Raw genomic sequence first — 54,222 nt, 5'->3', positions numbered from 1 at the left:
TTCAAACTCTAGCGGATTTCCTCGGCTGCTCATAATCGAGCCGCTTGAATGAATTACGGCATGCCGCAATCCACCCCGTGAGGAGATCGTGCTTGGGTTTGGGTGCCGCTTCGCGCGGCTGAGTGGCTGTCACCGAACCGTTCCGGTCCCGTGACAACCCGAAGAACCTTACGGACCGGCGAAGGGCGTGTCAAGCCCCCACCAACGTCCGTCGACGGGCCGGTCAGCCGTCCAGGTCCGTGAGCCGCCCGCCCGCGTCCGGCTGCGCGTGCTCGACCCGGCGCAGCAACCGAATGAGCAGCTCGCCGAGGACGCCCCGCTCGTCACCGGAGAGGTCCTGGAGCAGGTCCTCCTCGAACGCCGTGGCCATGCGCATGGCCTCCAGCCACTTCGCGCGGCCCTCGTCCGTCAGCTCGACGATGACCCGCACCCGGTTCGTCTCGTCCCGGTCCCGGGTCACCAGGCCCTCGCCGGCCATCCGGTCGATGCGGTGCGTCATCGCCGCCGGCGTCAGGCCCAGGCGCTTCGCCAGCTCGCCCGGCCCCATCCGGTACGGGGCACCCGCGAGGACGAGGGTCTTCAGGACCTCCCACTCGGTGTTGCCGATGCCGAGCTCGGCGAGCTGGCGTCCGTACGCCACGTTCATCCGCCGGTTCAGCCGGCCGAGCGCCGAGACGACCTGCTCGACCTGGGGGTCGAGGTCACGGTATTCGCGCTGGTAGGCGGCGATCTGCGCGTCGAGGCTCGGCTCGGCGCTCGGCTCCTGGGCTTGGGGCATGCCGAGGAGTATCCCACGCTTCGCTTGGCTTCGAAGTCCTTCGACGTGTACAGTTAACTTTCGAAATTTAGTGTTGAAGTCTTCAGGCTTCAGTCCTACGAGATCGAAGTGGGTGAGTGTGACCAAGGCGAGGAGCGCTGCGATGCGCCGGATCCAGGCGGGCAACGCGCTGAGCGCGTTCGGGCTCGGGTTCACCGTTCCGTATCTGTACGTGTACGTGGCTCAGGTGCGGGAGCTGGGCGCCGGCGCGGCGGGCGCCGTGCTGGCGGTCTTCGCCATGGCCGCTCTCGCCGTGCTGCCCTTCACCGGCAGGACCATCGACCGCCGGGGGCCGCTCCCCGTGCTCGTCGGCGCGGCGCTGCTGGCCGCGCTCGGTGCGCTCGCCATGGGCGTCGCCGGCAGCGTGACCGCCGTCGTCGGGGCCGCGGCGCTGCTCGGAGCCGGTACGGCCGTGATGCAGCCCGCGCTCGCCACGATGATCGTCTGGAGCTCGGCGCCCGACACCCGTACGCGCGCGTTCGCCCTGCAGTTCTTCCTGCAGAACCTGGGCCTCGGCATCGGCGGTCTCATCGGCGGCCAGCTCGTCGACGAGAGCCGCCCCGGCAGCTTCCTGCTGCTGTTCTCCATCGAGGCGGCCATGTTCCTGGTGCTCGCGGTCATCGCCGCGACCGTGCGCATGCCGCGCACCCCCGCGATCGCGGACGCGCGGCCCGGGCACGCGGCCGTCAAGGGCGGGGGGCTGCGGGCGCTGCTGGGGCACCGGGCGATGGTGCAGCTGTGCGTCCTGGGCTTCGTGCTGTTCTTCGCCTGCTACGGGCAGTTCGAGTCGGGGCTCGCCGCGTACGGGACGGAGGCCGCCGGGATCGAGCCGTCGACGCTCGGCATGGCGCTGGCCGCCAACACGGCCGTCATCGTCGTCGCCCAGTTCCTGGTGCTGCGGTTCGTGGAGCGCGGGCGCCGTACGCGGGTCATCGCGGCCGTGGGCCTGATCTGGGCCGTCGCGTGGCTCGTCGCCGGGTACGCGGGGCTCGGGCACGGCAGCCAGGCGATGGCGACGGCGGCGTTCATCACCACGTACGGACTGTTCGGGCTGGGCGAGGCGATGCTGTCGCCGACCGTGGCGCCGCTGGTCGCCGACCTGGCGCCGGAGGCGATGGTCGGCCAGTACAACTCGGCGTTCGCCCTGGTGAAGCAGCTCGCGCTGGCGGTCGGGCCGGCGGTGGGCGGCCCCATGGGGGCGGCGCTGCACGGACCGTACATCGTGACGTTCGTGCTCTTCTCGCTGGCGATCAGCGTGCTCGCGCTGCGGCTGGGCCGGGGGCTCACGCCGGCGCAGGACCACCCGTACGCGGCGGCCCGGTCGCGGGTCGTCGCCCGGCACGCGCCCGAGGAGCGGGCGGTCGGGACGGCCGCATGACCGGAGCGGGTCAGCCCGGCAGGGCGAACTCGCACCAGACGGCCTTGCCGCCGCCGGGCGTGCGGCGGCTGCCCCAGGACGAGGCGATCGTGGCGATGATCGAGATGCCGCGGCCCGCCTCGTCCTCCGTTTCGGCGCGGCGGCGGCGCGGCAGGTGGTCGTCGCCGTCCGTCACCTCGATGATCAGCCGCCGGTCGGTGCGGCGCAGCCGCAGCCGCATCGGCGGCGTGCCGTGCTGGAGGGAGTTCGCGACGAGCTCGCTGGTCGCGAGGACGCCCAGGTCGCGCAGCTCCACCGGGAACCGCCAACTGGACAGCACCCCGGAGGCGAAGGCACGCGCGCGGGGGGCCGCTTCGACACCGCCCAGCAGGTCCAGCGCGGCGTTGTGGAACAGCTCCGCGTCGGAGCCCGTACGGGACGGGTGCTGGAGGACGAGGACCGCGACGTCGTCGTCGTGCTCGGCGGTCACGCCCAGCGAGCGCAGGAGGCGGTCGCAGACGACCTGCGGAGCGCCCGTCGCGCCGGACAGGGCGCGCTCCAGGGCGGCGACGCCCTCGTCAATGTCCTCGCCGCGCCGCTCGACCAGGCCGTCCGTGTAGAGGACGGCGGTGGAGCCGGGCGGGAGGGCGATCGTCCCGGACGCGTGCAGCCAGCCGCCCGTGCCGAGCGGCGGCCCGGTCGGGTCGTCGGCGCGGCGGACGGTGCCGTCCTCGTCGCGCACGAGGATCGGCAGGTGCCCGGCGGACGCGTAGACGAGGCGGCCCTCGTTGGGGTCGTGGATCGCGTACACGCAGGTGGCGATCTGGCTGGCGTCGATCTCGGCGGCCAGGCCGTCCAGGAGCTGGAGCACCTCGTGCGGGGGCAGGTCCAGGCGCGCGTAGGCGCGGACGGCGGTGCGGAGCTGTCCCATGACGGCGGCGGCGCGCACCCCGCGCCCCATGACGTCGCCGATGACGAGGGCCGTGCGGCCGGCGCCGAGGGTGATCACGTCGTACCAGTCGCCGCCGACCGCCGCGTCCGTGCCGCCCGGCTGGTACGTGGCGGCGACCCGCAGGTCGTCGGGTTGTTCCAGCTCCTGCGGGAGGAGTGACCTCTGGAGCGTGACGGCGGTCTCGCGGTGGCGGCGCTCGCTGGCGCGGAGCCGCTCGGCCGCCTCGGCGTGGTCGGTCACGTCGGCGGCGTGCACGAGGACCCCGCCGCCGGGCCGCTCGGGCTGCCCGTGGTGGGCGGGGACGTCGACGGGGAGGCAGGAGACCGTGTACGAGCCGCCGTCCTTCGTCCGGCGGGACTTGACCGTGCGGGGCTTGCCGCTGCGCAGGACCTGGTCCATGAGCGGGAGGAGGCCCAGGCCGGCGAGTTCGGGGCAGCTGTCGGCGGCGGCGCTGCCCGGGGCGCGGGGCCCGAAGGCGGCGGCGTAGGCGTCGTTCACGTAGGCGACGCGGTGGTCGGTGCCGTAGGTGAGGGCGACGAGGCCGGGGAGGTGGCCGAGGATCTCCCGTACGGAGAAGTCCTCCAGCGCCGGGGGCGTGGGGCGCGCGCCGGGCGCGGACGGTCCGCCGGGCGCGCCGGGGGGCTTCGCCGGGTCGTCGTCGGGGCCGGGCGTCGACTGCCGGCCGTACTCACCGCGCGCCGCGGGCACGGAGCCTTCACCGCGCTGTGCCGGCGAACCCCCGTGGTCGGTGCCGCGCGCGGCGGCACGGCGCTGCGTACCGGGGAAGCGGACGCTCCAACGCGTGAAGTTCACGGATCTCTATGCCTCGTGGTGTCGTTGCCGTGCTGAGTCACTCTGTGCAGGTGTGGGTCCACCTATGGTCACACGTCCAGTGTGACGGAGCGCACTGACGAAGGGCGTCAATCGGTTGCGGGGCCGGCCTTGCCGGGGTCCTGCGCGTCCCCCTGGCCGCCGGTTTCCCCCGTGCCCTTCGTGTCCCTCGTGTCCTTGGTGTCCTTCGTGTCCTTCACGTCCTTCGTGTCGCTCTCGTCGCTGGTGTCGTGGGCGTCGGGCGACGAGTCGGCGGTGACGGCCGTGTCGGACGGGGGCGGCGGGGGGCCCGCGGCGAGTTCGAACTCGGCACGCGGGTGTTCCAGGGAGCCGAGGGAGACGATCTCCCGTTTGAACAGCCCGGCCAGGGTCCACTCGGCCATCACGCGCGCCTTGCGGTTGAAGGTGGGGACGCGGCTGAGGTGGTAGGCGCGGTGCATGAACCAGGCGGGGTAGCCCTTGAGCTTGCGCCCGTAGACGTGGGCGACGCCCTTGTGGAGGCCGAGCGACGCGACGGAGCCGGCGTACTCGTGGGCGTACCGCTTCAGCGGCCGGCCGTGCAGGGCCGCGACGAGGTTGTCCGCGAGGACCTTCGCCTGGCGTACGGCGTGCTGGGCGTTGGGCGCGCACTCCCGGCCCGGTTCGGGCGCGGTGACGTCCGGGACGGCGGCCGCGTCCCCGGCGGCCCAGGCGTGCTCGACGCCCTCCACGGTGAGGTGGGGGGTGCACTTGAGGCGGCCGCGGGCGTCGAGCGGCAGGCCGGTCGCGGCGAGGACGGGCGCCGGTTTGACGCCGGCCGTCCACACGACCGTACGGGTGGGGAAGCGGCTGCCGTCGCTGAGGACGGCGACCCGGTCCACGCAGGATTCGAGGCGGGTCTCCAGGCGTACGTCGATGTTCCGCGCGCGGAGCTCCCGCACCGTGTACCGGCCCATCTCCTCGCCGACCTCGGGCAGGATGCGGTCGCTGGCCTCGACGAGGACCCACTTCAGGTCCTCGGGCTTGATGTTGCGGTAGTACCGCGCGGTGTAGCGGGCCATGTCCTCCAGCTCGCCGAGCGCCTCGACCCCGGCGTACCCGCCGCCGACGACGACGAAGGTCAGCGCGGCGTCCCGGATGGCCGGGTCGCGGGTGGAGGAGGCGATGTCCATCTGCTCGATGACGTGGTTGCGCAGGCCGATGGCCTCCTCGACCGTCTTGAACCCGATGCCGTGGTCGGCGAGGCCGGGGACGGGCAGGGTGCGCGAGACGGAGCCCGGCGCGAGGACCAGCTCGTCGTACGTGAGCTCCAGCGGGCCGGCGTCCTCCTCCTCGGTGGCGAGGGTCGTAACGGTCGCGGTGCGCCCGGCGTGGTCGAGGGAGGTGACCTCGCCGATGACGATCCGGCAGTGGTCCAGGACGCGTCGCAGCGGCACGACGACATGGCGGGGGGAGATGTTCCCGGCGGCCGCCTCGGGGAGGAAGGGCTGGTACGTCATGTACGGGTCGGGGGTGACCACGACGACTTCGACCGCGCCGCTCCTCATCTCGGCCTTGAGCCGCCGCTGGAGGCGCAGGGCGGTGTACATGCCGACGTAGCCGCCGCCGACGACGAGAACGCGCACACGAGTCGGGGATTCGTCGGATCCCCTCGGGGTTGCAGCCGTCACCATCCCATGACGCAACGCGCTCGGGGGTTTGTCCACAGGCCCGACGGATTGTGTGACCGGAGGTGCGGGGCCGCGCGGGAGGCCGGACGGGTGGTTGGAGAGAGTATTTCCGCAGGTCGTACGGGGTGGGGAGAGGGCCGTGCGGGAGGGGAAACAGGAGTCTTCCGGGCCTTGCTCCGATCGGGGGGCGCACCGGACGGAACTACCCCTTCTGAATTGACTGCGTCTCAACTATGTTCGTATCTCATCGGGGTGTCGGGTCGTTGCGCGTGACCTGAGCGTTGTCGGGCCGGGCCCCGGATGTCAGGGCGGGGAGTCTCCGGGGGGAGACGCCGAACAACCGGGGGAACGCATGCAGATTCAGAATTCGCATGGGCAGGCGCGGACCGCGCAGACCGTCGGCGGCGCGACCGCGACGGCGGGAATGGGCGCGGTCGGCGGGGTGGCGGGGGCCGGGGTGGCCGGGGTCGCGCGTCCGGCGCCGCTCCGCGTGGACGCCCAGCGCAACCTCGAGCACGTGCTGCGTGCCGCGCGCGAGGTGTTCGGGGAGCTGGGGTACGGGGCGCCGATGGAGGACGTGGCGCGCCGGGCCCGGGTCGGTGTGGGCACGGTCTACCGACGGTTCCCGAGCAAGGACGTGCTGGTCCGGCGAATAGCCCAGGAGGAGACGGCCCGGCTCACCGACCAGGCGCGGACCGCCCTGGGGCAGGAGGACGAGCCCTGGTCGGCGCTCGCCCGCTTCCTGCGCACGTCCGTGGCGTCGGGCGCCGGCCGGCTGCTGCCGCCGCAGGTGCTGCGGGTGGGCGTGGACGTGGAGGAGGTGCCCGCGCCGGACGACGCGCGCGTGCCGCACCAGCGGGGCGCGGTCGCGCCGACGGCGCTGCGGGTGGTGACGCCGCGCGCGGTGCCGGCGGCCGGGCTGGACGACGCGGGGGTGTCGGAGCTTCTGGACGTGGTGGGCCAGTTGGTCAACCGCGCGCGGGAGGCCGATGAACTGCGGCGGGACGTGACGGTCGCGGACGTGCTGCTGGTCATCGCGACGGCGGCGCCGTCCCTGCCGGACGCGGCACAGCAGAGCGCGGCCTCGGCGAGGCTGTTGGAGATCCTGCTGGAGGGGCTCCGCTCGCGCCCGTGACGGAGGAGATTACTCCGAACACGCGCCCGTAGGCACGTCCGTACGGAAGTTCCTCCCCGGATGAGTGGTCGGCGCTCCCGTGGCCGCGGCTGTCCGGGGGCGCTGTGGGACTCTGTGCCCGTGTTCCGGTCTGAGGTGGGGTGCGGGTGCGGGGGCGGTCGCGTTGAACGGTGACGGTGGCGACGGTCCGCTCGGCGGCACCGACGCGGTCGAAGGGGCCGACGGGTGGTCCGCGGCGCAGGTTCCGGCTCAGGGCGGCCGGCGGTCACGCCGGGACGCCCCGACCCGTGCGGACGGGCCGGGCGTCCCGCCGCAGCGCGGCCGCGTACGGCCGCCCCGGCCGGAGTCGGGCTCGGGTCCGGGGCCGGGTGTAGGCGCGGGGTCGGACTCGGGCCCGGGGCCGAACCCGGGTGCGGGTGCGGGGCCGAACCTGGGCGCGGGCGTGGGGCCGGGTGCAGGCGCGGGGTCGGGGCCGGGCGTCGACGCGGGGCCGAACCCGGGTGCGGGGCCGGTGCCGGTGGAGCTGCCGCCGTCCGACGCGGAGCTGGTCCAGCGAATGCGCGGCGGTGACGACTCGGCGTACGAGGAGCTGTTCCGGCGCCACTCGGGGGCGGTGCTGCGGTACGCGCGCACGTGCTGCCGGGACCGGCACACGGCCGATGACCTGACGGCCGAGGTGTTCGCGCGGACCCTGCAGGCGGTCCGCCGCGGCGCCGGTCCGGAGCAGTCCGTGCGGGCGTACCTGCTGACGACTGTCCGGCACGTCGCCGCGGCCTGGACGAGGACCGCCAGGAGGGAACAGCTCGTCGAGGACTTCGGGGCGTTCGCCGCGCAGGCGGCGCGGGTGTCCGAACCGGCCGGCGAGGGCGCCGTCGAGCCGGGCGCGGACGTGCGGGCCATGTGGGAGGCCGAGCAGTCGCTGGCCGTGCGGGCGTTCCGGTCGCTGCCGGAGAGGTGGCAGGCGGTGCTGTGGCACACGACCGTCGAGGAGGAGTCGCCGCGCGAGGTCGCGCCGCTGTTCGGGCTGACCGCCAACGCCACGGCGGTCCTGGCGAGCCGGGCCCGCGAGGGGCTGCGGCAGGCGTACCTCCAGGCACACGTCGACCAGTCCCTGACGGCGGGCGGTGACTGCGCCCGGTACGCCGACCGGCTCGGCGCGTACGCGCGAGGCGGGTTGCGGAAGCGGGCCGAGCGGGGGCTGCGCGGCCATTTGCAGGAGTGCGCGAAGTGCCGGTTGGTGGCGGGGGAGCTGGCGCAGGTCAACGCCGGCATCCCGGCGCTGCTGCCGATCGCGGTCATCGGCTGGTTCGCCGCCGGGTACTCCCTCAAGGCGGCGGGAGCAGTCGCTGGGGGGGCGGTCGGTGCCGCCGGGGGCGGGTCGGCCGCCGGGGGGTCCGCTGCTGGAGGCGCCGCCGCGGGTGGGGCCGCCGAGAGTGGGCCTGCAGCCACCACTGGGGGTTCCGCCGCCGCGGGCGGGTCTGCCACCGGGGGGCTCACTGCCGAAGGCACCGCTGTTGAGGGTGCCGCCGCGAGTGGGGCTGCCGCCACCACCGAAGGTGCCGCCGCCGAGGGCGTCGTCCCCGGGGGTGGCGCCGGGGGCGGGACAGCCGCCGCGGGTACCGCTGCTGACGGTGCCGCCAGGGGGGCCGCTGTGGTGGGGGCGGGGGTGTCCGTGAAGGTGGGCATCGCGGTGACGTCGGCCCTCGCGATGGCCGCCGGGCTGGTGTGGGCGCTGTCGGGCGGCCCCGGTCCCGTACCGGAGCCGGAGGCGCGTCCGCCGGCCGTGCGGTCCGTCGTACCACCCGTGGTGGAACCGCCCTCGGACGCGCCTCGGCCGCCGTCCCCGGGCCGGAAGGTACCCGCGTCGGCGCCCGGTCCGACGTCGGGGCCCGGTCCGGCGTCGGTTCCGCGCCCGGAGCCGAGACCGGAGTCCGCTCCGAAGCCGCCCCCGGCGTCCGCGTCGGCGCCAGCCACCGCACCGACGCCGGTCCCGGTGCCCTCGCAGGCGGCTCCGGCCCCGTCTCCCGCGCCCGCGTCTCCTCTCCCACCGGCACCAGGACCGACACCACCGACGGCAACGAAGGCCCCCGAGCCCACGCCGACGCCGGTCCCGGCGCCCGAGTCGGCCACGTACCGGGTGGGGCAGCTGAAGTACGACGTGTTCGGCGACCGCACCGGTCCCGAGCTGCGGTTCGGCGGATCCGGCTGGGTGTGGCGGCGGCACGGGCTGTCCGTCGGCGGCACGTCGTACGGGCACGGCATCACCGTGCACCCCGGGTCGTCGGTGACCGTCGACCTGAACCGGACGTGCTCCGTGTACCAGGCGCTCGTCGGGATCGACGACATGTCGAGGGGGCTCGGCCCGGTCCGCTTCTCCGTGTGGGCGGACGGGGTGCGGCTGTGGCGGTCGCCCGTCGTCGACGGCGGCGACCCGGCGGTGCCGGTCCGCGTCGGCATCGCGGGCCGTGCCACGGTCAAGCTGGTGACGGAGCCGTCCCGGCTGGCCGGCGCGGTGGCGCTGGCGGACTGGGCGGAGGCCCGGATCACCTGCGGGGGCGGGTGACGGGACCCGTGGAGCGGGCGTACGACGCGGTGGCGGTACGGGGGCGGGGACCGGGGCCCCCGTTCGGGAACGTCTCGGTCGTGCTGGGCCCCGGAGCCGGGGTGGTGCGCGTCCACGGCGACGCGGCCCCACGGGTCGTCACCCGCCGTGCGGAGGGCGCCGTCGGCGTCGACGATCACACAGCCGTCGGCAGGCGCGAGGGGAAGTTGCCGTCGCCGCCCGTCACTGGGGAGGCCGTGCCCGCCCGGCCCGACAGGAGCGGCTGAGCTAGCAGGGTCGGTAGGGACGGTTGGGGCGGTAGGGACGGCTGAACCGGCAGGGACGGTAGGGACGACCGGCCCGGTGGGGGCGGTAGGGGCGGCCGGCCCGGCGCTCGTTCCGCGTGGGCGTGCCGTACGAGCATGCCGTACGGGGTGTCGTGTGCGGCTGGTGTCCGGCTCCCTGGCGGGCAGGAGGCCGCTGCGGGGCGGGGAGCCGATCGGGCGGTCCGCGTCGGGCGGCGGCGGGACCACACCGTCCGAGGGGCGGGGGCGGGGCGGCGTACGCGTACGGGCTGTGGAGGCGGTGGGGCGGCGCTCGGGTACGGCCCTGGCGGTGGCGGTCGGCACCGGGGCGCGGTCGCTGCGGACGCACGCCCTGGGGACGCCCCGGAGACGCTCGGGGACCCGCTCCCGAACCGACCGGACCGCCCCGGGTCACGAGCGGAGGGTCGGCCGGGACGGTACGCCCGCGGCGACGGCGCGGCGACGGGGCGCGGCCGTGCCGGACCAGCAGGTGCCGCGGCGGGCCAGGAGGCGGCGGAGCCACAGCTCGGTGGAGACCAGGTCCGCGATGCCGTCCAGGGGGACGGGTTCGCCGTCGGCGGCGGCGCGCAGCGCCGTGCGGACCACGCGCGCCTCGACGAGTCCGGCGTCCGCGAGGAGCGGCGCCTCGAACAGGGCGAGCAACTGCGGCAGGGCGACGCGCAGCCCGGCCCGGGCGGCGGCCTGGGAGGAGGCGGGCGATGCGGTGCCCCAGCCCGGCGGCAGGTCGTGGATGCCGGTTCCGGCGAGTACGGCGCGCAGGACGTCGGCGCGGGCGCCGGGCCGTACCCGCAGCGATTCGGGGAGGTCGCGGCAGGCCCGTACGACCTGGTTGTCGAAGAACGGGGCGTGCAGGCGCTGGCTGCGGACCTCGGCGGCCTGTTCGAGGACGCGGTGGTCGGCGGCGTGCCGGGCGAGGGCGGCGCGGGCGCGGGCCTCGCCGGGGCGCTGGACGGAGGTGGGGCGGGTGGCGGCCTGGTGGAGGCGAACCGATACTTCCGCGAGCGCCTCCCCGGTGAGCCAGCGGGCGGCGGGCCCGGGCCGCGACCAGGCGAGGGCGGCGAGCGACGCGTCGAGCGGGCCGGGGGCGGTACCCGTGGCGAGGCCGCGGTTGGCGTCGAGGAGGTGGCCGGCGGCGTCCTCCAGTCCGGCGCGGTAGGGGGTGCGGGCGAGGCGGCGGGCGGCCCGGTAGACGGTGATCGGGACGAGGAGGGAGCCGGCGGACGACCCGGCCGCGCGGGCGAGGGCGGTGACGGGGCGGAGCAGGTGGCGGCGCCGGCGGTCCATCAGCAGGTCGGCGAGGCGGGCCGGGTGGGCGTCCAGGACCTGGCGGGCGCCGTGGCCGGTGAAGTGGTCGGCGCTGCCCGCGGTGAGGCGGCGTCGGTGGCGGGCGGCGGTGACCAGGGCGGGACCCGGTTCGTCGGTGAGCGGCACGTCGAGGTCGGCGTACGGGAGGGCCTCCTCGGCCGCGGCGACGACGACGTGGTGGAGGCGGGGGTCCTCGGCGAGGACGCGGGCCCGTTCCAGCTCGGCGGTGCGGGCGGGTTCGCGGGCGCTCGCGGTGAGGTCGTTGAAGGTGACGGCGAGGAGGCGTTCGCCGGCGCCCGCGCCGCCGTGCCCGGCGATGGTGCCGGGCACGCCGGGGAGGCCGGCGGCGAGGAGGGCGAGGGTGCTGGAGGCGCTGCCGCCGGACAGGTCGGCGCCGATCCCCGGCGCGGGCGCCTCGCCGCGGGCGGCGCGCCGGTCGGCGGGGCCCATGCCGGGGACGGGTCCGGGGTCGGGCGGCAGGGCGGCGGGGGCGTGGCGGGGCGCGGTGAGGCGGGCGCGCACGGCTTCGACGAGAGCGTCCCGTACGCCTTCGACGGCGCGGTCCGGGTCGAGTTGGGGCGCGGCGACGGCGAGGGAGGCGACGGGTTCGTACCCGGTGATCTCGCGGGAGCCCTCGCGCAGGACGAGGGCGTGGCCGGGCGGGACGCGTTTGACGCCGGCGTACGGGGTGGAGTCGCGCAGCGCCTCGGGGGTCTCGGGGCAGGCGAGGAGCGCGGCGAGGTGCCCGATGTCGAGCTGCGCCTCGATGAGGTCGGCGAGGGGCAGCGCGGCGGTCGCGTAGGCGGTGCCGTTGGCCCAGGGGGTGTGGAAGACGGGGCGGGCACCGGCGAGGTCGGAGGTGACGGTGACGCGGCGGCCGGTCTGGACGACGGCGGTGTAGCTGCCGGGCCAGGCGGTCAGGTGGCGCAGCGCGCCGCCGCGCGCGGCGAACAGGCCGACCTTCAGCTCCTCGTCGGAGGCGGCGCAGCAGCCGAGGACGGCGAGGCGGATGTCGGGGGCGACGCTGACGACGCGCACCTCGTCGGGGCGCCAGTCGCCGACGGCCCACAGGGGGTCCGGGTCGCCCCACAGGAGCTGTCCGCCGACCGGCTGCATCGTGGCGCCGTCGTCGGCGGGACCGACCGCGCCCACCGTGCCGAAGCTCGCGGCGATACTGCTCCACCCCACCAGCCAGCGCATCGCCGCCTCCACAGCCCGTGGACACCTTCAGGCACTCGCGGCCCGCCCGGCACGCGCCGCGGGGCGGCCGGTGCGACGGGGTGCCGACGGAGACATGCTGCCACGACTACAGGCGCACAGGAGGGTGTCCGGGCGGCGCGTACGTGAACGGGAACGCGCCCCGGCGACCGGCGATGTGGTGACGATGGGGCGGTGGTGTGTCGGCGCGGGGGGTCAATCCCCTGCGACACCGGGCGGAACGACCAACTCCGTTTGTGGAAAAGGGGATTCGACCGGTCGACCCATGGGCATCATTCAGCCAATCTCCGCACCCCACTCAACCGAAACGCCTGTCGACCGCTCCGCTCCCGACCATGGTCCACGCGCGCGGTCCGGAGGGCGCTGCTCGCCCCCCGGACCGGTCCACCGCCCGCGGGGAATGGAGCGGCGGTGTCCCCCAGCCCGCTGGTTCCCGCCAGCGGGCCGACCCACGCGGCACCATGGAAGCGCTCCACCGGTGGCACCGGCCAGAGCGCACGGGCGGGCGCACGGCCACACGCCGGGAGCACGGCGGCCCGGAGCCGGGCGCACGCCAACTTCCCGTACGCACAACAATCCCGCCATAGGGAACACCACCCCTTAACGGTGGGGATGCGGCGAACTACGCTGGGTTTACGAATGCCGCGCGCCTATGCCTGGCAGTGCGGCGGCCGTCTGGGTGTCGAGGGGTGGCGCATGTCCAGGGAGCTACGCGGACCGAACGAGAAGCTCGGCACCGTTCTCGCCCTCGCCGGGATCAGCAACGCCGGGCTGGCCCGGCGCGTCAACGACCTGGGAGCGCAGCGCGGCCTGACCCTGCGCTACGACAAGACGTCGGTGGCCCGCTGGGTGTCGAAGGGCATGATCCCGCAGGGCGCCGCGCCCCATCTCATCGCCGCCGCGATCGGCCAGAAGCTCGGCCGTCCGGTGCCGCTGCACGAGATCGGCCTGGCCGACGCGGACCCGGCGCCCGAGGTGGGGCTGGCGTTCCCGCGCGACGTGGGCGAGGCCGTGAAGTCGGCGACGGAGCTGTACCGCCTGGACCTGGCGGGGCGCCGCGCGGGCGGGGGCGGCATCTGGCAGTCCCTGGCGGGCTCCTTCGCGGTGAGCGCGTACGCGGTGCCCGCCTCGCGGTGGCTGATCACGCCGGCCGACCCGTCCGTGGAGCGGCGGGTCCCGCGCGCGGAGGACGGCGGCACGGGTACGGCGGGGGGTGCGGGTCCCGCCCAAGGTGCGGGCGGCCCGGCGGGCGGTGCCGCCCCGGGTGCCCGGGCCGGCGCGTGTGGCGCCCGGGCCGGAGCGGCCGGCGCCCAGGCCGCGGTGCCCGTTCCGGCGGTCGCGGTGCCCGTCCCGGTGGTCGAGGAGCCCCCCGCGGAGGGTGCTCACGCGCGCGTGGGCCACAGCGACGTGGCGAAGCTCCGGGAGGCCGCCGAGGACGCCCGCCGCTGGGACTCCAAGTACGGGGGCGGGGACTGGCGTTCGTCGATGGTGCCCGAGTGCCTGCGCGTGGACGCGGCGCCGCTGCTGCTCGGCTCGTACTCGGACGAGGTCGGCCGGGCCCTGTTCGGCGCGACCGCCGAGCTGACCCGGCTGGCCGGCTGGATGGCCTTCGACACGGGCCAGCAGGAGGCCGCCCAGCGGTACTACATCCAGGCGCTGCGCCTCGCGCGCGCGGCGGCGGACGTGCCGCTCGGCGGGTACGTCCTGGCGTCGATGTCACTGCAGGCCACGTACCGGGGCTTCGCCGACGAGGGCGTGGACCTGGCGCAGGCTGCCGTGGAGCGCAACCGCGGCCTGGCCACGGCGCGCACGATGTCGTTCTTCCGACTCGTCGAGGCCCGCGCCCACGCCAAGGCCGGGGACGCGGCGGCCGCCGGGGCGGCGCTGAAGGCCGCCGAGGGATGGCTGGAGCGGTCGCGGGACGGCGACGCCGACCCCTCGTGGCTGGGCTTCTACTCGTACGACCGGTTCGCCGCCGACGCCGCCGAGTGCTACCGCGACCTGAAGGCGCCGCGCCAGGTGCGCAGGTTCACGGAGCAGGCGCTGTCGCGTCCGACGGAGGAGTACGTACGCTCCCACGGGCTGCGGCTGGTCGTCAGCGCCGTAGCGGAACTGGAGTCGGGGAACCTCGACGCCGCCTGCGCGGCCGGCACGCGCGCGGTGGAGGTGGCCGGGCGCATCTCTTCGGCCCGTACGACGGAGTACGTACGGGACCTGCTGCACCGTCTGGAGCCGTACGGCGACGAACCGCGGGTGGCGGAGCTGCGTGAGCGGGCCCGGCCGCTGCTGTCGGCCCCGGCGTAGGACCCGGGGCGGGGTCCGGCGCGGAGGCGTGGCACCGGGTCGGGTGCCGGGCCCTCCGGGTGCCGGTGGGGGCGCGGAGGGGCGCACCACCTGGCGTGATCCATCTCCCACCGCCGTGCGTGCCTGGTTTAACGGCGATGTCAGCGGGCCAGTGCACTATCGGGGTGGGAGGTGGCACAGGTGTCCGGGTTCGGCGGCGGCATGTTCGACTGCGACGTCCTGGTGGTCGGCGGCGGGATCATCGGGCTGTCGACGGCGTACGCGCTCTCGCGGGCCGCGCCCGGCACGCGCGTGACGGTCCTGGAGAAGGAGCCCGGCCCCGCCCGCCACCAGACGGGCCGCAACAGCGGCGTCATCCACAGCGGCATCTACTACCGCCCGGGTTCCCTGAAGGCGCGGTTCGCGGTGCGGGGCGCGGCCGAGATGGTGAAGTTCTGCGCCGAGTACGGGCTGCCGCACGAGGTCACCGGCAAGCTGATCGTCGCCACGGACCGCTCCGAGCTGCCCCGGCTGCACGCCCTGGTCCAGCGCGGCCGGGAGAACGGCATCCCGGTGCGCGAGCTGGGTCCGGCCCAGATCGGCGCGTACGAGCCGAGCGTGCGGGGCATCGCCGCGATCCACGTCGGCACGACGGGGATCTGCGACTACGGCGCGGTGGCGGAGCGGCTCGCCGAGGAGTCCGGCGCGGAGGTGCGGTACGGGGCGCGGGTCACCGCCGTCGACCGGCGGCCCCGGGGCGTGGCGGTGCGCACGGCGGACGGTGCCGTGGTGCGCGCGCGGGCGCTGGTGAACTGCGCGGGGTTGCACTGCGACGCGGTGGCGCGGCTCGCGGGGGACGAGCCGGGCATGCGGATCGTGCCGTTCCGGGGCGAGTACTACGAGCTGGCCCGGCCCGAGCTGGTGCGGGGCCTGGTGTACCCGGTGCCGGACCCGGCGTTCCCGTTCCTCGGCGTGCACCTGACGCGGGGTGTCGGCGGGGGCGTCCACGTCGGTCCGAACGCGGTCCCCGCGCTGGCCCGCGAGGGGTACGGCCGGCTCGTCGTGCGGCCCGGGGAGCTGGCCGGGACGCTGGCCTGGCCCGGCACGTGGGCGATCGCCCGGCGGCACTGGCGGTACGGGGCGGGCGAGCTGCGCAGGTCGCTGTCGAAGCCGGCCTTCACGGAGGCGGTGCGGCGGCTGCTGCCCGAGGCGACCGCCGCCGACCTGCGGCCGGCCCCGGCGGGCGTGCGGGCGCAGGCGGTGCTGCGGGACGGGACGCTGGTGGACGACTTCCTGATCCGGGAGGCGCCGCGCACGGTGCACGTGCTGAACGCCCCCTCGCCCGCGGCGACGGCGTCCCTGCCGATCGGGCGGGAGGTGGCCCGGCGGGCCCTGGCGCACTTGATCGGGTAGGGAACGCGGGGAGGGTTCGTAGAATCGAAGGCACTGTGTCCGAGAAGACCGCGTCGAGCACGCCCCCCACGACCCCCGCTCCCGTCAGGCCCCGTACCCCGGGAGCCCCCGCGCCCGCGCCCGGAGCCCCCGCGCCCGAGGTGTCCGCTGCCGAGGTGACCGCGCCCGGGGCGACCGCGCCCGAGGCGGTCGGCGGGCAGCCGCCCGTGTCCGGCGGGGGCTCCGGCGTGCCCGCGTCGCGCCGCGGCAGCCGGATGTTCCCCGACGGGACCGGGCCCTCGCCCGACCCGGCCGGCTCCCACTTCGAGCGCCGCATCCGCAGCTTCCAGCCGCGCCGCAGCCGCGTCACCGCCGGCCAGGCCGACGCGCTGCGCCGCCTGTGGCCCACCTGGGGCCTGGACATCGACGGGCGGCGCGTCCTCGACCTGGACGAGATGTTCGGCGGGCTCCCGGTCGTCCTGGAGATCGGCTTCGGCATGGGCGAGGCCACCGCGCGGATGGCCGCCGACGACCCGTCGACCGGCATCCTCGCCGTGGACGTGCACACCCCGGGGCAGGGCAACCTGCTGGGCCTCGCCGAGCGGAACGGCCTCACGAACGTCCGCGTCGCGAACGGCGACGCGATCATCCTGCTCCGCGAGATGCTGCCGCCCGCCGCGCTCGCCGGCGTCCGCGTGTACTTCCCGGACCCGTGGCCGAAGAAGCGGCACCACAAGCGGCGGCTGATCCAGCCCGAGTTCCTGAGCCTCGTCGCGACCCGGATGAAGCCGGGCGCGGTCCTGCACTGCGCGACGGACTGGGAGCCGTACGCGGAGCAGATGCTGGAGGTACTGACGGCGCACCCGGACTTCGAGAACACGGCACCCGGCGGCGGCTTCGCGCCCCGGCCCGGCTTCCGCCCGCTGACCCGGTTCGAGGGGCAGGGCCTGGAGAAGGGGCACGTCGTCCGCGACCTGCTGTTCGCCCGCGCGTGACGGCCCGGCCGCGCTCGTCCACAACGTACTCGCGCTTGTCCACAACGCGCTCGCGGAGTGTCAGTCCGGCCGTCTAGGGTCCATCGGGTGTCAGATTCGCGCGCGCCCCGCTCCGCACCGCGGACCCCTCCGCCGGCCGGCCCCGCCCAGCCGGCCATCCCGGCATACCACCCGCGGCCGTCGTTCGACGCCGTGCCGGACCGGGTCCGTTGGCGGTACAAGCCGCGGGGCGCGTTCTGGCGCAGCAGGGCGGTGCGCGCCTCGGCCGTGATCCTGGTGCTGGCCCTGTGCGCCCTGGTGATCCTGGCGCTGGTGCGGGAGCAGACGGGAACGGCGGGTTTCGTGGTCGGCCTCGGGCTGGCGCTGCTGCCCGTACCGCTGCTGGCGGCGGCGTTCCGCTGGCTGGACCGGGTGGAGCCGGGCCCGTGGAGGAACCTGCTGTTCGCCTTCGCCTGGGGGGCGTTCGCGGCGGCGCTCGTCGCGATCCTCGCCAACACGTTCGCGACGCGCTGGATAGCCACGGCGACGGCGGACCCGACGTCGGCGGACACGCTCGGCGCGACCGTCGTCGCCCCCGTCGTGGAGGAGGGCGCGAAGGCCGTCGCGATCCTGCTGGTCTTCCTGTTCCGCAGGCGGGACTTCACGGGGCTGGTCGACGGCGTGGTCGTCGCCGGGTTCACGGCGACGGGCTTCGCGTTCACCGAGAACATCCTGTACCTGGGGAGCGCCTTCGACGAGGACCAGGAGTTCGGGACGTCCGGCTTCGAGTCGGTGACGGCGGTGACGTTCTTCGTCCGGGTCGTGATGTCGCCGTTCGCGCACCCGCTGTTCACGGTCCTGACGGGCATCGGGTTCGGCGTCGCCGCGATGACGGCGCGCCGGCGCAGGGTGGTGCGGACGCTGCTGCCGCTGCTGGGGCTGGTCCTGGCGATGGGGGTGCACGCGCTGTGGAACGGCTCGACGACGTTCGGGCCGTGGGGCTTCCTCCTCGTGTACGGGGCGTTCATGCTGCCGGCGCTGGGTCTGCTGACGTGGCTGGTGATATGGACGCGCCAGCGGGAGCTGCGGACGATATCCGGCGAGCTGCCGGCGTACGCGGCGGCCGGTTGGCTGTCCGCCGACGAGCCGCTCGCGCTGTCGTCGATGCGGGCGCGGAGCCTGGCGCGGTCCTACGCGGCGCGCACGTTCGGCCCGGCGGCGGCGCGGTCGGTGGGCGAGTACGAGGCGTTCGCGACGTCCCTGGCGTTCCTGCGGTACCGGGCGCGGCGGGGTGTGGCGGACCAGGACTTCACGGCGCGGGAGCAGGAGCTGCTGCACCACATGTGGCAGCGGAAGGAGGTGGCCGCCCCGGCCCTGACGTTCGCGGCGCGCGCGACGGGCCGGGTGTGGACGCCGCCGCCGCACCGCGACTACGCGGGCTACAACCCGTACCGCTACTGAGGCCGTACGGGCTGGGGCGCGGCCGGGCCCGAAACACGGCCGGGCCCCGAGAGCGGGGCGCGGAACCGGGGCGCGGAACCGGGGGCGCGGCCGGGCCCCGGGACCAGAGCACGGTCGGGACCCGGGGCCGGGAAGAGCGGACCGGCAGCCCTGGCGTCGGGGGGTGTGCCGCCGGGGCTGCCGGGATCGGGGTCCGGCGCGGGACGCGCCGGGGTACCGGGACGCGTCGGGGCGCCGGGGTGTCAGATGGTGAGGCCCTTGCCGCGCAGCCAGGCCAGCGGGTCGATGCCGCTGCCGGAGGCGGTGTGGACCTCCAGGTGGAGGTGCGCCCCGGTGACGTTGCCGGTCGAACCGACGCGGCCGATCGTGTCGCCGGTGCCGACGGACTGCCCGGCGCTGACGGTCATCGAGGAGAGGTGGCAGTACCAGACCTCGGTGCCGTCCGCCAGCTCCAGCACGACGCGGTAGCCGTACGCACCGGACCAGCCGGCCGACTTGACGGTACCGCTGTGGACGGCGTTGGCCGGGGTGCCGGTGGGGGCGGCCAGGTCGAGGCCGGTGTGGTAGCCGGAGGACCACATGGAGCCGGCCTGGCCGTACGTGGAGGTGATCGTGTACGAGGAGGTCGGCAGGGCGTAGCTCGCGGCGAGCTTGGCCAGGCGCTTGGCCTCGGCCTTCGCGGTGGCTTCCGCCTCGGCGCGCTTGCGCTCCTTCTCGGCGGCCTTCGCCTCGGCCTCGGCGGCGGCCTGCTGGGCGGCGGCCTCCTCCGCGGCCTTCTCCGCGGCCGCCTTCTCGGCGGCGGCCCGGGCCTCGGCCTCGGCGGACGCCTGCTGCTGCTCGGCCTGCTGGAGGATGCGCGCCCGCAGCGCCTCGCCCGCGTCGGCCTCGGCACCGGCGCCCCGGGCGTCGGCGGGGCCGTTCCCGGTGGACAGGGCGAGCGTGGCGAGACCGGCGGAGGCGGGGGCCTCGTCGGGGGCGTCGTCCGCGTCGTCGCCGAGGAACGCGCCGACGCCGGGGAGCGAGGAGGCGTCGGGGAGGTTGATGTCCGGCAGGGATATCGCGACGCTGGGCTTGTCGTGCGCGGTGGCCATGCCGCCCGCGCCGACGGCGGCGATGACGCCGACCCCGAGGACGGTGGAGCTGCGGGCGAGGCCGCCGCGCTGCTTGACCACACGGTGCCGGCCCCGGACGGGGCGGACGGTCTCCTCGGTGGGGTTCCACTCGGAGGCGGCCGCGGGGGCGGCGGTGGCCGGAGGTCCCGAATCGGTGGGACGGCCGGTCGTGTCGTACGAGCCGAAGGGGGCTTCGGGGGCAGGCCTGTTGGACGCCACGGAGGCGTACTCCTTTCCTTCCTTCTCCGCCTACCGGGTTAGCTGACGGGTTCGGAGCAGGAAGGTCCCCTACGGGCCGGTGAAGGCCCGATTCACCCCAAGTGCGGTGGTTCCCCGGTTCCCTTGCGGGATTCGGCGCATGCGCACGGCGCCGCCTTCTGCGACGACTGATACGACCGCGCTGCGTTATCGAACGTTAATAGAAGCCGGGCCCGTATTCCAAGCCGCTCCCGGGAACACCTCGCTCACTCGGCAGTGAATCAAGGCCCTATAAAGGGACAAGTCACAGCAAATTGACCCCTTGTCAGGCGGTCGCGCCCCCGAAACTCCTCGATCAAATTTCTGACTGTGTGTCAATTGTTATCGCACAGAGCGGCCTGTCGATCACGCAGGGTAGATACCGGCCCCGGTGCCCCGCCGACCTGCCGCGCAGACACCCGGACACCCGGCCCCGCAGACACGCAGACACGCCGAAGGCCCGGTGCTGTGTGCACCGGGCCTTCGGTTTCAGTAGCGGGGACAGGATTTGAACCTGCGACCTCTGGGTTATGAGCCCAGCGAGCTACCGAGCTGCTCCACCCCGCGTCGATGAACACCACCTTACGCTATTCCAGCGAAGGTCATTCACCATTTCGCACTCCACGGCCGGAAAGTTTCCGGCGGCCCCTCTCCGGAGGCCCGGAACCACGCCGCGCGAGCCCGGCCGCCCGGCTCGGCCCTCCCTCCCGGAGGAGGTCGCGGACCCCCGGTGACCGGGGCGGGCGGAGTACCGTGGGAAGTGGTGGACGTCCGGTTCGCCGAAGGGACCGGATCCCGTAGACAGGCGGACATCAGCATGGCCCACTCCGACACGCCTCCCGCCCCCGGGCACCTGCCGGACACCCTCCACGAAGCGGTGGAACCGGGGACGGCGCTCCTGCGGCTGGAGACGACCCGCTCCCGCGAGGGCGTCCTCGACGGGGCGTGGTGGCCGCGCTCCCATGACATCGCGGAGGAGCTGCCCGCCCTGGTGAGCGCCCTGACCGAGCACCTCGGCCCGATCTCCCGCGTCGGCCTGGACGCCGCCGCCTGGGAGGGGCTCCCGGCCCGGCTGGTCGTCGACGAGCGGGTGGTGCGCATCGACTCGTTCCCCGTCGGGGACGACACCGTCCTGGTCACCCGCGGGGACCAGGACCACTTCTCGCTGCTCGTCGTGCCTCCGGACACGCCCCGGGACGAGGCGCGCACCGCGATGGCGCAGGCCGTCCGCGCCGACAACGTCACGCAGGCCCGGCAGATCCTCGTCGACACGCGCACCGGGCGGAGGGCCGGCCCTCCCCGGGGCTGACCCGTGCGGGGACCACCGCACCGACCCGCGCGGACGCACCGACCCGCGCGGGGCCGTCCCGCCGCGAGCCGCCCCGCCGCACTGGCCCACCGCAGGACCGCCCCGCCGCGCGGGCCCCACGGGACCGACCCACCCGAGCCCCACGGGCCGATCCCCCACACGGACTCTCCACAGGCCACCCGGCCCCACGGAAACACGGGCCCCACGGGCCACCCCGCCGCGCGGGCCCCACGGGCCACCCCGCCCCACGGGCCCCACGGGCCACCCCGCCCCACGGGCCCCACGGGGCCGGCCCGCCGCGCGGGCCGCGCGGAGGGCCGCCTAGCGCCTCCGGGCGCCGCGCCGGGAGAGATGGGCGCCGAAGAAGATCAGGTCGGCCACGAGGACGACGGCACCGATGATCAGCAGGTACATCATCCCCTTGACCGCGACGCCGATGAGGCCGAGCACGACGGCCACGAGGACGAGGAACAGGAAGATCGCCATGGTCTGGAACTCCTCCGTGCGACGGTCCGGTTCAACGGCGCGCGAGTTGCCGTTCGCCGGCGGCACCGGGCCGGTAGGCCAGGCCGTAGTGGTGGAAGACGGCTTGCTCGTCCTCGGCGGCGAGCACGTCGTCGGTACCGATGGCGGGGGACTTGCGGACCGTGCCCCTGTCGTACGGGACCCTGACGTAGCCCGGTCCGACGGTCGCGTCGTCGAGCGGGACGAACACCAGGCGCTGGCGGGTGGGCAGCCCCGTCCGGACGGTGGCCATGGCGGGTTCGTCCGTCGCGGTGCTCACGTAGATCGCCTCCAGCACGCCGATCTTGTGCCCCTTCGGGTCCACGACGTCCCGGTTCCGCCACTCCCGGATGTCTGCTGGATGGATCATGCGGTTTGCTCCCTGGTCGGGCCGCGCTCCGGGCAGGGCCGCTCCACCGGTCGGCGGCGGCGCGACGACGTGCCCGCCCCTGTCTCCTTCCAGCCTGCCCCGACCCTCCCCCGGCCGCCACACGGGCTCGACCGGCCGTGCCGCGGAGCCCGGCCCCGCGTACCCCTCCCGGCGGTCGGCCCCGCCGCCCCCGAGCCCCCTCCGTACCGGAGCCACCGACGTACCGGGCCACCGCCGCCCCCGAGCCCCCTCCGTACCGGAGCCACCGACGTACCGGGCCGCCGCCTTACCGGAGCCACCGCCGTACCGGAGCCACCGGCGCGCGGAACGGGTCCCGGCACACGTGTGCCCCGGCCGGGGAAACCGACCGGGGCACGAACCCGGTGACCGAAGCCTCGCGGCGGCTCCGACCTGGTAGGCCCTGTGGGACTCGAACCCACAACCAACGGATTAAAAGTCCGCTGCTCTGCCAATTGAGCTAAGGGCCCTCGACGGGTCATCCCCGAGCATAGCCCGCCGGAGGACGTGAGCCGATCGGGTATCGGCACAACACCCGTTTCCGGCGCGTCCCGAAAGGCGGACGGGCCCGCGCACGGCACCTGGGTGTCGCGTACGGGCCCGTCCGAGGGGTCCTACGGAGTGTCAGCCGTTGCGCTTCCAGCGCGGCTTGTCGTCGCGGCGGCCGAAGGAGCCGGTGCCCCGGTGGTCGTCGCGGCGGTCGTCACGACGACCGTACGGGCGGTCGTGGCCGGCGGGGCGGTGGCCGCCCGCGGGGCGGTCGTCGCGGCGGTCGCGGTTGAACGGGCGGTCCGTGCGGCGGAACCCGCCGCGGTCGCCACCCCGGTCGTCGCGGCGGTCGCGGTTGAACGACGGACGGTCGTCACGACGCTCGTACGACGACGGACGGTCGTCACGGCGGAACCCACCACGGTCGTCCCGACGGTCGCCACCTCGGTCGTCACGACGGTCCCGGTTGAACGACGGACGGTCGTCACGACGCTCGTACGACGACGGACGGTCGTCACGGCGGAACCCACCACGGTCGTCCCGACGGTCGCCACCCCGGTCGTCACGACGGTCCCGGTTGAACGACGGACGGTCGTCACGGCGGAACCCGCCGCGGTCCCCGCCCCGGTCGTCACGACGGTCACGGTTGTACGACGGTCGGTCGTCACGGCGGAACCCGCCGCGGTCGCCGCCCCGGTCGTCACGACGGTCGTCCCGGCGGTCACGGCCGAAGCCGCGGTCCTCCCGGCGCTCGTACGAGGGGCGCTCCTCCCGCTGGGCGGGGACGGGCACCTCGGTCTCGGCGGCGGCCGGAGCCGCCTCGGCCGCGATCGCCTCCGCGGCTTCCGCCACGGCCTTCTCCGGGTCCTCGCCCCGCTCGCGCGCCGCGCGGGCGATCAGGCGGTCGGCCTCCTCGCGGAGCTCCGCGGCGCGGCGCTGCACGCGCTCCAGCTGCTTGGCCAGGTCGGCGGCCTCGCGCTCGGCCTGCTTGGCGGCGTTGCTGGCCGAGTCGGCCTGCACCTCCGTCAGCGACCGGGCACCGGTGATCTCGGCGACCTCGGGGTCGAAGGCACCGCCCTGGCCGATGATGTGGCGGGAGGCGTCGACACCGGCGTCCTCCATGAGGCGGAAGATCTGGCGGCGCTGGTGCGGCAGCGCCAGGGAGACCACGACACCGGAGCGGCCGGCGCGCGCCGTGCGGCCCGAACGGTGCAGGTAGTCCTTGTGGTCGCCGGCCGGGTCGACGTTCAGCACCAGGTCGATGCCGTCCACGTGGATGCCGCGCGCGGCGACGTCCGTGGCGACGAGCACGTTCACGTACCCGTCCTTGAAGTCGGCCAGCGTCCGCGTGCGGGCGCCCTGCGTCATGCCGCCGTGCAGCGCGTCGGCCTTCACGCCGGCGTCGCGCAGCTGCTCGGCGACGCGGTCGGCGCCCAGCTGGGTGCGGACGAAGATGATCGTGCGGCCCTTGCGGGCGGCGATCGCGGACGTGACCGGCGCCTTGTCCTTCGGCTTCACGACGAGGACGTGGTGGGACATGGTCGTGACGTTGCCCTGGGCGCTGTCGACCTCGTGGTTGACCGGGTCGTTCAGGTAGCGCTTGACGAGCGTCGCGATCTCGTTCTCCATGGTCGCGGAGAAGAGCATGCGCTGGCCGCCGGCCGGGACCTGGTCGAGGAGCTCGGTGACCTCGGGCAGGAAGCCCAGGTCGGCCATCTGGTCGGCCTCGTCGAGGACGGCGACCTGGACCTGCTCCAGGGAGCAGGCGCCGCGGTTGATGACGTCGCGCAGCCGGCCCGGCGTGGCGACGAGGACGTCGACGCCGCGCTCCAGGGCGTAGATCTGGTTGCCCATCGACGTACCGCCGCAGACGACCTTCATCTTCAGGCCGAGCACGTCGCCGTACGGCTGGAGGGCGTCCGCGACCTGCATCGCGAGCTCGCGGGTCGGGGTGAGGATGACGCCGCGGGGCTTCTTCTTCTCGGTGTGGCCGCCGGCCAGCGTGGCGAGCAGCGGCAGGCCGAAGGAGAGGGTCTTGCCGGAGCCGGTGCGGCCCCGGCCGAGGATGTCCTTGCCGGCCAGGGCGTCCGGGATGGTCGCGGCCTGGATCGGGAACGGGACGGTGACGCCGTTCTGGGCGAGCTTGCGGACGACGCCCTCGGGGAGCCCGAGGTCGCCGAAGGTGACGGCGTCGTCGGCGTCGTCGGTCTCGGCGGCGTCGGTGTCGACGGCGTCGGTCGCGGCGATCTCCTCGATCGCCTCGTCCTCGGTGACGACGGCGGTCGGCTCGTCGTTCTCGGTCGCGGTCAGGACGGCGTCAGTGTGGGAAATGGACATGCGAAATGCGAAACCTTCCGGAGTCTCGGCACGCGCCCGTCAACTCCGTGTTTCGCTGCTTAGCAAATCGACCGCCTCGATGCGGTCAGCCACGGCAAGGGAGAGTACGCGCCACGCGGCGCGCTTCGGTCACGGCGCCGGGCAAATGGGATCAAACGATCTACCACCATACGCACCTCCCCCCACCCGGCGCAAGCCGCTCCCCGCCGCGCGGGTGCGACTCCCGTCACACGGGAGCGCCCTGCGGGGACGCGGCCGGCTCCGGGCAGCCGGTGGACGGGGAGGGGGCGCGCAGCGCTTCGGTGCGGGTCTCGGCGGGGGGCGACGCGGCCGGCGGGTCCGTCGGGCCGGTCGCGGGCGGCTCGCTCGCCTGCGGCGTCGGCGTGGGGTCCGGCTCGGGCGGCGGGGCGGGCGCGGAGGGCGACGCGGGCGGCTCGCCGGGCCCCGTACCACCGTGGCCGCCCCCGGAGCCGCCGTGGCCGCCCGTGCCGCCGTGGCCGCCCTCGGAGCCGTCCGGCCCCGGCCCGCCTCCGGGGTCGGCGCCGGGGCCGGGCGAGGGCCGCCCCCCGTGGCCCGCGCCCTCCCCGTCCCCGCCGCCCCGGCCGGACGGCGGGGACGGGGAGGTGGACGAGGAAGGCGCCGCCGACGGGCCGGCCCCGCCGCCCGCGCCGTCGTCGCCCGCCGTCCCGCCCGGGTTCCCCGCGCCGCGCGGCTCGTACCCGCCCTCGCTCGCCGCCGCCCCGGCGTCCCCCTCGGCCGCCGCCGCCCCGGACGGGTCCACCGCCTCGCGCGGCCGCGGCTTGGCGCTGTCGTCGGACACGCTCATGCAGCCGCTGACGGAGCCGGCGGAGGCCACGACCGCCACCGCGGTGACGGCCCATCGGACGGGTGCGGGCAGCTGGCGCACGGAGGCACCTCCAAGACGGGCGGGGACTCCCGGACCGGAACGGAAATCCCGGGGGGACGGACGGGGTTTCCCTGCCCAACTCCCCTCCCCCCGTGGGGGACACGCCCGCACGGGGCACCGGTCAGCCGTATCCCAGTTCGTGCAGCCGCGCGTCGTCGATGCCGAAGTGGTGGGCGATCTCGTGCACCACGGTGATCTCCGTCTCGGCGACCACGTCCTCGCGGGACCCGCACATCCGCAACGTCGGCCCCCGGTAGATGGTGATCCGGTCGGGCAGCACGCCCGCGTACCACTCGCCGCGGTCGGTGAGCGGGGTCCCCTCGTACAGCCCGAGCAGGTCGGGGTCGTCCGCGGGCGGCTCGTCCTCCACGAACACGGCGACGTTGTCCATCAGCCGGGTGAGCTCCGGTGGGATCCGGTCGAGCGCCTCGGCCACCAGTTCCTCGAACTCCTCGCGCGTCATCTCCAGCACTCGCCCATTGTCGTGGATGAGGGGCGCGCCCGGGGGCGTACGGGCATAGCCGCGCGGCCCCACGGGCATACGGCCCCAATGGCCCGAGCAGTCGTCCGTACCTCGTACGCCCGTATCGCCCGAGCCCTGCGCCGCGTGGGAAGCCGAACGGGAAGCCGAGCGGGAAGCCGCATGGGGAGCCGAACGGGGGACCGCGCACCGGTCCGCCCCGGCCGCTCCGCCCGCCGCGGTCGCCGCACCGGCTCCGCGGTGCTCCCCGGCCCGCTCGCCCCCGCCCCGCACCCCCTGGTCCGCGCCCTGGGGCTGCTCGCGGTGGTCGCCGCCGGGGCGTGGCTGGGCCTGCTGGCCGTCGGCGGCGTGCGCGCCCCGGTCGGACCGGTGGACACGAGCATGGCGCTCCGCCCGTCCCTCACCGGCGGCACGAGCATCAACGTCTCCCCGCTCGGCGCCCTCGACCTGGACTCCCACACGGCCCCCATCCGGCTCGACGTGGACGTCGACCAGTTGGACCCGGTCCGCTCCCGGGCCCTCGTCGAGCACCCCGAGCGGATCTCCGGCCTCCAGGAGGAGATCACCGCCGACGTCCTGGACGGCACCCGCGAACTGGCCGTCCGCTCCTGCGTCGCCGTCGTCTCCGGCGCCACCGCGCTCGGCCTCGCCGTCTACCGCCGTCCGCGCCGCGCCCTGGCGGCCGGGGGGCTGGCGCTGGCGCTGCTCGCGGCGTCGGGCGCGTCGGCGTACGCGACGTGGAACCCCAAGTCGGTCCTGGAGCCCCGCTTCTCGGGGCTCCTCAGCAGCGCCCCGTCGGTCGTCGGCAGCGCGCGGTCGATCGTCACCGAGTTCGATGTGTACCAGAAGGAACTGGCCCGGCTCGTCACGAACGTGACGAAGCTGTACGACGCGACGTCGACCCTCCCGACGTACCAGCCCGACCCGGCGACGATCCGCGTCCTGCACGTCTCCGACATCCACCTGAACCCGGCGTCGTGGCACATCGTCGGCTCGCTCGTGGAGCAGTACGACATCGACCTGATCATCGACTCGGGCGACACGATGGACCACGGGAGCGCCGCCGAGAACGTCTTCCTGAACCCGATCAGCAGCCTCGGCGCGCCGTACGTGTGGGTCCGCGGCAACCACGACTCGGCGGCCACCCAGGAGTACCTGGAGGGCCTGCGGAACGTGCACGTCCTGGACGGCGGGCGGGCCGTCACCGTCGCCGGGGTGCGGGTGGCCGGCGTCGGCGACCCGCAGTTCACGCCGGACCGGTCGGTCGTGGCCGCCGGGGACGACGCCGAGCGGGCGGCGGGCAGGCGGCTGGCGGAGGCCCTGCGCGCGCAGGCGCGGGCGGGCACCCCCGTGGACATCGCGGTCGTCCACAACCCGGTGGCGGCCCACCAGACGGACGGCGCGGTGCCGCTCGTCCTGTCCGGGCACGTCCACCGGCGCGTCAACGAGGTGCTGCCGAACGGCACCCGCCTGAAGATCGAGGGGTCGACGGGGGGCGGCGGGCTGCGGGCCGTCGAGAAGGAGGAGCCGGAGAAGGTCCACGCGTCGGTGCTGTACCTGGACCGGGACACGCGGCGGCTCCAGGCGTGGGACGAGATCACCCTGGGCGGGCTCGGCCTGACCACGGCGGAGGTGGCGCGGCACGTCCCGGACGAGGTCCTGCCGGGCGCGTCCCCGTCCCCGGACCCGTCCTCGACCCCGACCGGAACCCCGTCGGGGTCTCCCTCCGGGTCTCCTCCGGCGTCCCCGGCGTCCCCGGCGCCCCAGGCGTCCCCGGCTGCCCGGGCGTCTTCCGCACCCCCGGCGGAGGCCCGGCAGCCGCCCGGCCGGTCGGCCCCGACGACGCCCCCGCAACCGGCCCGGACCCCCGCCCCCGCACCCCGCCCGTAAACCGTTTTGGCGAACGGTCCCCCCATCCCATATGCTTCTCACGTCCCCGACGCGCTGAAGAAGCGCCCAGGCGGGCCCTTAGCCCTCATCGTCTAGTGGCCCAGGACGCCGCCCTTTCAAGGCGGTAGCACGGGTTCGAATCCCGTTGGGGGCACGCTTTACCTTGTGCGAGACTAGTGCTCGCACGATGCTTGGTCCTGTGGAGCAGTTTGGAGTGCTCGCCACCCTGTCAAGGTGGAGGCCGCGGGTTCAAATCCCGTCAGGACCGCTGCGGCTCGAAAGAGCTGCGTGGCTGGGTAGCTCAGTTGGTACGAGCGTCCGCCTGAAAAGCGGAAGGTCGCCGGTTCGACCCCGGCCCCAGCCACCGCCGCCCTACCAGGGCAAACACCCCCTTCGGGATCTTCCGGAGGGGGTGTTCTCATGGCACTACGCCAACCGCTACGCCAACGCCGCCGCCCCCCGACCTCGTGGCCTGTCTGACAATTGATCACCCGGCGGGTCCGCAGAGTTACGTAGAGCTGCCACGATGATCTTTAGCCCCGTAACGGCGGTGGTCGGCTCACCGTTGTTCGCGAACCGGATCGGCCGGCATCAGCAGCTCGACCCTTCCCACATCGCCTCGGCGACTGCTACTCGGATAGTTGAGCGCACCATAGAGATGCCCTCTAAAGGTTGTCCCGTAACTCCGGAAGCCACTTGCCGGTGTCCGATGTGGCATGGTTCGCCGGAATTTCACTGGGGTTAGGAATCCGGGCGAAATTGGGCGAGTCGATACGGCCACGGTGGCCCACCGGACTGTGCTCCGAGTTGCGGGACAGCCTTTAGCCCTCGATGACTTGGTAATCCAGGTAGTAATCCGCCTCATCCGACTTGAACCACGCTCGGTGCCACCCCTGATCCTTCTCGTCTGTTCTGATTGTGTGTGCCCCGAGATGGTCGTCTTCGTCAGGCGAGTCCTCTTCGGTAAGCGAGACGATTCCAAAATTTTCGTTGGTCGGGAAAAGCTGACGCGTATCCACGTTCCTATCCCTTCCACCCTTCATCTCACCAACCCAGATGGGGTGACCCCGCCACCTGAGGACGCATTCGTCTGCGCCAGAATCCTCGGTTACGTTGCAGTGGAATATCCCGAATTGAACTTGCAGTGCCACGGCGTCTCACCCATTCCATGCGACTCTCGATTACGTACCTGCGGAGAGTTGTGCCCCGGCTGCTACCGAGCGCAGCAGACTCCGCATAGCCACCTGTTCATGTGGCGACAGGTCAGAGGACTGCACCACCCCCGTGCGTCCACTCCGCCCAAGCTATCGATCGAATGACTCCACGAGACCGACCAACTCTGACACCCACATTACGCCGCCTCCTGGTTCCGAACAACATGGAGACACAAATAGGATGGTTGCAGGTTCACGGATTTCATATTCAACATTTTCGGCTTCCTGCCAGGCATTGGAGAACAGTGCGGCTAACCGCTAAGCAGCCGAGGCCGGTAGGTGACGGGGGGCTCCATCCCCGCCACCTACCGGCTTTATTCGGTAAGTGCCCTCGCCGCCTAGTAACCGGCCTATGGCTGCCCGATGGCTGATGAGGCAGCCATCGTCAGGACAGGGCGTCCCCGAGCTTCCTCAGCGCCTTGCGCTGCTCGTCCAGCGACGCGTGGGCGTAAACCTTCATCGTCACCCCGATGTCGCTATGGCCGACGATCTGCCGGACGATGTGCGGCGGCGCCCCCAGGTCCAGCAGCAGGGACACCGCCGAGTGCCGAAGGTCATGGAAACGGATGTCCAGCCCCAACCGCTTCCGAAGGGGGTGCCAGCTCCGCCGGAGGTTGTCCGGCTCCAGTGGCGTCCCGATTCGGGACGTGAACACCAACCCATGTTCCTTCCACTCGATGCCGGCGGCGGCCCGCTCCTGAGCTTGCCGCTCCTTGTGGTCGACCAGGGCTTTGGTCACGAACGGCGGAAGAGGGACGGTCCGGATAGAGGAGAGCGTCTTGGGCTGGACGAGCATCAGCGCCCCATCGACCCGCTGGAGGGCCCGTTCCACCATCAAGGTCTCCCTGTCCAGGTCCACGGCGGCCCACCTGAGCCCGAGCAGCTCGCCCCGCCGCATCCCCATGACCAGGGCCAGGACGTACAGCGCGTGGAGCCGGTCCTCCTCCGACTGGTGGAGGAGGAGGCGGGCCTCTGCGACGCTGAGCCCCTTCCCGGTGTCGTACGTGGGCGTGGGCACCTGGACGAGCTGGGCGACGTTCCGCACGATCAGCTCCTCGCGTACAGCGTTCTGGAGCGCGTTCCGCAGCACGGCGTGAATCGACTGCACCATCCGACGGGACAGCAGCGTCTGGCAGCACTCCCCCGCCGCACAGCACTCCGGCTCCCGCCGCTCCTTGTCCCACCCGTGCTTGCAGCACTGGCACTCAGAGGCGACGCGCGCGAGCCACGTGCGGACCTCGGCGGCCCGGAGCGTCCGGATCTTCTTCCGGCCCAGCCCGGGGACGAGGTGGACCCGGGCGACGCTCTCGTACCCCTGGTAGGTCTTGGGCCGCCGGTGGACTTTGACCACCTTGGCCAGCCAGTACGTGAGGTAGTCCTCAAGGTTCATGTTCGTGTCGGGAATCGGGATGCCCTGGTTCTCCTGAGCCTGGAGTTCCGTGATCTTCCCGCGAACCTCGTCGCGAGTCTTGCCGTAGACGGATACCCGCTTGCGGATGCCGCTGGTCGCCGTGACGTAGACGCGGCCGTGGTACGTGCCGTCCTTCCGAATCGTGATGCTTCCTTCGCCATTGGCGCGCTTGGCCATCAGGCGGCCTCCTCAAGCTGGTGCTGCATGAACGTGTGGAGCGCATCGGCCGGGATTCGCCGGGCACGGCCGACCGTGAAACTGGGGAGCTGCTTGGTACGGATCAGGTCGTAGACCTTGAAACGGCTGAGCCTGAGCGCTGCCATGGCCTCGGGCACGGTCACGGCCGTGTGGCTCGTCGGGAGCGGGACGCTCATCGGGTCCTCCTCGGCGGGGCGTGGGGGCCTTTGGCCCTTTCCTGTGAGGTCCGCTACTTCCGCTACCTCCGCTACCGCCCTGGTCAGGGGTGTGACCGTGGTAGCGGATGGGGGTAGCGGTAGCGGGTGGGTCCGCTACCGGCCCGGGTGTGCGGGGCCGGGCCGGTAGCGGTGGGGTAGCGGTCAGGTAGCGGACGGGAACAGCTCTGCCGCTACCGTTTCGGGGCCGTTGACCTGCGGGGTAGCGGCGGTAGCGGAGGTAGCGGCTCCTGCGGGGGGTGGGGGGCAGTACCGCTGCCAGGCGTCGTGGAGGTCGGCGGCGTAGTAGCCCTTCAGCACGGTCCCGGCGGTCTTGATGTTCCGGGCCTTGATGGGCGTGTTGTCGCTGGTCATGTACTCGCCGAGCATCTTGGCCAGGGCCCGGGAGTCCAGCGGCCGGCCGTTCATGTCCGCCCACGGGGCTTCGTCCAGCGCGCACAGCCGGTCCAGGACGGCGACGGTGGGCATGCGGTCGATGCCCGCCATGACGTGGTCGCGCAGGTCGGTCAGCAGGCGGATGCCGAGGCTGCCCTTGTCGTCGGCGCGGGCCGCGGCGACGAGTTCCACGCACGCGGCGCGGGCCCGGTCGGGCCAGGTGCCACCGGCGGCGTCCGCGACGGACAGCAGCGGCTCCCACACGTCGGCGGGCCGGTCGGTGACCCCGTCGGGCATCTGGGGCCACCGTCCGGCGACGTCGTCGCGGACCTGGTCGGCCCACTGCGCGAGCCGCTCGCGCAGCGCGTGTCCCTCCGCCTCGTGCAGGCGGGCCCGGAAGGGCTCCACCCGCTCGTTGCGGGCGCGTCGGCGCATGCGGATGATGACCGACCGGGTGGTGATGGTGTCCGGCAGGTAGCCGAGTCCGGCGACCGCTACGGCCGTGTAGGAGGGGAACTCCACCACGGTCTGGTTGCCGCCGTCCCCGACGCACCGGTAGGTGACCCCGGAGCGGCGGTGACCGGCGTTCAGGAAGCCGCGCAGCTCCTCGTTGTCCCCGGCCTTGGGGCCGAAAACGGTGTCGATCTCGTCGAAGAGGATCGTGGGCCGCCCGGCCGGGTCGGAGACGGACCGGAACAGCGCGGCGGCCCGCGCGTTGACCGCCAGCATCGGACGCGGGACCAGCGTCTCCACGACCTCCAGCGCCCGCGACTTCCCCGACCCCGGCTCGGGGGAGAGGAACGCCAGACGCGGGGTGGAGTCGAACGCGTCAAGGAGGTGGGCGTGGGCGTCCCACAGCGCGACCGCGACGTAGGCGGCCTCCCGCGGGAAGACGTTGAAGCGCCGGTGGAAGCGCTCCACGTCGTCCAGCAGTGCCGCACCGTCGATGTGCTGCTGGTTCATGCGGCGGTCCTCTCGGTGTGGTGGCGCAGGGGGCAGGCGGTGCGGTGGGCGGCGTGCTCGGCCACCAGCGCGGTCACGCGGCGGTGGCCGATGGCGGAGCGGTTGCGGCCGCACGCGCAGACGGACGTGGCGGTGGGCACCGCACCGCGGCCGGGTGCGGTGATGTGGAGCATGGCGACGATGCAGCGCCCGTCGCCCGAGTGCGGGTCAGGACCAGAGCGGACGCCTTCGGCGACGACCTTCGCCGCACCACTGCCGCCCGGGGCCGGGGCCGTGGCGGGGTGCGGGTGCTCGGTCGCGGGGGTGAGGCTTTTCAAGGTGGGGCGGCGGGAGGTGGTCATGCCGCCTCCCGGGGCCGGCAGGTGCGGATCGACCAGTCCAGGGCGGAACGGATGGTGGCGCGGCACTCGGCCGGCGGCAGGCCCGCCGCTTCCCCCGCCTCCTGAAACGCCTCCTCGGCGACGTCGCGGGGGATGTCGCCCCACGCCACGAACCGCCCCACCGCCCGCGCGCCCCGCAGCAGAGCGGCGTTCCTGCCGCCCTCCAGCGTCGCCGCGACGGCGGCCGTCTCCCGCTCCAGCGCCGTGCGGGCGACGCAGGAGCCGTCCCGGACCACCACCGCCCGCGACGGCACCGGCCGGGGCGGGGTCGGGGTGCGGAGGAGGGTGGCCAGCCACGCGGGCAGGTCGGCCACGGGCCGGGGGTCGACCACCCCGTAGCGGGCACCGCCGACGGTGCTGCCCGGGGCGACGACGTAGCCGCCCCACGCGCGGGTGTCGACCAACGGCGCCAGCGTCCCCGCGGTGTTGCCCAGCCTCATCCCGGCCGGGGCGCGGAAGTACAAGTGGTGTCCGCCGCTCGCGGTCCGCACCCGGTAGGTGGTGGGGACTACCTGGCCGGCGCGCTCGCAGAGCGCCTGGAAGGTCGTCGCCCCGCAAGGGGCGTCCCCACTGCCCTTGGGCATGTCCAGGTCCACGACGAGCAAGCCGGACGGGCCGGTGGCGATGCCGATGTTGTAGGTCCCGGCCGTCCACGCGGCGGTGACCCGCTCGGGGTCGGTGGTGGCCCGGTCCTCCCACTTCACGTGTCCACCGGCACACGGGCCGGTGCCCGGGCAGTGACTCTCCCCGTGCAGGGCCGGGCGCTTCTGGTCGGGCCGCAGGGGGAAGACGTGCCAGCCGCGCCGGGCGGCGTCCAGGGCGGCGGCCAGCAGGTGGAGGTGGGGCAGGTCGATGGTCAGGGGCGGCGGGTCCCCGCCGGGGGGTCGCCCGATGCTGGTGGGTTGAGTCATGCTGGATGTCCTCCAGGTCTGTTGGAGCTGGACGAGGGCGGCCCCGGTCTTTGGCGAGAGGGGGCCGCCCTCATGCGGAACGACTTGGTGGTGTGGTTCAGGGAGGCGTGAGCACCCCCTGCGGGTGCGTCCCGGGAGGGGGTTTCGGGGCTGTGAGCTGGGGTGCCTCCCTGCCTCCCTGGCAGATCATTTGTGCAGGTAAAAGCCAGGGAAGCGGCTCAGGGAGAGGGTTAGGGAGTTCTCCCTGCCTCCCTGGCCCGTGAGGGGTTGCGCTCCCTCTACTGGGCGGCGGAAGCGGAACCGCCTTCCTCGCGGTTGGTGAGGGCTCGGGTGATGCGGTCGCGGCCGATGACCATGCGGCCATCGGACTTGTAGGGCTCCGCCCCGGTGCCCTCCAGCACCCGCTTCAGGTCGGCGTGGGTCCAGTCCCCGTACGCCTTCGGGTTGGTGGTGGCCAGCCGCTGGAGCACGTCCTGGGTGAGGACGCGGGGGGCGGTGCCGATGACGGCGGCGATGTCGGCGAGCGGGTCGGTCGGCTCGTCGGTGTCGATGACGGTGAGGGTGGTGACCCCGTCGCGCAGGGCCCGCGCACGGGCGGCGATCTCGGCGGCGGCGTCGGTGTCGATGTAGTGCGTGCGCACGGTGATGGACGCCTGCCCGGCCGGGATGGCGATCCCGTCGGAGGCGACGACGAGGGTGCCCTTGTCGAGTCCCTGCCGCAGCAGGTGCGGCGCCGCCCCACCGTCGACGGCCTTGTCTCCCAGCGCCATGCGGGCCTGTGACTCCGTCCCGAGCGCGAGGGAGGCACGGGTGTGGGCGCCCTCGCGGACGAGCTTGGGGAGGTTCTGGTCGGTGGGGTCCTGCGTGCCCTGGTACAGCAGCACGTTGACCGCCCTGCCCTGGTTGTGGACCTTCCGCGCCGCCATGAAGTACCGGGACGTGGCCTTGGAGCCGCCGTAGGGGCGCTTCTCGTCGTCCACGGCGGGGCACATGAACGCCACCTGCGCTTCGTCCACGATGCCGATGAGCGTCGGGAAGGTCGTCCCGGGAGGGGCCTGAAGTCGGCGTTCCATCTCGGTGACCAGGCCCTCGGCCATCTCGGTGGCCTGGATGACGTGGTCGTCGGTGGGGCCCTGGATGAGGACGGTGGCGATGCCGTCGAACATCGCCCAGTCGCCGGCGCCCTTCAGGTCCGCGATCCGGAACTCCACCATCGGGTCCAGCGCCAGCCACAGGGCGAGGGCCCGCAGGGCGGCGGTCTTGCCCTGGTTCGACAGGCCCGTGACCAGCATGTGCCGCTGATACAGGCTCAAGGCCGCGGCGTCGCCGCGCAGGTCCTGCCCCCACGGGGCGCGGCCCTTCTTGTAGTCGGCGCGCAGGTCGGCGTCCAGGACGAGCGGGGAGGGCCCGATCGGCTGGTCCAGCGCCCCGGAGTCCGCGATCCACAGCCGGACGGTGCGGGCCGCGGTCGGGATGGTGATGAACACCTCGTGCTCATGCCTGGCGAGGTTCTCCGCGAGCTTGCGCCGCCGCCCCTGCACCTCCTGCGTCGACACCCCCGACGGCAGAGTGACATCCACCTCCACCCCACACCCGGCGATCCGGATCGGGCTGAGCATGGCCGCGCCGGCGTCGCCCATCTCCTTGATGGCCTTCCGCAACGGCGCGATACCCAGATCCCGCAGGGCCGTGACGACGATCGACGGCGTGATCGGCGCCCCCGCGTCACTGGTGCGCTGCTGGGCGGGAAGGGCCCACTGGGGGGCGGCTTGCTGGTGGCGGCCGACGGCCCACAGGCCGCACAGAGCCAGCCACGGCCCGAGGGTGACCAGCGGCCCCCACACCACCGTCGCGATGACAACGACCAGCCGGCACAGCTCCACCAACGCCATGAGCGGGGTCACCACGTCGCTCGGCTCCTTCGTCGCCACCGCGAGGGCGACGCCGAGCAGGAGGAGTCCGGCGAGGGTGCCGCCGGTGGCGTAGGCGGCGTTCTTCACCAGCCGCTCCGGGGAGGTGAGCAGATCCATGCGCCGCTGGTGACGCGCGGCGCGGTACTGCCGCCCGCGCTCCTCCCACTCCGCGGCGGCCTCCATGTTCCCCGCCGTCTCGGCGGCGCGGATCATCCGCTCGTACCGCGCCGCCGTGCGGCCGTCCCACGCACGGCGGGCAGTGATCCGCGTACCGCCGACCACGTACGAGCCGTGGCGGACCACGGCCCGTCCGGCGGCCCGAGTCCGCTCATCCCGGGCGGCCTTCACGACCGCGCGCCCGGTGCGGCGCCACACCGGCACCGGCACCGCCACGGCGTCGGCCACCGGCACCGCCGCGGCGAGGGGTTCGGTGGGGGGCGGGTCCTTGAAGAGGTGTACGACGTTGTCCGTCATGCTGAAGGTCTCCTGTCTGCTGAACAGGCGGATCAGGGGGCCCGGGGCGGCCGACTGTCCTTGGCCGGGTGACGGCCGCCCCGGGGTGTGGCTACTGCTGGTCGACGGACGCGCCGAGGATGCGCATGACGATCAGCTGACGCGCCGTCTTGTCGTCGCCGGCGCGGTCCACCAGGGCGTTGGCGGGGCCGTCGTCGTCGCGGTTCAGCGCGCGGGCGGCGTGGTCCAGCTCCTCGCCGGTGATCAGCACGTCGGCGGGGGCGGCGGTCTTCGGCTTGCGGGAGAACAGGCCCATGACGGGTCTCCTTTGGATGTGGTGTGGGGTGGTCAGTGGGTGCGGCGGGCGCGGTCGTAGTCGGCGGCCGTGCATCCGGCCGCCTCGGCGGCGGTCAGCGCGCGGTCGGCCTGGGCGGCGGCGCGGCGGGCGTGGTCGGAGTCGATGCCGTGTGCGGCGCCGATGCGGACCATGTCGCGGCCGGCGCGGACGGCGTCGGCGGCGAGTCGCTGCTTGCTGGTCATGCGGGGCCCCTTCTGGGCCGGGTCTGTCCCGGCTCCCCGCCCCGCCCGGTAGTGGCCCGGGCGGGACAGGCGGCCGTCAGGCGGGCCGCAGCTCGTGCGCGTGGCACAGGACGGGGGCGATGAGCCAACTGATCCCGTTGACGGTCCACCGGCCGCCCGTGAGGGGGCCGGGCGGGACCTCGTCGACGATCCGGCCCGTCCGACCGGCCGCGCGGGGGTCGTCATCACACGAGACGATCAACACCTTGTCTCCGGCCTTGAACGCCATGTCGTTCCTCCCTTGCTGCTGGTCAGGCGGCGTGCTGCTGGCTGGGGTAGGCGCAAGGGACGCACATGCCGAGCGTCGGCGGGATGCAGTACCCGGCATCGCGACGGCACTCGGGGCAGGTGCGGCGCGCCGCCATCGCACGGGCGAGGGCGACGGCGCGGCCGGGCGTCATCGGCCGGACGGGCTTGGCCAGGTCGAGCCGGTAGAGGTAGGCGACCAGCGGCCCCCGACGGCGCCGGGACCGTTCGAGCTGAGCGGCCACCGGCTGACCGCCGGGCCGCAGTCCCCGGGCCCGGAGCTGGCGGCGGGTGGCGAGTCCGTCGGGGGCCAGCCGCCAGGAGTAGACGGGAATCGCGGCCATCAGGCAGCCACGCGCTTCCACGCGGCCCGCAGGCGGACCTCCGAGGCGGAGTGGCCGGCCGCCCGGAAGCGGGTGGCCATCTCCCGGTAGGACAGGGCCGGGGTCTGGCTGTGGCGGACCTGGTCCACCAGCCGGTCAAGCTCCGCATCGGTCAGCACGGGCGCCGCGTCCAGCGCAGGGACCGGGTCGGACGGGCCCCATACCGGCAGTTCCCACGAGGGCGTGACGGTGGGGGTGACGCGGTTCGTCACGCTGGTCAGTGCCCTTCCGGTGTCCTCCCCATCCCGGGCCGCTTCCAGCGTCGACCACGCCCGCGCCAGGCTCCGGGCGGTCTTGGCCTGGACGCGTGCGACGCGTGCCCCGGCCTGCGTGACGGCCGTCAACCGCGTCTCCTCCGTCACCGCGTCGGCCCGCAGCCGGGCCCGCGCCACGGCCGCTTCGTCCCGGGCGTCCTGCTGAATGCCCCGGATCGCCCCGAGCGCCCCCGGGGTCAAAGCGGTGCGCTCCCACAGCCCGTGCACCAACCACAGCGCCTTCGCGGCGACGGGCAGCCAGGCGACCGCCAGCCACGCCCCCGCGTTCTCCTCGACGGTGAGCGCGTGCGCGACCAACACCCCAGTGGCGATCAGCCCGAACCCCCAGCCGACGGCCGTGACACCGGTGGAGTGATCGCCCTGGGCGGCAAGGCGCCGCTCGTAGGCGAGGGTGGCCAGCCACCCCCCGTCGATCCCCAGACCGACGACCAGGGCGACGGGCCACGGCACCGCCGCCCCGAGCCACATCATGACCACGGCGAGGGTCAGCACCATGGACACCACCGTCATCGCGACGGCCGGCAGCATCGTCTTGCTGTCCCTGGCGCTCACGCGACACCGCCCGCCAGCGCCGTACCGGCGCGGTTGGTCAGGTCCCGACGAGCGGCCAGCACCCGACGGCGGGCCCGTCGGATGCGCTGGGCGTCCAGCTCCGTCACGGAGCGGTCCAGGGTCATGATGTGCGCGTCAAGCAGGTCGACCTCCGCCAAGATCAGCGGGAGTTCCTGCCCGATCGCCTCCAGCTCCGCGTCCGACGGCTCACCGTCGAACGGCACGGCCGTAACAGCCGCCTGAAGTGCAACGATGGACTTCATTGGGTCGTGCTCCCTTCCAACAGGAACGGCCCACAACGAGGTCCCGGTGTTCGAGCACCGGGGCCTCTCGCCGTTGGAACCATCCGGCTCCCCTCGACCCCGCCCGTACGGCACCCCGTGAAGGGGCCCGGACGGGCGAAGGAGGCAACCGGCCGCAGCAACTGCTCCGGAGGTTGAGCGCGCGGACCTAAGCCGCGCCGACCGCCTTCTGCACTGAGGACAGGCGGTGAATCCTCGTCCACTGTTCAGTTCTCAAGGAACGACCAGCTCAGGGCCCGAAAGCGCGCGGCCGAAGCCGCCTTCTGACGGGTGATCCCGAACCGTCACCGGGCACAGCGGTGCCCGGGGTTTGTAGCCATTGTCCATACAATGGCTACAACGTCGATGCTGGCAGACCATCAGCCCGTCCGCAAGGGCATTGGCCGCATTGACTGGACAATGCAGACGACTAGGGGCTTCCATGGGAGGCATGGCAGTGACGCGACTGGGTCGAAACCCCATGTATCAGCAGATCGCGGACGCTCTCCGCGACCGGATCGCCGAGGGGGCGTTGGCCCCAGGCGACAAGCTCCCCACGGAGGCTGAGCTGCGAGAGGAGTACGACGTATCGCGCGAGACAGTGCGTAAAGCTGTTGGGCTGCTCGTCAACGAGGGACTCGTGATCTCCGCGCGGCCACAGGGGCACTTTGTTCGCAAGCGTCAGCCCATGGTCTTCCGGCCGCAGGCAGAGTTCCGCAAGCGCCCGTACTCGCCTGAGATGGACGCGTTCATGACCGAGTTCTCGGCAGAGGGGCGGGAGCCCCGCCAAGACATCGAAGTGGCGATCGTGGAACCACCTCCAGAGGTGGCCAAGCGGCTTCACCTGGAGTCGGGGGAGCTTGTCGCCGTGCGCAAGCGCATCCGCTACCTGGACGGTGAGCCGTTCAACATCAATGACAGTTACTTCCCGCTCAGCATCGTGCGGGACTCCGAGATCATGCGCCCGGAAGACATCACGCGCGGAGCCAACCAGGTGCTCGCGGAACTGGGCTATCGGCAAGAGCGGGCCTTGGATGAGCTGTACGTCCGCATGCCAACGCCAGCGGAGACCCACCGTCTAGACCTGAGTCCGGGCACACCGGTCGCGTACCACGTGGTTACAGGGCACACAGCCGAGGGGAAACCGGTGCGTGTCGCCATCACTGTGCTTCCCGGCGATCGTCACGTCATCTCCTACGAACGCATCCGCGAAGTTGCCGGCGAGGACGCATGAGCGCCATTCAGGTGAGAGCTGCCCGGCCCGACGAGCTGGACACGGTGGAAGCTCTGCTCACTGAAGCGTCGCGTTGGTTGGCGTCCCGGGGCATCGACCAATGGCAGTACCCGCCGCACCGTGACCGGATCACGCGCGCACTGCGGCGCGGTGTCTGCTTCCTGGCCTTCCAGGATGGCGAGCCCGTGGGCACCGTCCAGGTGGACGACTTCGCCGACCCGGAGTTCTGGACGCCAGCGGACCAACCCGACACGGCGCTGTACGTGCACCGTATGGCGGTGGCCCGGAAGGCCTCTGGAGCGGGGGTCGGCGAAGTCCTCCTGGAGTGGGCGGCAGAGCGAGCGAGAAGCAAGGGGAAAGCGTGGCTCCGACTGGACGCCTGGAAGGACAACCCGGGACTGCACCGGTACTACCGGCGAGCAGGCTTCGACTTGCTGCGCATAGTTGATCTGCCACACCGCAGGTCAGGGGCACTTTTCCAGCGCTCAACCAGTGTGGAATGACGTGAACGATCGACCGTTGGCGTACGCCAACCCGTACGCCAACAGCAGCAGACAAGGGCGTGCACCGAAGGACTCTCGCGTACGACCTGACCTGCAAAGCAGGTGGTCCGCTCCAGCCTGAAAAGCGGAAGGTCGCCGGTTCGACCCCGGCCCCAGCCACCAGCCGAAAGGCCCCGTCTTCGGACGGGGCCTTTCGTCGTTCACGCCGACCGGTACGTCCGCGGCGGCCCTCGGCCCCCGTGCCCCCGCACCCGGGGTCACCCGTTCGGCCCCGGGGCGGGGAAACGCCGGCCGGCCGGGAAGCGGGCCCCGGCCGCGCACGTGGCGGAGGTTCCTCGGCGTAACCCGAGTTGCAGGGCGTTTCGGGGTCACCGGCAATGGACCCAGGGCCCGGTCCATCGCACTCGCTGTCTTCCGGAGGCCGGGTCCGCAGCCAGGAAGGATCCAGCATGGCCCAGAACGACAAGGTGTTCCCCGTCGAAGGACTCCAGGGCGCGACGGCCTACGACTCGAACGGCGAGAAGATCGGCACGATCGGCCAGATCTACGTCGACGACCGGCTCGGCACCCCGGAGTGGGTCACCGTCAAGACCGGCCTGTTCGGCACCAAGGAGACCTTCGTCCCCCTGGCCGGCGCCCGCCGGCAGGGCGACCAGCTCCACGTGCCGTACACCAAGGACATGGTCAAGGACGCCCCTCGGCTCGACGCCGACGAACACCTCGACACCTCCGAGGAACAGCGGCTCTACCGGCACTACCGGCTCACCCCGGGCGGCAGGACCGGTACCGCGGGCACCACGGGCGCCGCCGGGGGCATGGCCGGAGCCGGCGGCATGACCTCGGAGGGCATGACCGGCCGCCGCGCCCACGAGGGCCGGCAGCCGGCCGCCGCGATGCGCTCCGGCGACGAGGGGCTGACCCGCTCCGAGGAGCAGCTCCAGGTCGGCACGGAGGAGTACGAGGCGGGGCGCGCCCGCCTGCGCAAGTACGTGGTCACGGAGGAGGTGACCACCCGCGTGCCGGTGACCCACGAGGAGGTCCGCGTGGTGCGCGAGCCGATCCGGCCCGGTGAGCGCGAGGCCCCCATCCAGGAGTCCGAGCAGGAGGTGACCCTGCACGCCGAGCGCCCGACGGTGAGCAAGAAGTCCGTCCCCGTCGAGCGCGTCCGCCTGGAGACCGAGAAGGTCACCGAGGAGCGGGACGTCGGCGGGCAGGTGCGCAAGGAGAAGATCGAGTACGACGACGACCGGTCCGAGCGCGGCCGCGGAAACGAGCGCGGCCGGGGCCCCAAGCACGGGCCGAACCGCTGACCGGCGAAGGAGGAGCCATGCGACGCACGACTGTCGGCGCCCTTCTGGCCGCCACGCTGCTCGCAGGACCCGCCGCGGCCACCGCGGCGGCGCAGGTACCGGTGGCGGAACGGGCATCCGTCGTACAGGCCGTCCCGGACCGGGTGCCGGCCGTGGACGACCGCGACAAGGACGACGGCGGTGGCGGCGGCTGGGGCCTGTGGGGCCTCGCCGGGCTGCTGGGCCTGCTCGGCCTGCTCCCCCGCCGCTCCAAGGGCCACACCGCCGGGGGCCCCCGCTCCAGCCCGGGGACGGGAGGCGGCGCCCACCCCACGGACCGGATCTGAGGCGGCGGGCTCCCGCCCCTCCGCGGCGGCCCTTCCGGGGCACGGCCCGACCGCTGTCCGGTCGGGCCGTGCCCCGTGGCCGCCCCGGAGACGGGACGGCCTGCGGGACGGGCCGCCCACCGGGCCGGGGCAGCCACCGGGCCGGGGCGTCCAGCCAGGCCGCCCGGCCACCGAGCCAGACCGTCCACCGGGACGGTCCGCCCATCGAGTCAGGCCGCCCACCGGACGGGACACCCGCCCAGTCAGACCGCCCACCGGAGCGGGCCGCCCTTCGGGGCGGGGGCGGGGACGGGGGCGCTAGAGTCCCCGCCATGGGGGATTTCGCGAGTCGGGGGCAGACCGTGCCCTGCGCGTGGTGCGGCAGGCCGCTGCCGCAGGAACGCCGGTGGTTCCCGCGGCGGTACTGCGGTCGCTGGCACAAGGTGAAGCACCGCGTCACGGAGATCGTCGGCGACGTCCTCGGCGGCGGCGCCTGAGACGTCACGGCCCGAGAGGTCACGGCCCGAGAGGTCACGGCCCGAGACGTCACGCCCGCCCGCGGTGTCGCCAGCCGCGCACGCCCAGGACCACCGCGACGACCGCGACCACGATCAGCAGCAGCATCCGGTCCGGCACCGCGCCGCCCACCCGCGCGGCCCACCGCTCCGCCTCGAAGGCGGCGTCCACCGACAGCGGGCCCGACAGGGCCGTCGTGCCGTCGAAGGCCAGGAACAGGGTGCCCAGCAGCACGAAGAAGGCACCCGACAGCAGTGACGTCGTGTGCAGCCCCAGCCGGCCCAGCCGCACCGCCCGGCCGCGCAGCCAGGGGCGCCGCCCCAGGTCGTACCGCTCCCACAGCAGCGCCAGCGCGAACAGCGGCACCGCCATGCCCAGCGCGTACACCGCCAGCAGCAGCCCGCCGTACACGGGGCTGCCGCCCAGCGCCGCCACCGTCAGGACACTGCCCAGGATCGGCCCCGCGCAGAACCCCGCCAGCCCGTACACGAGGCCCAGCGCGTACACGGACACCGCCGTCACCGGGCGGATCCGGCCGCTCGCCGCCACGGCGCGGCGCGGCGCGAAGCCCAGCCCCAGCGCCTGCGCCACGCCCAGCGCGACGATCAGCCAGCCGCCGGTGGTGACGAGCAGGTCCCGGTTGCCGTGGAAGAACCGCCCGGCCAGCGACCCGGCCGCACCCAGCGGCACCAGCGTCGTCGCCAGGCCGGCGTAGAAGACCCCGGTCCGGGCGAGCAGCCGGGCCGTCGAGTCGATCGAGTACGCGAAGAACGCCGGCAGCAGCAGCGCGCTGCACGGGCTGACCAGCGCCAGCAGGCCGCCCAGGAACGCGGCCAGGTACCCGACGTCCGTCACCGGCCGGCCTCCGCCGCCGCCACGTCGATCGCGGCCGTGAACGTCTCCAGCGGCTGCGCGCCCGCGATGGGCGCCCCGTTGACCAGGAACGACGGCGTGGACGCCACGCCCAGCCCGTACCCCTCCTCCTGGTCCCGCTCGACCGCCCGCCGGGCCGCCGCGCTGTCCAGGTCGCGGGTGAACCGGGCGAGGTCCGGCACACCGGCCTCGCGCGCGAGGGCCGCCAGCCGGTCCTTGCCGAAGCCCTTCTCCTTCGCGTCCTCCGCGTACGCCGCCCGGTGGAACTCCCGGAACCGGCCCTGCTGCCCGGCCGCCCACGCGGCCCGGGCTGCGCCCTCCGACTCCTCGCCGAAGATCGGGAAGTTCCGCCACTCGATGCGCAGGACGCCCTTCTCGACGTACTTCTCCACCAGCGCGGGCTCGGTGTCGCGGGCGAACTTCCCGCAGTAGCCGCACGCGAAGTCGGCGTACTGGATCAGCACGACCGGGGCGTCGGCGCGGCCCACCGCGAGGGCGTCCCGCGCGTCGCGGCGCGCCGGTTCCCCCGGCTCGGAGCGGGCGCCCTCCTCCGTGGCGGCGGACGCGGGCGCGGACCCGGCGGCGAAGGCCGGCGCGGCGGCGGAGGAGCCGGTCGCCTCCCGGTCGGCGGGCTTGGTGGCCGTGTACGAGGCGAACGCGAGCAGCCCGGCGGCGGCCGCGACCCCCGCCCCGAGGGCGTACGGCTTCATGGACGGTGGCTTCCTGGGCATGGGTGCGCTCCTGCGGTGCCGCGGTGGGGGGAGGGGCGGCGGATGGTGCGGCGGGAGGCCCGCCCCCGCCGCGCGCGCGGGACCGGCGGGTCCGTCGGGGCGGCGGTACGGGCGCGGGCGGGGCCCGCTCCGGGCCGGTCGCGGCCGGCCCCCGCACCCCGTGCCCGGCGCCCGCGCGGCCCGCGCGGCCCGCGCCGCCCCGCCGTGCCGCCGGGCATCGGTACGGGGCATCGGGCGGGCGCCTTCCTGGTCGGGGGCCTGGTGTTCGGCCCGCCCGAAATGGTACGGGGAAATGGGTTCGCCACTCCTGAGCCGCGGGTGAGATCCTGGGACACGGTATGTCTACTTCCTTCGCCGACCTCCAGACCCTGCTGACCGAGGTCCCGCTGCGCGACGCCCATCGGCTCGGCCGCCGTCTCGAAGGCGCCCGCCGCATCCGTAAGCCCGAGGCCAGGCAGGCCGTACTGGACGAGATCGCCGCCGAGGCGGCGAAGGCGGCTGCCCGCACCGCCGAGCGGGCGGCCCGCGTGCCCGAGGTCTCGTATCCCGAGCAGTTGCCCGTCAGCCAGAAGAAGGACGAGATCCTGGAGGCGATACGCGACCACCAGGTCGTGATCGTCGCCGGTGAGACGGGCTCCGGGAAGACGACGCAGATCCCCAAGATCTGCCTGGAGCTCGGTCGGGGCGTGCGCGGCATGATCGGCCACACGCAGCCCCGGCGGATCGCGGCCCGCACGGTCGCGGAGCGCGTCGCGGAGGAGCTGCGGACGCCGCTCGGCGGGGCGGTCGGCTGGAAGGTGCGGTTCACCGACCAGGTCGGCTCCGACACGTTCGTGAAGCTGATGACGGACGGCATCCTCCTCGCGGAGATCCAGACGGACCGCGAGCTGCTCGCCTACGACACGATCATCATCGACGAGGCCCACGAACGCAGCCTCAACATCGACTTCCTGCTCGGCTACCTGGCCCAGCTCCTGCCGAAGCGCCCCGACCTCAAGGTCGTGATCACCTCCGCGACCATCGACCCGGAGCGGTTCTCCCGGCACTTCGGGGACGCGCCGATCGTCGAGGTCAGCGGCCGTACGTACCCGGTGGAGGTGCGCTACCGCCCGCTCCTGGAGGAGGACTCCGAGGAGCCCGACCGCGACCAGGTCACCGCGATCTGCGACGCCGTCGACGAGCTCCAGGCGGAGGGCCCCGGCGACATCCTGGTCTTCCTCTCCGGCGAGCGGGAGATCCGCGACACGGCCGACGCGCTGCTGAAGAAGAAGCTGCGCAACACCGAGGTCCTGCCGCTGTACGCGCGCCTGTCCCACGCCGAGCAACACCGCGTGTTCCAGCAGCACGCCGGCCGCCGCGTCGTCCTCGCCACCAACGTGGCGGAGACGTCCCTGACGGTCCCCGGCATCAAGTACGTCATCGACCCCGGTACGGCGCGGATCTCCCGGTACAGCCACCGCACGAAGGTGCAGCGGCTGCCGATCGAGCCCGTCAGCCAGGCCAGCGCCAACCAGCGCAAGGGCCGCTGCGGCCGCACCAGCGACGGCATCTGCATCCGCCTGTACTCCGAGGACGACTTCCTGGCCCGCCCGGAGTTCACGGACGCGGAGATCCTCCGGACGAACCTGGCGTCCGTCATCCTCCAGATGACCGCGGCCGGCCTCGGCGACATCGAGAAGTTCCCCTTCATCGACCCGCCGGACCACCGCAACATCCGCGACGGCGTGCAGCTCCTCCAGGAGCTGGGCGCGCTCGACCCGGCGCAGAAGGACCCGAAGAAGCGCCTCACCCCGCTCGGCCGGAAGCTCGCCCAGCTCCCCGTCGACCCGCGCCTGGCGCGCATGGTGCTGGAGGCCGACAAGAACGGCTGCGTCCGCGAGGTCATGGTCATCGCGGCGGCCCTGTCCATCCAGGACCCGCGCGAGCGGCCCGCCGAGAAGCAGGCCCAGGCCGACCAGCAGCACGCCCGGTTCAAGGACGAGACGTCCGACTTCCTGGCCTACCTCAACCTCTGGCGGTACGTCCGCGAGCAGCAGAAGGCGCTGTCGTCGTCGGCGTTCCGCCGGATGTGCAAGTCGGAGTACCTCAACTACCTGCGCATCCGCGAGTGGCAGGACATCTACAGCCAACTTCGCACGGTCGCCAAGCAGATGGGGATGCACCTCAACGAGGAGGACGCGGACGAGCAGCGCGTCCACGTCTCGCTCCTCGCGGGCCTGCTCTCCCACATCGGCGTGAAGGACGTGAAGGACGCCGGAGGGGAGAGCGGGAGGAACACGGCGAGGAACGAGTACCTGGGCGCGCGGAACGCCAAGTTCGCGATCTTCCCCGGCTCGGCGCTGTTCAAGAAGCCGCCGCGGTTCGTGATGTCGGCCGAACTGGTCGAGACGTCCCGTCTGTGGGCGCGGGTCAACGCGAAGATCGAGCCCGAGTGGATCGAGCCGCTCGCCGGGCACCTGCTGAAGCGCACGTACTCCGAGCCGCACTGGGAGAAGGACCAGGCGGCCGTCATGGCGTACGAGAAGGTGACGCTGTACGGCGTGCCGATCATCGCCCAGCGCAAGGTCAACTACGGGCGGATCGACCCCGAGGCGTCGCGCGAGCTGTTCATCCGCCACGCCCTGGTGGAGGGCGACTGGCGCACGCACCACAAGTTCTTCGCGGACAACCGCAAGCTGCTCACCGAGGTCGAGGAGCTGGAGCACCGGGCGCGGCGCCGCGACATCCTCGTCGACGACGAGACGCTGTTCGACTTCTACGACCAGCGGATCCCGGCGCACGTCGTGTCGGGGGCGCACTTCGACTCGTGGTGGAAGCACAAGCGCCGGGACGAGCCGGAACTGCTCGACTTCGAGCGGGAGATGCTCATCAACGAGAAGGCGGGCGCGGTCACCAAGGCCGACTACCCCGACTCGTGGCGGCAGGGCCCGCTCAAGTTCCGCGTGACGTACCAGTTCGAGCCGGGCGCGGACGCGGACGGCGTCACCGTCCACATCCCGCTCCAGGTGCTGAACCAGGTCACCGACGAGGGCTTCGACTGGCAGATCCCGGGCCTGCGGGAGGAGGTCGTGACGGAGCTGATCCGCTCCCTCCCCAAGCCGGTCCGCCGCAACTACGTACCGGCGCCGAACTTCGCGAAGCGGTTCCTGGAAAAGGCGGCGCCGAGCGCGGAACCCCTGACGGCCGTCCTGGCCCGGGAGCTCCAGCGCATGGTGGGCGTCCCGGTGAGCCCGGACGACTTCGACTGGACCAAGGTCCCCGACCACCTGAAGATCACGTTCCGGATCGTGGACGAGCGGCGCCGGAAGCTGGCCGAGGACAAGGACCTGGAGGCGCTGAAGCTGTCGCTGCGCCCGAAGGCCCGCCAGGCCCTGTCGAAGGCCGCGGCGGCGGCCACGGCGGGCCCCTCGGGCACGGGCCAGTCGCTGGAGCGCTCGGGCCTGACGGACTGGACGATCGGCACCCTCACGCGCGTCTTCGAGACCCGCCGGTCCGGCCAGCCCGTGAAGGCGTACCCGGCCCTCGTCGACCAGGGCGGGACGGTCGCCGTGCGCCTCTTCGACACCGAGGCCGAGCAGGCGCGGGCGATGTGGCGGGGCACCCGCAAGCTGATCATGCTGAACATCCCGGTGAACCCGGCGAAGTTCGCCTCCGACCGGCTGACGAACCAGCAGAAGCTCGCCCTGTCCCGCAATCCGCACGGCTCCGTGCAGGCCCTGTTCGAGGACTGCGCGACGGCGGCGGCCGACCGGCTGATCGCCGACCACGGCGGGCCGGCGTGGGACGAGGAGTCGTACCGGAAGCTGTACGACGACGTCCGCGCCGACCTGGTGGAGCTGACCGTGCGGACCGTGGACCAGGTCCAGCAGATCCTGACCGCCTGGCAGTCCTGCGAGCGGCGCCTGAAGGCCACGAACAGCCTGGCGCTGGTGAACAACGTCCAGGACGTCCGGGAGCAGCTGGCGGCGCTGGTGCCGCCCGGCTTCGTCACCGCGACGGGCCTGCGCCGCCTGCCGGACCTGATGCGGTACCTGGTGGCGGTGGACCGCCGCCTCCAGCAGATGCCGACGTCGGTGCAGCGGGACACGACGCGCATGGAGAAGGTCCACGAGATGCAGGACGAGTACGCGTGGCTGCTGGAGCAGTTCCCGAAGGGGCGGCCGGTGCCGCAGGAGGTCCTGGACATCCGGTGGATGATCGAGGAGCTGCGGGTCAGCTACTTCGCGCACGCGCTGGGGACGGCATACCCGGTGTCGGACAAGCGGATCGTGAAGGCGATCGACGCGGCCGTGCCGTGAGGCCCGCTGCGGGGTGACGGGGCGGTCGCCAGGAGTGAGTTCGACCGCACGGTCTGACCTGCTGTAGAGTCTCTCTCGCAGCCAAGGAGCGAACGGCTGCGAAACCTGGTCCTGTGGAGCAGTTTGGAGTGCTCGCCACCCTGTCAAGGTGGAGGCCGCGGGTTCAAATCCCGTCAGGACCGCGTCAGTCGGCTGAGGCCCGCACCCTTCGGTGCGGGCCTCAGCCGTGTTCGTGCGTCTCGTACGGGTCACGGTTCCCGGCCGGGGCCGGGTGGCGTCCGACGACGGGTTGACGCGGGCGGCCGGTGCGAGTACCCAAACAACGGGGGCACCGTCGCCCCTCCCCGGAGGTGACGCGCATGACGGCAGCCACGGCCAGGCACGAGACCCGCGCGCTCCTGCGCGCCCATCTGGCGGCCGCCTCCGCCTACCGCCACCTCACCCGGCGCTGCGCCGTCTGCCACCGCCTCGCCCAGTACGCCGCCCTCGGCGAGCAGCCCCCGCAGGCGCCCCCGCCGACCAGACACAGAGACCGGCCCGACCGGGTCGTTCCCGAGGACGCCGACCGCTCCTGACGGGCCGTCGGAACCGCCATCCCGGTGTGATGCGAGTCACGGAACTCTTTCGGAAAACCGCTTCGCTTATGCCACTCCTACACCCGCCCCATTTAATACGTGCAATTGCACCGACTTGCGAGCCCGTGCCGGCACACAAAAAAAGACCGCGCCGGACCCGGCGGAGTCCAGCGCGATCGATGACGTCAGCCCGTTGGGGCGGGCGGCCGTCAGTGGAGCATGGGGTGGGCGTACCGGGTTGGGGGGCCCGGAAAAGCCCGGTTCACAGGGGTGTTCAGGCCTCGCTGCGCTGCTGCGGGATCCCCGCGAGCAACGCGCGGACCTCTGCCTCGCGGTACCGGCGGTGCCCACCCAGCGTGCGGATGGACGTGAGCTTGCCGGCCTTCGCCCAGCGGGTCACCGTCTTCGGGTCCACGCGGAACATCGTGGCAACCTCAGCGGGGGTCAGCAGCGGCTCAGCATCAGGGGTGCGAGCGGTCATGAGCGGCCTCCTCGGGAGAACCGACGATCTCGGTTCTTTCCTCTAAATTCTGCACCTTGACCCGCGTTGCCCGAAATGGCGGACGCGGGCCGAGTCGGTTATAGGACGAACGGCTTGTCCTCGGCACTACAACTACACCATCTGTCCAGCCACCTTCGGCCAAACCGATGGAATTGCCCTCTCAGGTGTCCATCAGCGGCGGAAGCCGATGGACCATGCCATAGCGGACAGTCACGTCACAGTGACGATCAGTCACAGAGCGATCAGGAGCCACCAGACCCCCCATAGCGTGCAATGCTGAGCCTTCCACCCATAGCTGGACGGAAGGAGCCCTCCCCGGACTCCTTGTCCTATTTTGGCATGAGGTTGGGCAATGAGCGCAAGAGCCGCGGTTAGTGCGATCCATCACCCTTGAGGCAAAGGCCCGGTTCGGGACTCAAGCCCTTCAACCTCTGACGTCACACAAGACTCATGTGCAACAGCCTCCGGCGCAACAGGCCCAACTGGGGAATTTTCCGTTCAGTTGGCGAACTGCCGGTCCCGTACCGCGCGCCACCGCTCCGCGAGCCGCCCGTAGGCCACCTCCGCGCCCGCGCCGTCGCCGTCCCGGAGCGCGGCGATGCCCGCGGCGATGTCCGCCACGGACCGGTCCCCGGCGAGCAGTTCCGCCGGCAGGGCGTGCACCAGGCCCCCGTAGTCCAGTTCCACCAGCGAACGCGGGTGGAACTCCTCCAGCCACCGCCCCACGTCGACCAGGCCCTCGGTCAGCGGCCCCTCGCCGATCGACTCACGCAGCGTCCGCAGCGTCCGCGCCACCCGCCGCCGCGCCTCCACCATCGGCGTCCGGTACCGCAGCAGCGGCGCCTCCCCGGCCCCGCCCGGCACGTACTCGCGCTCCTCGTCCGCGAAGAGCACGAACCACCGCACGGGCACCTGCCACACCGCGCTCCTGATCCACGGCCGCGCGTCCGGGTGCCGCTCCCGCCACCGCTCGTGGTCCGCCTCCGCCTGCCCCCGCACCACCGGCGGCAGCGCCGCGTCCAGCACGGGCCCCGGCAGCAGCTCCGGCAGCTCCTCCAGGGCCAGCCAGGCGCGCAGCCGCGTGCGCCACGGGCAGACGCACACCGCGCCGCCCGCCTCCGCCACGAACGCGTCGCCGCTCTCGTGCACCGGCACCGGCACCGGCGGCGTCGGCACCAGGTCGGCGAGGGCGCGCCGCAACTCGTCCTGCGCCGTGGGCGCCCCGCCGCGCAGGGCCCGCTCCGCGTAGCGGGCCCAGTGCCCGCGCTCGGGCTCCGGGAAGGCGGCCAGGGGCTCGTACACCCGCAGGTAGGAGGCGTACGGGACGAGGACCGAGGAGACAGCCGGCATGCGGGAATCCTTCCACGCGCCCACCCCCCGAGGGGGTGATCCTGCGCACGGCGTCGGCCCTACGGCCAGGTAGGACTTACCCTCTTGCCGAACAGGTCCCTCCCCACCCCTAGGAGGGCCCGACATCGCCGCTTCGTACTTGGGAGTCACCACCGTGACCGATGTGACCGACGGCGTCCTGCACACCCTGTTCCGCTCGGAGCAGGGGGGCCACGAGCAAGTCGTGCTGTGCCAGGACCGCGCCTCCGGCCTCAAGGCCGTCATCGCCATCCACTCGACCGCCCTGGGCCCGGCCCTCGGCGGCACCCGCTTCTACCCGTACGCCTCCGAGGAAGAAGCCGTCCTGGACGCGCTGAACCTGTCGCGGGGGATGTCGTACAAGAACGCCCTGGCCGGCCTGGAGCACGGCGGCGGCAAGGCCGTGATCATCGGTGACCCGGAGCTCGTCAAGACCGAGGAACTGCTGCTGGCCTACGGCCGGATGGTGGCCTCCCTCGGCGGCCGGTACGTCACGGCCTGCGACGTCGGCACGTACGTGGCGGACATGGACGTCGTCGCCCGCGAGTGCCGCTGGACCACCGGCCGCTCCCCCGAGCACGGCGGCGCCGGCGACTCGTCGGTCCTCACCGCGTTCGGCGTCTTCCAGGGCATGCGCGCCTCCGCCCAGCACCTGTGGGGCGACCCGACGCTGCGCGGCCGGACGGTCGGCGTCGCGGGTGTCGGCAAGGTCGGCCACCACCTGGTCGAGCACCTGGTGGGGGACGGCGCCGAGGTCGTCGTCACGGACGTGCGGGAGGAGTCGGTGCGCCGCGTCACCGACAGGTTCCCGCAGGTCCGGGTGGCCGCCGACACGGACGCCCTGATCCGCACCGAGGGCCTGGACGTCTACGCGCCGTGTGCGCTCGGCGGCGCCCTCGACGACGACACCGTGCCCGTCCTGACGGCGAAGGTCGTGTGCGGCGCGGCCAACAACCAACTCGCCCACCCGGGCGTCGAGAAGGACCTCGCGGAGCGCGGGATCCTCTACGCGCCCGACTACGTCGTCAACGCGGGCGGCGTGATCCAGGTCGCCGACGAGCTCCACGGCTTCGACTTCGACCGGTGCAAGGCGAAGGCGACGAAGATCTTCGACACGACGCTGGCGATCTTCGCACGTGCGAAGGAGGACGGTATTCCGCCGGCCGCGGCGGCCGACCGGATCGCCGAGCAGCGGATGGCCGACGCCCGCCGCGGCTGACGCCGCACGGAGCGTTTCCGGTCACGGAGCGTACGTTCGCCGGGGGGCGCCCTTGACAGGGCACCCGGCGGACGGCGCCGCCCGTGCCCACAGGCACCTTCCGGGCACGCTCCGCATTGGTGTGTTCGTACAGAGGTGCGTTCGCTGTCAGAGAGAGATGGCTCACGCCGGTCGGCGGGTCGACCTTGAGAAGAGGTTAAAATCGCAGCTGACCAGCGAGGACGGGGCGCCTCGCGGGTCCGGCTCCGAGGCGCGTCATGCGGGCGGCGTACCGCATGGCCGCGGAAGCAGGTACCGTTGAAGCCCACGGGCCGGTCTCTCCACGGAGAGTCCGTCCCACATCATGAACGCGTGTCAAGACTCTGGGGCCGTCGAGCCCCGTCACCGAGGGGGTCGAGCCATGGGGCGCGGCCGGGCCAAGGCCAAGCAGACGAAGGTCGCCCGCCAGCTGAAGTACAACAGCGGTGGGACAGACCTCGCACGGCTGGCCAGCGAGCTGGGCGCATCGACTTCGAGTCAGCCTCCGAACGGAGAGCCGTTCGAGGACGACGACGAGGAAGACGACCCGTACGCCCGCTACGCGGAGCTGTACAACGACGACGATGACGAGGACGAGGAGTCCGGTTCGTCATCCCGTCGCCGCGGCGCTTGACGCCCGCACTTCTTCCAACCCGGTCCGGGGCCCCGCCCCGGACCGGGTTCTGTGCTGTTCAGCTCGCGTAGTCACCCGTGAGGGCGGCGCCGGTCGGGTGATCCCCGCGCTCGGTGATCTCGCCCGCGACCCAGGCGTCGACGCCCCGGTCCGCGAGCGTCGCCAGCGCGACGTCCACCGAATCGGCGGGGACGACGGCCATCATGCCGACCCCCATGTTCAGGGTCTTCTCCAGCTCCAGCCGCTCCACCCGGCCGGCCCTGCCGACCAGGTCGAAGATCGCGCCGGGCGTCCACGTCGACCGGTCGACCGTGGCGTGCAGGTGGTCCGGGACGACCCGCGCCAGGTTGGCGGCGAGGCCGCCGCCGGTGATGTGGCTGAAGGCGTGCACGTCGGTGGTCCGGGTGAGCGCCAGGCAGTCCAGCGAGTAGATCTTGGTGGGCTCCAGCAGTTCCTCGCCGAGGGTCCGGCCGAGCTCGTCGACCTGCTGCTCCAGCTCCATGCCGGCCCGGTCGAACAGCACGTGGCGAACGAGTGAGTACCCGTTGGAGTGAAGGCCCGACGACGCCATCGCGACGACCGCGTCACCCGTGCGGATGCGATCGGCGCCCAGCAGGCGGTCCGCCTCCACGACGCCCGTGCCGGCGCCGGCGACGTCGAAGTCGTCCGGGCCGAGGAGGCCGGGGTGCTCGGCGGTCTCGCCGCCGACGAGGGCGCAGCCGGCGAGGACGCAGCCCTCGGCGATGCCCTTGACGATGCCGGCGACCCGCTCGGGGTGGACCTTGCCGACGCAGATGTAGTCGGTCATGAACAGCGGCTCGGCGCCGCACACCACGATGTCGTCCATGACCATGGCGACCAGGTCGTGTCCGATCGTGTCGTACACGCCCATGCGGCGGGCGACGTCGACCTTCGTGCCGACGCCGTCGGTGGCGGAGGCGAGGAGCGGACGCTCGTAGCGCTTGAGGGCGGAGGCGTCGAAGAGTCCGGCGAAACCGCCGAGGCCGCCGAGGACCTCGGGGCGCTGGGTCTTCTTCACCCACTCCTTCATCAGCTCGACGGCGCGGTCGCCCGCCTCGATGTCGACGCCCGCGGCGGCGTAGCTGGCGCCGCCTGTGGCACTGGTGGCCTGAGACATGGCTACGGAACTTTCGTGTCGTACAGCGAGGGTTTCGGGGGTGCCTACGGGCGGCGGAGCGCGTCGGTGGCGGCCGTGGCGGCGGGGCCCGCGGCCAGTTCCGTCTCCAGGAGCTGCTTGCCGAGCAGCTCGGGGTCGGGGAGCTCCATGGGGTACTCGCCGTCGAAGCAGGCGCGGCAGAGGTTCGGCTTGGCGATCGCGGTCGCCTCGACCATGCCGTCGAGGGAGATGTACGCCAGCGAATCGGCGCCGAGGGACTTGCCGATCTCGTCGACCGACATGCCGTTGGCGATCAGCTCGGCGCGGGTGGCGAAGTCGATGCCGAAGAAGCACGGCCACTTCACGGGCGGCGAGGAGATCCGGATGTGGACCTCGGCGGCGCCGGCCTCGCGGAGCATCCGGACGAGCGCGCGCTGCGTGTTGCCCCGGACGATCGAGTCGTCGACGACGACCAGGCGCTTGCCCTTGATGACTTCCTTGAGGGGGTTCAGCTTGAGGCGGATGCCGAGCTGGCGGATGGTCTGGGACGGCTGGATGAAGGTCCGCCCGACGTACGCGTTCTTGACCAGGCCCGCGCCGAACGGGATGCCGCTCGCCTCCGCGTAGCCGATGGCGGCGGGGGTGCCGGACTCGGGCGTCGCTATGACGAGGTCGGCGTCGGCGGGGGCTTCCGCGGCGAGCTTCCGACCCATCTCCACGCGGGAGAGGTAGACGTTCCGGCCGGCGATGTCCGTGTCGGGACGGGCCAGGTAG

46 protein-coding genes, 6 tRNA genes and 1 riboswitch (1 of these 53 cut by a window edge) are annotated in these 54,222 nt (G+C 73.3%); of the genes, 22 read left to right on the top strand and 30 right to left on the bottom strand.

What is annotated here, in order from left to right:
* Positions 1–223: 223 nt before the first annotated feature.
* Positions 224–778: a MarR family winged helix-turn-helix transcriptional regulator gene (locus RND61_RS20190; RefSeq protein WP_315879403.1), complete on the bottom strand. Its 555-nt coding sequence runs from the start codon at positions 776–778 to the stop codon at positions 224–226.
* A gap of 142 nt (positions 779–920) precedes the next feature.
* Here RND61_RS20190 and RND61_RS20185 point away from each other — a divergent pair, with 142 nt between their 5' ends.
* Entirely contained in the window at positions 921–2,195 is a 1,275-nt protein-coding gene (locus RND61_RS20185) for an MFS transporter (RefSeq protein ID WP_315879402.1), read from the top strand.
* 10 nt (positions 2,196–2,205) lie between these two features.
* Here the strand turns inward: RND61_RS20185 and RND61_RS20180 are convergent, their stop codons facing one another.
* Together RND61_RS20180 and RND61_RS20175 are read right to left on the bottom strand one after the other, a co-directional pair.
* The gene (locus RND61_RS20180; protein WP_315879401.1) at positions 2,206–3,939 is read right to left on the bottom strand and encodes an ATP-binding SpoIIE family protein phosphatase; all 1,734 of its coding nucleotides are present in this window, start codon (positions 3,937–3,939) and stop codon (positions 2,206–2,208) included.
* A 107-nt stretch (positions 3,940–4,046) separates the two neighbouring features.
* Positions 4,047–5,609: an NAD(P)/FAD-dependent oxidoreductase gene (locus RND61_RS20175; protein ID WP_315879400.1), complete on the bottom strand. Its 1,563-nt coding sequence runs from the start codon at positions 5,607–5,609 to the stop codon at positions 4,047–4,049.
* Positions 5,610–5,958: 349 nt separating this feature from the next.
* Here RND61_RS20175 and RND61_RS20170 point away from each other — a divergent pair, with 349 nt between their 5' ends.
* Positions 5,959–6,741 carry a TetR/AcrR family transcriptional regulator gene (locus RND61_RS20170; RefSeq protein ID WP_391653784.1) on the top strand — a complete coding sequence of 261 codons (783 nt, stop codon included), beginning with the start codon at positions 5,959–5,961 and terminating at the stop codon, positions 6,739–6,741.
* Between the two features lie 556 nt (positions 6,742–7,297).
* Entirely contained in the window at positions 7,298–9,304 is a 2,007-nt protein-coding gene (locus tag RND61_RS20165; RefSeq protein ID WP_449343280.1) for a sigma-70 family RNA polymerase sigma factor, read from the top strand.
* 695 nt (positions 9,305–9,999) lie between these two features.
* On the opposite strand, the gene RND61_RS20160 is transcribed toward RND61_RS20165, so the two are convergent.
* Complete coding sequence (locus tag RND61_RS20160; protein WP_315879410.1) at positions 10,000–12,114, bottom strand: asparagine synthase-related protein; 2,115 nt, start codon at positions 12,112–12,114, stop codon at positions 10,000–10,002.
* Between the two features lie 714 nt (positions 12,115–12,828).
* Here RND61_RS20160 and RND61_RS20155 point away from each other — a divergent pair.
* The 4 genes from RND61_RS20155 (at position 12,829) to RND61_RS20140 (ending at position 18,242) form a co-directional block, all read left to right on the top strand.
* Positions 12,829–14,436: an MFS transporter gene (locus RND61_RS20155; protein ID WP_315879398.1), complete on the top strand. Its 1,608-nt coding sequence runs from the start codon at positions 12,829–12,831 to the stop codon at positions 14,434–14,436.
* A gap of 201 nt (positions 14,437–14,637) precedes the next feature.
* Entirely contained in the window at positions 14,638–15,828 is a 1,191-nt protein-coding gene (gene lhgO / locus RND61_RS20150; protein WP_315879409.1) for an L-2-hydroxyglutarate oxidase, read from the top strand.
* Positions 15,829–16,082: 254 nt separating this feature from the next.
* The gene (gene trmB, locus RND61_RS20145; RefSeq protein WP_315879408.1) at positions 16,083–16,802 is read left to right on the top strand and encodes a tRNA (guanosine(46)-N7)-methyltransferase TrmB; all 720 of its coding nucleotides are present in this window, start codon (positions 16,083–16,085) and stop codon (positions 16,800–16,802) included.
* An 87-nt stretch (positions 16,803–16,889) separates the two neighbouring features.
* The gene (locus RND61_RS20140; RefSeq protein ID WP_315879397.1) at positions 16,890–18,242 is read left to right on the top strand and encodes a PrsW family intramembrane metalloprotease; all 1,353 of its coding nucleotides are present in this window, start codon (positions 16,890–16,892) and stop codon (positions 18,240–18,242) included.
* 242 nt (positions 18,243–18,484) lie between these two features.
* Here the strand turns inward: RND61_RS20140 and RND61_RS20135 are convergent, their stop codons facing one another.
* On the bottom strand, positions 18,485–19,573 hold the full coding sequence (locus RND61_RS20135; RefSeq protein WP_315879396.1) for a M23 family metallopeptidase: 1,089 nt from the start codon (positions 19,571–19,573) through the stop codon (positions 18,485–18,487).
* 12 nt (positions 19,574–19,585) lie between these two features.
* Positions 19,586–19,721: riboswitch (cyclic di-AMP (ydaO/yuaA leader) on the bottom strand.
* 363 nt (positions 19,722–20,084) lie between these two features.
* A tRNA-Met gene (locus tag RND61_RS20130) sits at positions 20,085–20,158 on the bottom strand.
* Positions 20,159–20,408: 250 nt separating this feature from the next.
* On the opposite strand from RND61_RS20130, the gene RND61_RS20125 reads away from it, so the two are divergent.
* On the top strand, positions 20,409–20,900 hold the full coding sequence (locus RND61_RS20125; RefSeq protein ID WP_315879395.1) for a DUF5994 family protein: 492 nt from the start codon (positions 20,409–20,411) through the stop codon (positions 20,898–20,900).
* A gap of 321 nt (positions 20,901–21,221) precedes the next feature.
* Here RND61_RS20125 and RND61_RS20120 read toward each other — a convergent pair whose 3' ends face one another.
* From RND61_RS20120 to RND61_RS20095, 6 genes are all read right to left on the bottom strand, one after another.
* The gene (locus RND61_RS20120; protein WP_315879394.1) at positions 21,222–21,386 is read right to left on the bottom strand and encodes a hypothetical protein; all 165 of its coding nucleotides are present in this window, start codon (positions 21,384–21,386) and stop codon (positions 21,222–21,224) included.
* Between the two features lie 31 nt (positions 21,387–21,417).
* Complete coding sequence (locus RND61_RS20115; RefSeq protein WP_315879393.1) at positions 21,418–21,774, bottom strand: PRC-barrel domain-containing protein; 357 nt, start codon at positions 21,772–21,774, stop codon at positions 21,418–21,420.
* A gap of 412 nt (positions 21,775–22,186) precedes the next feature.
* Positions 22,187–22,262: transfer RNA gene (locus tag RND61_RS20110), tRNA-Lys, on the bottom strand.
* A gap of 154 nt (positions 22,263–22,416) precedes the next feature.
* Complete coding sequence (locus tag RND61_RS20105; protein WP_315879392.1) at positions 22,417–24,618, bottom strand: DEAD/DEAH box helicase; 2,202 nt, start codon at positions 24,616–24,618, stop codon at positions 22,417–22,419.
* Between the two features lie 226 nt (positions 24,619–24,844).
* Entirely contained in the window at positions 24,845–25,525 is a 681-nt protein-coding gene (locus RND61_RS20100) for a hypothetical protein (protein WP_315879391.1), read from the bottom strand.
* 121 nt (positions 25,526–25,646) lie between these two features.
* Complete coding sequence (locus tag RND61_RS20095) at positions 25,647–25,997, bottom strand: metallopeptidase family protein (protein ID WP_315879390.1); 351 nt, start codon at positions 25,995–25,997, stop codon at positions 25,647–25,649.
* Between the two features lie 171 nt (positions 25,998–26,168).
* Between RND61_RS20095 and RND61_RS20090 the strand changes: the two genes are divergently transcribed.
* The 4 genes from RND61_RS20090 (at position 26,169) to RND61_RS20075 (ending at position 28,260) form a co-directional block, all read left to right on the top strand.
* Positions 26,169–27,896, top strand: a complete 1,728-nt coding sequence (locus tag RND61_RS20090; protein ID WP_315879389.1) for a metallophosphoesterase family protein — start codon at positions 26,169–26,171, stop codon at positions 27,894–27,896.
* A gap of 81 nt (positions 27,897–27,977) precedes the next feature.
* Positions 27,978–28,050: transfer RNA gene (locus RND61_RS20085), tRNA-Glu, on the top strand.
* Between the two features lie 39 nt (positions 28,051–28,089).
* Positions 28,090–28,164, top strand: a tRNA-Asp gene (locus tag RND61_RS20080).
* Positions 28,165–28,186: 22 nt separating this feature from the next.
* Positions 28,187–28,260, top strand: a tRNA-Phe gene (locus RND61_RS20075).
* A gap of 1,235 nt (positions 28,261–29,495) precedes the next feature.
* Here the strand turns inward: RND61_RS20075 and RND61_RS20070 are convergent.
* The 12 genes from RND61_RS20070 to RND61_RS20015 form a co-directional block, all read right to left on the bottom strand.
* Positions 29,496–30,698, bottom strand: coding sequence for a site-specific integrase (locus tag RND61_RS20070; protein ID WP_315879388.1), 1,203 nt, complete (start codon positions 30,696–30,698; stop codon positions 29,496–29,498).
* Positions 30,698–30,895 (bottom strand): helix-turn-helix domain-containing protein, encoded by a 198-nt coding sequence (locus tag RND61_RS20065; RefSeq protein WP_315879387.1) that lies wholly within the window; start codon positions 30,893–30,895, stop codon positions 30,698–30,700. The genes RND61_RS20070 and RND61_RS20065 overlap by 1 nt, the downstream gene beginning before the upstream one ends.
* Positions 30,896–31,078: 183 nt before the next feature.
* A complete protein-coding gene (locus RND61_RS20060) occupies positions 31,079–32,272 on the bottom strand; it encodes a DUF3631 domain-containing protein (protein WP_315879386.1) in 1,194 nt (397 codons plus the stop codon).
* Positions 32,269–32,613 (bottom strand): hypothetical protein, encoded by a 345-nt coding sequence (locus RND61_RS20055; protein WP_315879385.1) that lies wholly within the window; start codon positions 32,611–32,613, stop codon positions 32,269–32,271. The genes RND61_RS20060 and RND61_RS20055 overlap by 4 nt, the downstream gene beginning before the upstream one ends.
* The gene (locus RND61_RS20050; protein WP_315879384.1) at positions 32,610–33,563 is read right to left on the bottom strand and encodes a bifunctional DNA primase/polymerase; all 954 of its coding nucleotides are present in this window, start codon (positions 33,561–33,563) and stop codon (positions 32,610–32,612) included. The genes RND61_RS20055 and RND61_RS20050 overlap by 4 nt, the downstream gene beginning before the upstream one ends.
* A 278-nt stretch (positions 33,564–33,841) precedes the next feature.
* Complete coding sequence (locus RND61_RS20045; protein WP_315879383.1) at positions 33,842–35,950, bottom strand: ATP-binding protein; 2,109 nt, start codon at positions 35,948–35,950, stop codon at positions 33,842–33,844.
* Positions 35,951–36,041: 91 nt separating this feature from the next.
* The gene (locus RND61_RS20040) at positions 36,042–36,245 is read right to left on the bottom strand and encodes a hypothetical protein (RefSeq protein WP_315879382.1); all 204 of its coding nucleotides are present in this window, start codon (positions 36,243–36,245) and stop codon (positions 36,042–36,044) included.
* Between the two features lie 32 nt (positions 36,246–36,277).
* Positions 36,278–36,469 carry a hypothetical protein gene (locus tag RND61_RS20035; RefSeq protein ID WP_315879381.1) on the bottom strand — a complete coding sequence of 64 codons (192 nt, stop codon included), beginning with the start codon at positions 36,467–36,469 and terminating at the stop codon, positions 36,278–36,280.
* 76 nt (positions 36,470–36,545) lie between these two features.
* Entirely contained in the window at positions 36,546–36,737 is a 192-nt protein-coding gene (locus RND61_RS20030; protein ID WP_315879380.1) for a hypothetical protein, read from the bottom strand.
* A 22-nt stretch (positions 36,738–36,759) separates the two neighbouring features.
* Complete coding sequence (locus tag RND61_RS20025; protein ID WP_315879379.1) at positions 36,760–37,098, bottom strand: RRQRL motif-containing zinc-binding protein; 339 nt, start codon at positions 37,096–37,098, stop codon at positions 36,760–36,762.
* Positions 37,098–37,940, bottom strand: coding sequence for a protein spdB (locus tag RND61_RS20020; protein WP_315879407.1), 843 nt, complete (start codon positions 37,938–37,940; stop codon positions 37,098–37,100). The genes RND61_RS20025 and RND61_RS20020 overlap by 1 nt, the downstream gene beginning before the upstream one ends.
* A gap of 20 nt (positions 37,941–37,960) precedes the next feature.
* Positions 37,961–38,227, bottom strand: a complete 267-nt coding sequence (locus RND61_RS20015; protein WP_315879378.1) for a DUF6284 family protein — start codon at positions 38,225–38,227, stop codon at positions 37,961–37,963.
* 499 nt (positions 38,228–38,726) lie between these two features.
* Between RND61_RS20015 and RND61_RS20010 the strand changes: the two genes are divergently transcribed.
* The 5 genes from RND61_RS20010 (at position 38,727) to RND61_RS19990 (ending at position 42,094) form a co-directional block, all read left to right on the top strand.
* Positions 38,727–39,479 (top strand): GntR family transcriptional regulator, encoded by a 753-nt coding sequence (locus RND61_RS20010; protein WP_315879377.1) that lies wholly within the window; start codon positions 38,727–38,729, stop codon positions 39,477–39,479.
* On the top strand, positions 39,476–39,982 hold the full coding sequence (locus RND61_RS20005; RefSeq protein WP_315879376.1) for a GNAT family N-acetyltransferase: 507 nt from the start codon (positions 39,476–39,478) through the stop codon (positions 39,980–39,982). Before RND61_RS20010 ends, RND61_RS20005 begins: the two co-directional genes overlap by 4 nt.
* A 449-nt stretch (positions 39,983–40,431) precedes the next feature.
* A complete protein-coding gene (locus tag RND61_RS20000; protein ID WP_315879375.1) occupies positions 40,432–41,292 on the top strand; it encodes a PRC and DUF2382 domain-containing protein in 861 nt (286 codons plus the stop codon).
* A 17-nt stretch (positions 41,293–41,309) separates the two neighbouring features.
* Positions 41,310–41,618 carry a hypothetical protein gene (locus RND61_RS19995; RefSeq protein ID WP_315879374.1) on the top strand — a complete coding sequence of 103 codons (309 nt, stop codon included), beginning with the start codon at positions 41,310–41,312 and terminating at the stop codon, positions 41,616–41,618.
* A gap of 311 nt (positions 41,619–41,929) precedes the next feature.
* The gene (locus RND61_RS19990; RefSeq protein ID WP_315879373.1) at positions 41,930–42,094 is read left to right on the top strand and encodes a hypothetical protein; all 165 of its coding nucleotides are present in this window, start codon (positions 41,930–41,932) and stop codon (positions 42,092–42,094) included.
* 49 nt (positions 42,095–42,143) lie between these two features.
* On the opposite strand, the gene RND61_RS19985 is transcribed toward RND61_RS19990, so the two are convergent.
* Together RND61_RS19985 and RND61_RS19980 are read right to left on the bottom strand one after the other, a co-directional pair.
* Positions 42,144–42,968, bottom strand: coding sequence for a cytochrome c biogenesis CcdA family protein (locus RND61_RS19985; protein ID WP_315879372.1), 825 nt, complete (start codon positions 42,966–42,968; stop codon positions 42,144–42,146).
* Positions 42,965–43,717, bottom strand: a complete 753-nt coding sequence (locus RND61_RS19980) for a DsbA family protein (protein ID WP_315879371.1) — start codon at positions 43,715–43,717, stop codon at positions 42,965–42,967. Before RND61_RS19980 ends, RND61_RS19985 begins: the two co-directional genes overlap by 4 nt.
* A gap of 338 nt (positions 43,718–44,055) precedes the next feature.
* Between RND61_RS19980 and hrpA the strand changes: the two genes are divergently transcribed.
* The 3 genes from hrpA (at position 44,056) to RND61_RS19965 (ending at position 48,590) form a co-directional block, all read left to right on the top strand.
* Entirely contained in the window at positions 44,056–48,015 is a 3,960-nt protein-coding gene (gene hrpA, locus RND61_RS19975; RefSeq protein WP_315879370.1) for an ATP-dependent RNA helicase HrpA, read from the top strand.
* Between the two features lie 107 nt (positions 48,016–48,122).
* Positions 48,123–48,197 (top strand) — tRNA-Asp (locus RND61_RS19970).
* A gap of 177 nt (positions 48,198–48,374) precedes the next feature.
* Positions 48,375–48,590: a DUF6274 family protein gene (locus tag RND61_RS19965; protein WP_315879369.1), complete on the top strand. Its 216-nt coding sequence runs from the start codon at positions 48,375–48,377 to the stop codon at positions 48,588–48,590.
* Between the two features lie 274 nt (positions 48,591–48,864).
* On the opposite strand, the gene bldC is transcribed toward RND61_RS19965, so the two are convergent.
* Positions 48,865–49,071: a developmental transcriptional regulator BldC gene (gene bldC, locus RND61_RS19960; RefSeq protein ID WP_003949541.1), complete on the bottom strand. Its 207-nt coding sequence runs from the start codon at positions 49,069–49,071 to the stop codon at positions 48,865–48,867.
* 519 nt (positions 49,072–49,590) lie between these two features.
* Positions 49,591–50,442 (bottom strand): hypothetical protein, encoded by an 852-nt coding sequence (locus RND61_RS19955; protein ID WP_315879368.1) that lies wholly within the window; start codon positions 50,440–50,442, stop codon positions 49,591–49,593.
* A gap of 154 nt (positions 50,443–50,596) precedes the next feature.
* Here RND61_RS19955 and RND61_RS19950 point away from each other — a divergent pair, with 154 nt between their 5' ends.
* A complete protein-coding gene (locus RND61_RS19950; RefSeq protein ID WP_315879367.1) occupies positions 50,597–51,679 on the top strand; it encodes a Leu/Phe/Val dehydrogenase in 1,083 nt (360 codons plus the stop codon).
* Between the two features lie 400 nt (positions 51,680–52,079).
* On the top strand, positions 52,080–52,331 hold the full coding sequence (locus RND61_RS19945) for a DUF3073 domain-containing protein (protein ID WP_315879366.1): 252 nt from the start codon (positions 52,080–52,082) through the stop codon (positions 52,329–52,331).
* A gap of 58 nt (positions 52,332–52,389) precedes the next feature.
* Here the strand turns inward: RND61_RS19945 and purM are convergent, their stop codons facing one another.
* Positions 52,390–53,469, bottom strand: coding sequence for a phosphoribosylformylglycinamidine cyclo-ligase (purM, locus tag RND61_RS19940; protein WP_315879365.1), 1,080 nt, complete (start codon positions 53,467–53,469; stop codon positions 52,390–52,392).
* 44 nt (positions 53,470–53,513) lie between these two features.
* Positions 53,514–54,222 carry the 3' portion of an amidophosphoribosyltransferase gene (gene purF, locus RND61_RS19935; RefSeq protein WP_315879364.1) on the bottom strand. 818 nt of this gene lie beyond the right edge of the window, so 709 of the gene's 1,527 nt are visible here — the last part of the coding sequence; its start codon lies off the right edge, out of view; the stop codon is at positions 53,514–53,516.

It is taken from the genome of Streptomyces tamarix (assembly GCF_032423885.1).
GTDB lineage: Bacteria > Actinomycetota > Actinomycetes > Streptomycetales > Streptomycetaceae > Streptomyces > Streptomyces tamarix.
The sequence above is the reverse complement of the archived record's forward strand: the minus strand, read 5'-3'. Positions and strand labels throughout refer to the sequence as shown.

Excerpts from the sequence above, each read along its gene's own strand:
- RND61_RS20190 (WP_315879403.1), bottom strand. The coding sequence starts at position 778 with ATGCCCCAAGCCCAGGAGCCGAGCGCCGAGCCGAGCCTCGACGCGCAG.
- RND61_RS20185 (WP_315879402.1), top strand. The coding sequence starts at position 921 with ATGCGCCGGATCCAGGCGGGCAACGCGCTGAGCGCGTTCGGGCTCGGG.
- RND61_RS20175 (WP_315879400.1), bottom strand. The coding sequence starts at position 5,609 with ATGGTGACGGCTGCAACCCCGAGGGGATCCGACGAATCCCCGACTCGT.
- RND61_RS20170 (WP_391653784.1), top strand. The coding sequence starts at position 5,959 with ATGCAGATTCAGAATTCGCATGGGCAGGCGCGGACCGCGCAGACCGTC.
- RND61_RS20165 (WP_449343280.1), top strand. The coding sequence starts at position 7,298 with ATGCGCGGCGGTGACGACTCGGCGTACGAGGAGCTGTTCCGGCGCCAC.
- RND61_RS20160 (WP_315879410.1), bottom strand. The coding sequence starts at position 12,114 with ATGCGCTGGCTGGTGGGGTGGAGCAGTATCGCCGCGAGCTTCGGCACG.
- RND61_RS20155 (WP_315879398.1), top strand. The coding sequence starts at position 12,829 with ATGTCCAGGGAGCTACGCGGACCGAACGAGAAGCTCGGCACCGTTCTC.
- lhgO (WP_315879409.1), top strand. The coding sequence starts at position 14,638 with ATGTTCGACTGCGACGTCCTGGTGGTCGGCGGCGGGATCATCGGGCTG.
- trmB (WP_315879408.1), top strand. The coding sequence starts at position 16,083 with ATGTTCCCCGACGGGACCGGGCCCTCGCCCGACCCGGCCGGCTCCCAC.
- RND61_RS20125 (WP_315879395.1), top strand. The coding sequence starts at position 20,409 with ATGGCCCACTCCGACACGCCTCCCGCCCCCGGGCACCTGCCGGACACC.
- RND61_RS20120 (WP_315879394.1), bottom strand. The coding sequence starts at position 21,386 with ATGGCGATCTTCCTGTTCCTCGTCCTCGTGGCCGTCGTGCTCGGCCTC.
- RND61_RS20115 (WP_315879393.1), bottom strand. The coding sequence starts at position 21,774 with ATGATCCATCCAGCAGACATCCGGGAGTGGCGGAACCGGGACGTCGTG.
- RND61_RS20105 (WP_315879392.1), bottom strand. The coding sequence starts at position 24,618 with ATGTCCATTTCCCACACTGACGCCGTCCTGACCGCGACCGAGAACGAC.
- RND61_RS20090 (WP_315879389.1), top strand. The coding sequence starts at position 26,169 with ATGGGGAGCCGAACGGGGGACCGCGCACCGGTCCGCCCCGGCCGCTCC.
- RND61_RS20070 (WP_315879388.1), bottom strand. The coding sequence starts at position 30,698 with ATGGCCAAGCGCGCCAATGGCGAAGGAAGCATCACGATTCGGAAGGAC.
- RND61_RS20065 (WP_315879387.1), bottom strand. The coding sequence starts at position 30,895 with ATGAGCGTCCCGCTCCCGACGAGCCACACGGCCGTGACCGTGCCCGAG.
- RND61_RS20060 (WP_315879386.1), bottom strand. The coding sequence starts at position 32,272 with ATGAACCAGCAGCACATCGACGGTGCGGCACTGCTGGACGACGTGGAG.
- RND61_RS20055 (WP_315879385.1), bottom strand. The coding sequence starts at position 32,613 with ATGACCACCTCCCGCCGCCCCACCTTGAAAAGCCTCACCCCCGCGACC.
- RND61_RS20050 (WP_315879384.1), bottom strand. The coding sequence starts at position 33,563 with ATGACTCAACCCACCAGCATCGGGCGACCCCCCGGCGGGGACCCGCCG.
- RND61_RS20045 (WP_315879383.1), bottom strand. The coding sequence starts at position 35,950 with ATGACGGACAACGTCGTACACCTCTTCAAGGACCCGCCCCCCACCGAA.
- RND61_RS20040 (WP_315879382.1), bottom strand. The coding sequence starts at position 36,245 with ATGGGCCTGTTCTCCCGCAAGCCGAAGACCGCCGCCCCCGCCGACGTG.
- RND61_RS20035 (WP_315879381.1), bottom strand. The coding sequence starts at position 36,469 with ATGACCAGCAAGCAGCGACTCGCCGCCGACGCCGTCCGCGCCGGCCGC.
- RND61_RS20030 (WP_315879380.1), bottom strand. The coding sequence starts at position 36,737 with ATGGCGTTCAAGGCCGGAGACAAGGTGTTGATCGTCTCGTGTGATGAC.
- RND61_RS20025 (WP_315879379.1), bottom strand. The coding sequence starts at position 37,098 with ATGGCCGCGATTCCCGTCTACTCCTGGCGGCTGGCCCCCGACGGACTC.
- RND61_RS20020 (WP_315879407.1), bottom strand. The coding sequence starts at position 37,940 with ATGCTGCCGGCCGTCGCGATGACGGTGGTGTCCATGGTGCTGACCCTC.
- RND61_RS20015 (WP_315879378.1), bottom strand. The coding sequence starts at position 38,227 with ATGAAGTCCATCGTTGCACTTCAGGCGGCTGTTACGGCCGTGCCGTTC.
- RND61_RS20010 (WP_315879377.1), top strand. The coding sequence starts at position 38,727 with ATGTATCAGCAGATCGCGGACGCTCTCCGCGACCGGATCGCCGAGGGG.
- RND61_RS20005 (WP_315879376.1), top strand. The coding sequence starts at position 39,476 with ATGAGCGCCATTCAGGTGAGAGCTGCCCGGCCCGACGAGCTGGACACG.
- RND61_RS20000 (WP_315879375.1), top strand. The coding sequence starts at position 40,432 with ATGGCCCAGAACGACAAGGTGTTCCCCGTCGAAGGACTCCAGGGCGCG.
- RND61_RS19995 (WP_315879374.1), top strand. The coding sequence starts at position 41,310 with ATGCGACGCACGACTGTCGGCGCCCTTCTGGCCGCCACGCTGCTCGCA.
- RND61_RS19990 (WP_315879373.1), top strand. The coding sequence starts at position 41,930 with ATGGGGGATTTCGCGAGTCGGGGGCAGACCGTGCCCTGCGCGTGGTGC.
- RND61_RS19980 (WP_315879371.1), bottom strand. The coding sequence starts at position 43,717 with ATGCCCAGGAAGCCACCGTCCATGAAGCCGTACGCCCTCGGGGCGGGG.
- hrpA (WP_315879370.1), top strand. The coding sequence starts at position 44,056 with ATGTCTACTTCCTTCGCCGACCTCCAGACCCTGCTGACCGAGGTCCCG.
- RND61_RS19965 (WP_315879369.1), top strand. The coding sequence starts at position 48,375 with ATGACGGCAGCCACGGCCAGGCACGAGACCCGCGCGCTCCTGCGCGCC.
- bldC (WP_003949541.1), bottom strand. The coding sequence starts at position 49,071 with ATGACCGCTCGCACCCCTGATGCTGAGCCGCTGCTGACCCCCGCTGAG.
- RND61_RS19955 (WP_315879368.1), bottom strand. The coding sequence starts at position 50,442 with ATGCCGGCTGTCTCCTCGGTCCTCGTCCCGTACGCCTCCTACCTGCGG.
- RND61_RS19945 (WP_315879366.1), top strand. The coding sequence starts at position 52,080 with ATGGGGCGCGGCCGGGCCAAGGCCAAGCAGACGAAGGTCGCCCGCCAG.
- purM (WP_315879365.1), bottom strand. The coding sequence starts at position 53,469 with ATGTCTCAGGCCACCAGTGCCACAGGCGGCGCCAGCTACGCCGCCGCG.